The following is a 56,651-nucleotide window of genomic DNA, read 5'->3' on the forward strand; positions in this document are numbered from 1 at the left end:
GATCGTCGCGCTGATCGCGGCAGTGATCGTGACGATCGTCACGACGCTCGGCACGCAGATCAACACCGCGTTCACCAAGATGTCGAACGCCCTGCCGAAGTCCTGACCGGGACGTGACACGGGTGGGCGCCGTGAGCGCCCACCTGGTTTCAGATAACGAATAAAAGACCGGCGCTCGACCAGCCGGAAGATACAGCACCGCGCAAGGCTTCACGCGCATAGACCAGGTGCTGTGATCGGGGGCATAACAGATTGAAAAGAGCTTAAAAAATAGCTCGAACAACAAAAATCGTAACGGGGTACATCATGATCATCGCACATCTTTCGGCACAGCCGATACCGCTTGGCGTGACCTTGTCGGTCATCTTCGCGGCCAGCACGGACCTCACGGCACGGCGTGTGCCGAATCTGCTCATCGCGGCCGGCCTTGTCGCCTCGCTCGCGGCGCAGCTCTGGCTCCACGGCGCACAGGCAGGCGGCCTTCACTGGCTCGCCGGCGTGCTCACGGGTTTCGCGCTCCTTTTTCCGGTGTATCTGCTCGGCGGCATGGCGGCCGGCGACGTCAAACTGCTCATGCTCGTGGGCGGCTGGCTCGGCGCGGATGCCACGCTCGGCGTCGCGCTGTTCGCCGGGCTGATCGGCGGCGCCTGGGCGCTCGCCATCGTCATCGTCCGAGGGCGGCTGCGCACGCTGTGCACGAACGTCGTCTGGCTGTTCGGCGACATGCTGCACGGCTCACGCGGACGCGGCTCGCTCGAGCATCTGCCGGGCGGCTCGGTCGGCACGATTCCCTACGCGGGAGCGATTGCCGCCGGCACGCTCATCGTGCTCTACCAATCCATTCAGTAACCAGTCATCAGTCATCGAGTCCGGCCAGCCTGGACGGACCGTGTGCAAGCGGCGCGAGGCCCCCTGCCGGACGACGCGTTTTTGACGGAGGAAGTCATGAAAAACAGCCGTGCTCTTGCCATGCTGGCGATCGCCATGCTGGCCGGCCTCGCCGCCGTGGTGTTCGCGTCGCGCTGGCTCGTGCAGACATCGTCGGGCTCGACCGTGCCCGTCGCGGTCGCCGCCAACGACATCAATCTCGGCGAGCCCATCAACGAAGCGATGGTGCGCACCGTCAACTGGCCGCGCGACAGCGTACCGCCCGGCGCATTCACCACGCCGAAGTCGCTCGATGGCCGCGTGGTGCGCGTCGGTCTCACGCACGGCGAACCCGTGCTCGAGGCGAAGCTCGCGCCCATCGGCACCAAGGGCGGTTTGTCGGCGGTGATCGGGGCCGGTCGTCGTGCGATCACGGTGCGCGTCAACGATGTGGTCGGTGTCGCGGGCTTCGCGCTGCCGGGCAATTACGTCGATGTGATCGTGAACACGCAACAGGCCGATGGCGCCACCAAACGCGCCGACAACCAGGAAAGCATTTCGAAGATCGTGCTCGAAAAGATTCTCGTGCTGGCCGTCGCGCAGCAGGTCAATCGCGACGACACGGCGCCGAAGGTGGTCAACGCGGTGACGCTCGAAGTGACGCCCGAACAGGCTGAAAAGCTCGATCTCGCACGCAGCGTCGGCACCTTGTCGCTCGTGCTGCGCAATCAGGTGGACCGCGACAGCGGCAGCACCGGCGGCGCGACCAAGCAGACGCTGCTCGACGAAAAGGCGCCCGCGCCGGTTCAGGCACCCGCGCCCGCACCGAAGCCCGTGCACGTGAAGTACGTCGCGCGTCAGGAGGTCAAGCGCGATTGCATCGGCGTGCTCTCGGGCGTGACCGGCAGTCAGGAGTGTTTTTAAGGGGCAGCCGCTCGCATGGACGGAACGGCTTCGGCAATGGATAGCAGTAGTACTAACGATTTAAACAGGCAGTAATCGGGCAACAGACAACGCAGCGCGCCGCGACCACGGCAACGCAGCACAAGTCGCACGAGGCAGACAGACGCGAGCGCCGCAAGGCGCCCGGCGATCCACAAGATTCGATACGGGGTGTTAAGCCATGAACAAGCAAAGCAAGCGCGCCGCTTCGGCGCAAGGGCGAGACCGCCGTCCGGCGCTCGCGGCCACGGCCTTGATGGTCTGTTCGGGACTGCTCGCGAGCACGCCCGGCGTGACCCAGGAACTCGCGGAAGGCGCGGTGCTCTCGAAGGGCGCGCTCACCGCGCCCGCGCCGATGGGCAAGGGACCGATGCAGATGACCATCAGCATGGCGCCGACGCCGGCGGCCGGCGCGCCGAAGGCCGTGGCGGGACCGCTGCGCGGGCCGAGTTGCGTCGGCGCAGTCCATTCGGAGCGCAACGTCGTGGTGCCGCTCGGCAAGTCGGTGCTGGTGCCGGTCGATGAACCGGTGCGCAACCGCACGCTCGGCAACCCCGAGATCGCGCAGGCCACCATGGTCTCACCGCAGACGCTCTATCTCGTCGGCCAGTCGGTGGGCACCACCAACATGATCGTGCAGGGACGCAGCGGTGCGTGCCAGGTGATCGACGTGATCGTCAGCGCGGATGCGGGCGGCCTGCAAGCGGCGCTCGGCCAGCTGATGCCGGAGGAACGCGACATCCGCGTGTCGACGGCCGCCGACAATCTCGTGCTCGCGGGCCGGGTGTCGAGCGCGCAGGCGGCGGCGCAGGCTGTGGAGATCGCCCGCGCGTTCGGCGTGAGCAAGGAGGGCAGCAGCAACCAGAAGGCCAACGGCGGCGTGCTCAACATGCTCTCCGTCGATACGCCGCAGCAGGTGATGCTGGAAGTGAAGGTGGCCGAAGTGGACAAGACGCTGCTCGACCAGCTCGGTTCGGCCGTCAACATCCAGGGGGGCTTCGGCTCATGGCAAGGCGCGCTCGTGAGCAATCTGCTCGCGGGGGCGTCGAGCGCACTGGGCTTCTCGAAGGCGAACAATCTGCCGCTCAAGTTCGCCATCGACGCGCAAAAGACCGACCAGCTCGTCAAGATTCTCGCCGAGCCGAATCTCGTCACCATCAGCGGCCAGGAAGCCACCTTCCTCGCGGGCGGCGAAGTGTTCATCCCGGTGCCGCAAAGCTCGGGCTCGGGCGCGACGGCGATCACGCTGCAGGAGCAGGAGTTCGGCGTGGGGCTCAAGTTCACGCCCACGGTGCTGAGCAACGGCCACATCAATCTGCGCGTCGCGCCGGAAGTCTCGGAGCTTTCGCCCACGGGCGTGACGCTCACGGCGGCCAACGTGAGCGGCCAGACCATCCTGCCGCTCATCACGACGCGGCGCGCCTCGACCACGGTGCAGATGGCCGATGGCGAGTCGTTCGCGATCGGCGGCCTGATCCGCAACAACGTGACGGGCTCGCTCAAGGCGCTGCCGGGACTCGGCGAGATTCCGGTGCTCGGGGCGCTGCTGCGCAGCACATCGTTCCAGCAGGACCGCACGGAACTGGTCTTCATCATCACGCCGCATCTGGTGAAGCCCGTGAAGTCGCTCGCGCAACTGCCGATGCCGACCGACAGCTTCACGCAGCCTAACGAAGCCGACGTCTACGCCACCGGCAACATGGAAGGCCGCGCCGCGCGCAACACGGGACGCTTCGCGCCGCCGCCCGCCGCTACGCCTGCCACGCCTGCTGCACCTGGCACGGCTCCGCAGAACGACAACCAATTGCCCGCGCCGCAAACGCCCGCTCAGTTGCCTGCTCCGGTGCCCGCAGCGCCCGCCGCACCCGCGACGCCTGCCGCACCGACCGGGCCGACGGCCGCCGCGCCTGCCACGCCGCCCGCCACGCCGCCCGCCGCGACGCCCGCAGCGACGCCTGCCGCACCGCCCGCGCCCACGGCCGCCGCGCCCGACGCGGCGAACAGCGGCGAGCCAACGCGGCGACTCGCATCGGCCACCGGTGCGGGACACGACGAACCTGCCGACGCGGCGCACGCCGCCGGCGCACAGTGATCCGGGGAAAGGGGAACGCCATGAACACACTTTATGCACACATCGGCCGCCTGCTGGCGATGACGGTGGCGAGCGCCGCGCTCGGCGGCTGCATGACCAGCTCGCCGATCTGGGAAGCGCATTTCGGCGAAGCGGTCCGCACGTCCATGCACGCGCAGATCATCGACCCGGACGCGGCGCAGCACGTCGACGTGTCGCCGGGCATCGACGGCAAGGCCGCAGCGGCCTCGATCAAGCGCTACACCGAGTCGTACGAGAAGCCGCCCACTTCCGACAACGCCTTCACGATGGGCGTGACGAGCGGCACGAGTCACTGACCCAACCCGTCAGCGACTCACGAAGCGGCGAGCCGCGCGGCCTGCCAGCAGCGATCGACGCTGCGGCCGCGCGGCAAGCGCGATCAAGTGACGGGCCGCGTGAACGCGGTCTTTAGCGGAGCCACACGATCATGATCGACTTACTCATTACCTCGACGGACGAAGCGCGCCTGAGCAGCCTCGTGCGGCTGGTCGCCGAGTGCGGCGCGTACCGCACGACGCGCGCGGCGGTGCGCCCCGGCCAACTCGCGGGCCGCGCCGATACGCTCGACGCCTTCGACGTGCTGATCGTCGATGCGCCCACGCTGCACGACGCCGACCTCGCCGCCGTGGCGGATCTCACGCGCCGCCACGACCGCCTGACCTGCATCCTGCTGATTCCCGAAGCCTCGCCCGAGGCGCTGATCGCGGCGATGCGCGCGGGCTTTCGCGACGTCATCACGGGCGAGCCGGAGCGCCGCGCGATCGGCGACGCGCTGCAACGCGCGGGCGAGCAGCGCAGCGCGGCGGCCGTGCAATCGACGCGCGTGATTTCCTTCGTCTCGTGCAAGGGCGGCGTGGGCGCGAGCTTCATCGCGGCCAACGTCGCGCACATGATCGCGAGCACGCATCAGCGCCGCGCGCTGCTGATCGATCTGAACCAGCTTTACGGCGATGCCGCGTTTCTCGTGACCGGCGAAGCGCCGCCCTCGACGCTCGAACAACTGAGCGCCCAGGTCGACCGCATGGACGTGGCGTTCTTCGAAGCGAGCGTCACGCACGCGGGCCCGCACTTCGACATTCTGGCGGGTGCGGGCGATCCGGTGAAAGCGGCCGAGATCCGCGCGGAACGGCTCGAATGGATTCTCGGCGTGGCGATGCCGCGCTATGACTTCGTGATTCTCGATCTGGGGCCGAGCATCAATCCCGTGTCGATGCTCGCGCTCGACCGCAGCAGCGAGATTCATGTGGTGCTGCAGGCGAGCATGCCGCATCTGCGCGCGGGGCGGCGCCTGCTCGACATCCTGCACGCGCTCGGATACGCGCAGGACAGCCTGCACCTCGTGCTCAACCGCCTCACGCGCCACGACGACGCCGCGCGCGAGGCCGCGCCCGGCGTGCTCGGCATCAAGCCGCAACTCACGATCGCCGACGACGCCCGCGCGGTCGGCGAAGCCATCAACCACGGCGTGCCGATCGCCGAAGCCGCGCGCAGCAGCGCCGTGACGCGCAGCCTGCAAACGCTCGCCGCCGACATCGTCACGCCGCAGCGCGCCAACGGCGGCGCGCGCGTCAAGCGCGAGTCGATGCTCGCACGCTTCGTCGGACGCCAGGGCGCGCCGAAGCTCGGCACCCTTTAACGGAGACACGCCATGTCGCTACGTGACCAGATTTTTTCCCAGCGCATCGAACCGGCGCTCGCCGAATCGGCGAAAACGGGCGCGGGTGGCGCCAGTGCATCGGCCAGCTCGACGGCAGCGGCTGCCGCGGCGGCTGCGGCGGCGGCCTCGATCAAGTCGGACGCCTATCGCAAGCTCAAGTACGAGATGCATCAGGCGGTGCTCGACCGCGTCGAACTCGAACGCCTCACGCGCATGCCGCAGGACCAGATCCGCCAGGAGATCGCCACGCTGATCGCGCGCCTGCTCGAAGAACAGAAGGCGCCCGCGAGTGATCTCGAACGCCGCCAGCTCGCCATCGACGTCTACGACGAGATGTTCGGCTTCGGCCCGATCGAGGTGCTGCTGCGCGATCCGGGCGTGTCGGACATTCTCGTGAACACCGCGCATCAGACCTATGTCGAGCGCAAAGGCCGGCTCGAACTCACCGACGTCACGTTCTACGACGACGCGCATCTGATGAAGGTGATCGAGAAGATCGTCTCGCGCGTGGGCCGCCGGATCGACGAATCGAGCCCGATGGTCGACGCGCGTCTGCCCGACGGCTCGCGCGTGAACGCGATCATTCCGCCGCTCGCGGTCGACGGTCCGCTCGTCTCGATCCGCCGCTTCGCCGTGAAGCCGCTCCTGATCGAAGATCTGGTCGCGCTGCAAACGCTCACGCCGCCGATGGCCGAGGTGCTCAACGGGCTCGCGCGCGCGAAGATCAACATCCTCGTCTCGGGCGGCACGGGCAGCGGCAAGACCACGCTGCTCAATGTGCTGTCGGCCTTCATTCCCGACGACGAACGCATCGTCACGATCGAGGACGCCGCCGAACTGCAACTGCGCCAGACCCACGTGCTGCGGCTCGAAACGCGTCCGCCCAACATCGAGGGACGCGGCGAGATCACGCAACGCTCGCTCGTGCGCAACGCGCTGCGCATGCGGCCCGACCGCATCATCCTCGGCGAAGTGCGCGGCGAGGAAGCGCTCGACATGCTCAACGCGATGAACACCGGCCACGAAGGCTCGCTCGCGACGATCCACGCGAACACGCCGCGCGACGCGCTCACGCGTCTGGAAAACATGATCAGCCTCGGCGGGCTCTCGCTGCCGCCGCGCACGATGCGTCAGCAGATCGCCTCGGCGATTTCGGTGATCGTGCAGGTCGCGCGTCTGACCGATGGACGCCGCCGCATCATGAGCATTTCGGAAATCACCGGCATGGAAGGCGACGTCGTGAACATGCAGGAGATCTTCACGTTCAAGCGCTCCGGCATCGACGCGGCGGGCAATATTCGCGGCCACTTCTGCGCGAGCGGCGTGCGCCCGCACTTTGGCGACCGGCTCGCCGCGTTCGGGGTGAATCTGCCCGACACGGTGTTCGATCCGGGCCGCCGTTTTGACGTGGCGTGAGCGCGCTCAGCGTCCTCAAGGAGACGATATGAACACGACCTTCCTCACCGCCGCCGTGCTGCTGTTCGTTGCGGTGGTCATGAGCTGCCAGACCGCCTGGGTCTGGTGGAACGGCCGCCATGGCGCGGCGGCGAAACGGCTCGCGGCGCGCCTCGAATCGCTGACGGTGGGCAGCAAGTCGCGCAGCGAGGCGCTCTCGATCCTCAAGGCGCGGCGGCTCGGCGCGGCCACGCCGCTCGCGCGCGCGCTGCCCTGGCTGCATTCGCTCGACGCGTGGCTGATGCAGTCGGGCCTGCCCTGGTCGCTCGGCCGTCTGTGCGCGACCTGTTCCGGGTTCGGGCTCGCCGTGCTGGCGGGCGCGTCGCTCGCGAACCTGCCGCTGGTGGCGGCGTTGAGCGGGGCGCTGGCGGCTGCGCTGCTGCCGGTGCTCTACGTGCGCCACCACCGCTTGCGCCGGCTGCGTCATTTCGAGCGGCAATTGCCCGAGATCTGCGACATGCTCGGACGCGCGCTGCGCGCAGGCCATGCGTTTTCCAGCGCGATCGACATGGCGGGCACCGAGTTTCCCGAACCCGCGGGCGGCGAATTCCGCACCACCTTCGACGAGATCAACTACGGCATTTCGCTGAACGACGCGCTGTGCGGCCTCGCGAATCGCATGCCGGTGCGCGATCTGCGCTACCTCGTGATCGCGGTGCTGATCCAGCGCGAGACCGGCGGCAATCTCGCCGAACTGTTCGACAGCATCGCGTGGCTGGTCCGCGAGCGCTTCAAGCTGTTCGACAAGGTGCGCGTGCTGTCGGCGGAAGGGAAACTTTCGGCGTGGGTGCTCGGCATGTTGCCGATCGGCTCGGCGGCGATCATCAGCGTCGTCAACCCCGACTTTCTCGATCCGTTCTGGACCGACCCGGTCGGCATCCGGCTGCTCGACGGCATCGTGATCTCGATGATCTGCGGGGCCTTCTGGATTCGCCGGATCGTACGCATCCGCGTGTGAGCGCGGCGCGGCGGATCACGCACATCGACGGCATCGACAAGATCGGCAACATCGATAACGAATAGACGGACGGGGGAAATCATGCAGACGCTGGATCTGAAGCAGTGGGCCGTGTTGATCGGCCTGTTCGGCGGCGTGTTCGTGCTCACCTTGAGCGCGCTCTACGCCCTCATGCCGCGCACCTTGCGGCGGCGCGCGGAGCAGGCGGCCGGGGCGCGCGCGGCCGGTCAGCGAATCGAGCCTGGCGAGCTCGACGCGGGCAACGACAAGCCGGTGTGGGTCGAGCGCTTCGCGCAGATGTCCGCGCCGCTCTCGAAGCTCTCCGCACCCGGCCAGGGCGGCGACGTTTCGGCGCTGCGCGTGCGCCTCATGAACGCGGGCTGGCGCTCGCCGGGCGCGGTCGCGGTCTTTCTCGGCATGCGCACGGCTCTCGCGCTCGCGCTTCCGCTGGCGGCTTCGCTCACGCTCGTCGGCACGACGCTGCGTCCGAACACGGCGGTGCTGCCGCTCGCGCTCGTCGCCTTCGCGGGCATCGGCTATTACCTGCCGGGACTCGTGCTCAGGCAACGCGCCTCGCGCCGCCGCCGGCAGATTTTCGAGGACTTCCCCGATGCGATCGATCTGATGACCGTGTGCGTGGAAGCCGGTCTCGGGCTCGACGCGGCGATGATGAAAGTGGCCGAGGAAATCCGCCTGCGCAGCCCGGTGGTCGCCGACGAACTCGATCTGCTGCTGCTCGAATTGCGCTCGGGTTTTTCGAAGGAGCAGGCGCTGCGCAACTTCGCGATGCGCACCGGCGTGGAGGACATCGACGGCTTCGCGACCATGCTGATTCAGGCCGAGCGCTTCGGCACCAGCATCGGCACGTCCTTGCGCGTGCTGTCCGATACGCTGCGCACGCGGCGGCGCATGCGCGCCGAGGAAACAGCCGCGAAGATCGCGCTGAAGCTGCTGTTTCCGCTGATGTTCTGCATCTTTCCCACGCTGCTTGCCGTGCTGATGGGACCGGCGTTCATCCACATCTTCCGCGCGCTGTCGCCTAGCCTCGGGGGAGGCTGAGCGTAAGAGGAATGAGAGTGTGCCCTTGTGCCGGCTTTCGCGCGATCAGGACGCGCGGCGCCGGCACCTTTTTCTGTTATCAGACCCGGTGATAGGGCAGATCAGCAATACGGATTGGACAGGCCGCCACGCAGCGCTGAAGATGCGTGAGGCGGTTTGATCAGCAGTAGAGAGCAGAGACAAGCAAGAGGCAAGCAGTGATCAACGGCCCGCAATCGCGTGATGCAGGGCCGCTTGCGGCGCATCGGCGGGCGCGGGCGTCGGGCCCTGGCTGGCGCGGATATACGAATGCTCGGTGCTGCGAATATGCGTGCGCAACTCCGTGCACGCCTTCTTCACATTGCCCTCGCGCACGAGTTCCATGATGTGCGCATGGGTGTCCTGGCAGGAATCGACGGTTTCGTCGGCGACCGACAGACGCGCGCGCAGCGCGTGAATCTTGTCGGCGACGAGTTGATACGCCTGCTGCAAATACGCGTTCCCACATGCGGCGACGATCGCGCCATGAAAGGCGGCGTCGTGATCGCGCGCGCGTCCGTCGTGCGCGCCGCTTGCGTTGTTCGTGTCGTTCGTGTCGTTCGTGTTGTTCGCGGGCATGAGCGCTTGCGACAGCGCGTCGGCGAGCGCGGCGCTATCGGCCTTCATCGCCAGTTCCAGCGCCGACGACTCGACGATCTCGCGAAAGCGGCAAATCTCGCGCACCTGCTCCACGGTCGGCTGGAACACATAGGTGCCCGATTGCGGCTGCACTTCCACAAGCCCTTCGAGCTTCAGTTGCACGAGCGCCTCGCGCACGGGCGTCTTGCTCACGCCGAGCTGCCCGGCGAGCACGTTCTCGGAGAGCTGGCTGCCAAACGCCAGATGACCGTCGACGATCGCGCGACGGATGCTTTCTTTCGCAATAGACGTGAGGGACTTCGGGCGTTCCCCCAGTTTTTCGATACTCATGGTCAGCCAGTGGGCGTAAGGACCGGCGGCTGGTGCGCCGGTGCCGTGACGGGGACGTGGGCGGCGCGTTTCGCGAAATCCTGCGCGGCGCCTCAATGATCCGAAATATAGCACGCCCCCTTGTCGTATTGAGATCTGCAATCTAAGATATCAGTTGTCGGCGGTGAGATCGGGCTGGGTTCGTCTTGAGTTCAGTTCGAAACGCGCACGGCAAACGAAGAAGTCAAACGAGAAAGACAGACCGGAGGAGAGGCTTCATGCAGGAGATCGACAAGAAAGCGGCGGGGCTTTTTACAAAGCGCCGCTGGATGAGCGCGCTGCTGGCGGGCGCGGCGCTGATGACGGCCGCTGGCGTGCAGGCCGCGTCGGACGGGCAAGGTGCGCAGGGTGAACCGGCGGTGCCGAAGCTCGAAGTGGTGGCGCAATGGAACCGCTTGCCCTACGACCTCGGCGACGCGAAAGCCGAACAGGCCTACGACGCGAATCAGACCTACAAGAAGGTGCTGCTGCAAGGCGTGAAGCTCGATTCGAAGGGCAATATGTACGTGAGCACGGCGCGCTGGGGCGGCCCCGAGGTGCCGGCCACGCTCTCGAAGCTCGTGAAGAAGGACGGCCAGTGGGTCTTGCAGCCGTTTCCGAGCCTCGCGATGAACAAGGTGGGCGACCCGCAGGCGCTGCAATCGGTGCTCGGTTTCGAGATCGACCGCAACGACGTGATGTGGATTCTCGACCAGGGCCATATTGCGGGCCAGCCTTCGGCGCCGGGCGCGGAAAAGCTCGTGCTCTGGGACCTCAAGACGAATCGCGAATTGCAGAGCTACACCTTCAGCGACGCCGATTCCGATAAAAAATGCTCGTTCCTCAACGACGTGGTGGTCGATAACGACCGCGACTTCGCCTATATCACCGACTCGGGCATTTTCTGCGATCACCTGCACGGCGGCCTGATCGTCTACGACCGCAAGCACAATCGCGCGCGCCGCGTGCTCGACCAGACCGTCTTCACGACGGACGAAGCGGGCTTCCAGTTTCGTATCGACAACCAGAACGTGCTGAGCAAGACGCCGATGCGCACGGGCGCGGACGGCATCGCGCTCTCGGGCGACAAGAAAACGCTCTACTGGACCAATCTGTCCGGCCACACGCTGTATTCGCTCGATACCGCGCTGCTGCGCGATTTCAGCACCAGCGAGTCGGCGCTGCGCACCTCGGTCAAGCGCGTCGCCACGCTGCCTTCGAACACCGACGGCATGATCGCCGACCGCGCGGGCAATCTCTATATGACCGCGCTTGAGATGAACGGCATCATGTATCGCGACGAGAAGACCGGCAAGATTTCGACCTATGTGATCCATCCCGAGATGGTCTGGCCCGACACGATGAGCTGGGGCCCGGACGGCAATCTCTACGTGGTCGCGGGCCATCTGAATCTGTGGGTCGACAACGCGATGGATTTCGATCATCCCGCCGTGCCGAACTTCCGCATCTGGAAGGTGCAGGCGCACGGACGCAGTTATAGCGTGCAATGAGGCGCGCAATGAGGCGCGCAATAAAGCCATAACGCAATCGCAGTGAATGCAGTAACGCGGGCCGCGCGGCCGGAGTCACCGGTCGCGCGCGCCCAGGCAAACTCGCGCGCGTTCGGGTTGCAATCCAGCTCGATCGCGCGCAGTCGTGGAGGCAGGCAAGGGTGGAAAGCAGAAGTCTCGAAGCGGATCGCGGTGCGCCGCGCAAACGCGTGGTCGTGATCGACGATGGCTACGGTTCGTATGAAACGGAGCAGCGGATTCTGGCGGCCGTGAATGCCGATGTGGTGGTGCTGCCGTGCCACGGCGACGCCGCGCGCGTGCGCGAAGTGGCCGCCGACGCCGACGCGCTGCTGGTGCGCGAATCGCCTGTGAATGCGGCCGCGATCGCGGCGATGCAGCGTTGCCGCGCGATCGTGCGTTATGGCATCGGCGTCGATAACGTCGATCTCGATGCCGCGCGCGACAAGCGCATTTACGTGGCGAACGTGCCCGATTACGGCGTGGAAGAAGTCAGCGATCAGGCGCTCGCGCTGCTGATGGCGGTCGCGCGCTACACGGTGCGCCGTGACATCGCGGTACGCGAAGGCGCGTGGAATGTCTCGCGCGAGCAGAAGATGTACCGCATCGCCGGACGCACGCTCGGGCTCGTCGGTTATGGGCGCATCGCGCGTGCCTTCGAGCGCAAGATGCGCGGCATGGGCGTGGCGCGCGTGCTGGTCTATGACCCGTTTCTCGATCCCGCCAAAACGCCGGGCGTCGAGTGCGTGGATCTCGACACGCTCTGCGCGCAAAGCGATTACATCTCGCTGCATTCGCCGCTCACGCCGGATACGCGCAAGCTCATCAACGCCGCGCGTCTCGCGCGCATGAAGCCGACCACGATCCTCGTGAATACGGCGCGCGGCGGCCTGATCGACGAAGCGGCGCTGATCGATGCGCTGCAACGTGGCGCGATCTTCGGCGCGGGCCTCGACGTGTTCGAGAACGAGCCGCCGCGTGCCGATTATCCGCTATTCAAGTGCGAAAACGCGGTGCTCTCCGATCACACCGGCTGGTATTCGGAAGACTCGGTGGCGGAACTGCAGACGAAGGCCGCGCAGGAAGTGGCACGCGTGCTCGGCGGCGATCAGCCGAAACATTGGGTGAATCCGTGGGGCGCTGTTTAAGCGCACACGGCTGGCGCATTTGCGCATAACGAAGGCAGACGGCGGCGCACGATGTTCGGGCGTGGCTGTTGTTCGATTGATTAGTCATGCTATCGAAAGCATGGAACAAGGAGTGAAGTTTATGGAACTGCAAGCGCTCATCAGCGGATTCGAAAAAGTGGCGACGGCCTCGGTGGCCGACGCGGTGGACCTGATCGCGGGTCGCCGCGGCTTTATGGATCAGACGATCAAGCCGCGCATCAACGAACGCAAGATCGTCGGTCCGGCCGTGACGATTCTCGAAGCGCCCACGCATGAAAAAGTCCCGCCGCAACACGCGCTCGACGCCATCGACGAATCGCCGGAAGGCAGCGTAATCGTGATCGGCATCTACGGCGAGCAGAACGTGGCCGTGTGGGGCGGCCTGATGACGGCGGGCGCGGTGGCGAATCGCCACGCGGGCGCGATTCTCGACGGCGGCGTGCGCGATATCACGGAGATCCGCCGTGACTACGATTTCCCGGTCTATTCGCGCTCGGTTTCGCCGGGCACGACGGTGGGCCGATTCACGACGCTCGCCGCCAATATCGAAGTGGAATGCGGCGGCGTGAAAGTGAATCCGGGCGACATCATCGTGGCCGATATCGATGGCGTGGTGGTCGTGCCGCGCGAGCATGCCGAAGCCGTGCTCAAGATGTCCGAAGAGATCGACGCGCGCGAACTGGAGCAGGCGCGCCTGATCATCGGCGAAAAGTCGCTGCGCAAGGGACTCGCGAAATATGGCCGCATCTGACGTGAAGTCCGCCGCCGTGCCCGCTGCCGTGCCTGCGATCCTCGCGCTCGGCGAGCCGATGATCGAGTTCAACCAGTCGGCCTCCGACGACGCGCGGCAGTTCCTGCAAGGCTTCGGCGGCGACACGTCGAACTTCTGCGTGGCGGCGGCGCGGCAGGGCGCGAGCGTCGGCTACGTCACGCGCCTCGGCGACGATGCGTTCGGCAAGCTGTTCCTCGATCTGTGGCGCGAAGAAGGCGTGGACGTGCAGGGCGTCGAGCGCGATGCGCAGGCGCATACGGGCGTCTATTTCGTGACGCACGATACGAGCGGCCATGCGTTCAGCTATCTGCGCAAGGATTCGGCGGCGAGCCGCATGTCGCCGCAAACGCTGCCGCGCGAACTGCTGGCGGGCACGCGTTTTTTGCACGTCTCGGGCATCTCGCAAGCCATTAGCGCGAGCGCCTGCGACGCGGTGTTCGAAGCGATGGCGATTGCGCGGCGCGCGGGCGCGTCGATCTGCTACGACCCGAACGTGCGCCTCAAGCTCTGGCCGCTGGCGCGGGCGCGCGCGGTGATCGAAGCAACGGCGCGCGAAGTCGACTACATGCTGCCGAGCCTCGAAGACGCGCAAACGCTCACGGGTCTGAACGATCCTGAAGCGATCGTCGCGCACTATCTGGCGCTCGGCGTGCGCGTTGTCTGCCTGAAGCTGGGCGGCGACGGCGTGCTGGTGGCGCGCGGCGCACAGCGCACGCGCATCGCGGGACATGCCGTGAATGTCGTCGATGCAACGGGCGCGGGCGATTGTTTCGATGGCGCGTTCGTCGCGCGTCTCGCGGCCGGCGACACGCCCGAGGACGCGGCGCGCTACGCCAACGCGGCGGCGGCGCTGTCGACGCAAGGCTTCGGTGCCGTCGCGCCGATTCCGCGCCCGGACGCCATCGCCGCGAAGCTTGGAAGCTGATCCGATCCTGATCGGCGCATGACCGGCGCGCGCCGCGCAACGTGGCGCGCGCCATTCACGAAATCGTCAACGAATAAAGCAGCGTCACAAGCTGGACAGAGGTGAGGAGACACCCATGAACACCGATATCGCGCTCGAAAAGCGCACCATGAGCAAGGTCACGCGGCGCCTGATGCCGTTTCTGATCCTGCTGTATTTCTTCGCGTTCCTCGACCGCGTGAACGTCGGCTTCGCCGCGCTCACGATGAACCGCGATCTGGGCTTGACCGCGTCGCTGTTCGGCTGGGGCGCGGGCATTTTCTTTATCGGCTATTTTCTGTTCGAAGTGCCAAGCAATCTCGCGCTCGCGAAAACGGGCGCGCGGATCTGGCTCGCGCGCATCATGATCACGTGGGGCATCGTCTCGGCGTGCGGCGCGCTCGTCAAGGGACCGGCCAGCTTCATGACGCTGCGTTTCGTGCTGGGCGCGGCCGAAGCGGGCTTCTTTCCGGGCGTGATTCTCTATCTGACGTTCTGGTTTCCGTCGCGTTATCGTGCGCAGATCATCGGACTGTTCATGCTCGCGAATCCGGTCTCGACGGCGCTCGGCTCGATCGTTTCCGGTTTCATTCTGCGCATGGATGGCCTGCTCGGCCTCGCGGGCTGGCAATGGCTGTTCATTCTCGAAGGGCTGCCCTCGGTGGTGATGGGCATCATCACGCTGCGCTATCTCAGCGATGCGCCGTCCAAGGCGCGCTGGCTCGACGCCGACGAGCGCGACTGGCTTGATACGCAGATCCGCACCGAAGCCGCCGAACGCGCGCGCAAGCACAAGCTCTCGCTCGGCCAGACGCTCGCGAATCCGCATGTGCTGCTGCTCGGCCTGATCTACTTCCTGATCGTGACGGCCAATAACGGCCTCGTGCTCTGGCAGCCGCAGATCATGAAGTCGCTCGGCCTCGCCGAACATTGGGTCGGTCCCGTGAACGCGATTCCGTTCGTGGTGGGCGCGATCACGATGCTGGTGTGGGGACGCTTGGCCGACCGGCGCGGCAAATATCGCATCGATCTGGCCTGTGCGTGTACGGTCGCGGCGGTGGGGCTCGCGCTCGCGGCGTCGTCCAGCCAGCCGCTCGTGGTGATCGCGGGACTCGTGCTCGCGGCCGTCGGCGGCTATGGCGCGCTGCCTGCATTCTGGGCACTGCCCACGACGTTTCTTTCGGGCACGGCTGCCGCTGCGGGCATCGCGCTCGCGAATTCGATCGGCAATCTCGGCGGATTCGCCGGGCCGTATGTGATCGGCTATGTGCGCGCGACGACCTCGGGTTATGGATACGGCCTCGCCATGCTCGCCGCCGCGGCGCTGCTCGCGGGTGTTATCAGCCTGTGCGCGCGTGGTCCTTCGGGTAGCGACGAGGCGGACGCCTTCGACGGCCAACTCGATACGCACGCCCATCGCCCTTCGCGCGGTCATTGACGTTTCGGCGATAGTCGCGCCGCCGTGTTGGTGACGGCGGCGCGGCCCATTTCTTCAGCTTGATTGACCGGTATCTGAATACCGCCGGGTATGTGAATCGCGCGCGGCGTTCGCTCTAAACTTCAGCGCGCCGCAACCGGCCCGAGCCGCGCGGTAATTGTGCGGCAGGCCGCGAGCAGCGGCTCGATATAGTGGCGTTGCGCGTCGGCCTCGCGGCGGAACATCGGCATGCTGATGCTGATGCAGCCCGCCGCGCGTCCGTCCGCGCCAAGAATCGCCGCGCCGTAGCACCAGATCGACGGCTCGTTTTCCTCGCGGTCTTCGGCGTAGCCGAGTTGCGCCGTGAGCTCGATCTCGCGGCGGATCGCATCGAGATCGGTCATCGTGTGTTCGGTGAAGCGCTTGCGCGGCGCGCGTTCGAGCAGCGGCTCGCGCTCGGCGGCGCTGAGCGTCGCGAGCCAGGCCTTGCCGACCGAACTCGACGTCAGTGAGACGCGGGTGCCGATGCGCGAGGCCATGCGCACCGCGTGCGGGCTTTCGAGCTTCTCGATGTAGACCATTTCGCCGTCGCTCGGCACCGCGAGATGCACGGTTTCCGAGGTCACGTTGCGCAGTTCCATGAGCGCGTCGACGGCCGCGATGCGCAGATCGGAGCGTTCCCAGGCGCGGCTCGCGAGATTGACGAGGCGCGCACCGAGCCCGAAGGTATTGCCGCCGCCATGCGCCACGACCAGCCCCTCGGCCTGCAAGGCCGCGACGATGCGATGCACGGTCGGACGCGGATAGCCGCTCGCCGCCGCGAGCTTCGCGACGTTGGGCGGCGTGTCGGCGTCGGCGATCAGTTGCAGGACCGCGATGAACTTCGAGAACGCGGCGGCGCCCGCGACCGCCGTGGCGGACGAGGGCGATGCGGATGATGCGGGCGGGGCGGACTTATCGGCGTTCGACATCGGCAAGCGAGCGGGCAAATTGAACAGGCGGCCAGGCCGCGGGTCGCGCCATTATGCCCGCAAACCCGGCGGGCGAAAATCCGCGCCGGGCACGCGAGACGCGGCACACGACATTCAGGCGCAGAGATAGCCGCCGTCGATCGGCACGATCGCGCCCGTCATGAACGAAGCGGCCGGCGAGCACAGAAACGCCGTCACGTTCGCCACTTCCTCGGGCAGGCCCCAGCGCTTCATCGGTGTGCGTTCGAGAATGCCTTGCGAGCGGCTGCTGTCGTCCTGCAAGGCCTGCGTGAGCGGCGTCGCGATCCAGCCGGGCGCGATGGCGTTCACGCGAATCGCATCCGCGGCGTAGGCAATCGCGAGCGAGCGCGTGAGCTGCGCCACGCCGCCCTTGCTCGCGCTATAGGCAGGCACGAGTCCGCCGCCGAAAAAGCTCAGCATCGACGCCGTATTGACGATGCAGCCCGACGACACGCGCAGCAACTCGCGCGCGCTCGAACACACGCGCATCGTGCCGTTCAGATTGATATCGAGCACGCGCTCGAACACCTCGATTTCGTGTTCCTCCACGCGGCTGATCACGCCTGCGCAATTCACGACGATGTCGAGCCGGTCGCACTGGCCGATCAACGCAGCGACGTCGTCGGAGGAGCGCACATCGAGCGTCGCGCGTTGCACGGCGGCGTCGAGCGCGTCGGGCGTGCCGGCCGGCGGCGGCAGACCGGCCGCGACCGTGCGCGCGCCGAGTTGCGCGAGGCGGTTCGCGATGGCCGCGCCGATGCCGGAGAAGCCGCCCGTGACGAGCGCGACTTTGCCTTCGAGAAGATTGGCCTGGAATGTCATGATGATGTTCGCTCTGTGTTTGTCTGTTCGAGAAAAGTGCCTGAAATCAGGTGGTTTGCGCGGCGGCGGCGTGCGTCGCTTCGTCGGGTTTCACTTCCTTCACGACGAAGAGATAGACGAAGGCCGCGGCGAACGCGATCGCCGCGCTAATGAGCAGCGCGTTGACGAACGAATGCGTCTGATCGACCACGATGCCCGTGATGACCGGCGCGAACGAACCGCCGAGATAGCCGCCGAAATTCTGCATGCTGCCGAGCGACGCCACCAGATGACGCGGCGCGGCGATGCTCACGAGCGCCCATGCGCTGCCGCTGGCGAGATTGACGAAGAACATCGCGAGCGAAACGTAGGTGATGGCGAGCGCTGTGCTCGGCGTGTAGGCAGCGGGCACTGTGAACGCGGCGGCGCCGATCAGCCCGATGCACACGGGCCACTTGCGGCTGCGGATCGGCGCGACGCCGCGCTTGAGCAGGTAATCGGCGATAAAACCGCTGCCCGCCATGCCGATGGTGCCGAACACATAGGGAATCGCCACGAGCCAGCCCGTGTGCGCGATGCTCAGATGGCGCTCTTTCTCCAGGTAGCCCGGCAGCCACGTGAGGTAGAGCCAGACCATGTAGATCACGCCCATGAAGCCGAAAATCATGCCCCACGTGTTGCGCAGTTTGAGCAGCATGCCCCATTCGGCGAAGCTGATGCCCTTCGCGCGCGGCGGCTCTTTCGCGCCGTCTTCGAGCCATGCGGTTTCGTCGGCGCTCAGCGCGACCTGATCGCGGTTGCGATAGACCGCGTACCAGCCGATCGACACCAGCACGCCGAGCACGCCCATGATGACGAACATCGGACGCCAGCCGAACGAGAGCATCAGCACCGTGAGCAGCGGCGGCGCGATCATCGGCGCAATCGTCGAGGAGGAAATGAACGTGCCGGTTGGGCCGCCTCGCTCGCGCACGGCGAACCATTCATGGATCACTTTTGCGCCCGCCGGAAAGAGCGGCGCTTCGGCTACGCCGAGCACGACGCGCGCGACGAGGAAGTGATTGAGCGTCTGGATGAAACCGCCCGCGACCTGCGCGACCGACCAGACCAGCATGCCGAGCCCGAGCATCACGCGCGAGCCGAAACGGTCGAGCAGCGCGCCCACCGGCAATTGCGCGAACGCATACGCGAGCGAAAACGCCGAGAGCAGCAGCCCCATTTCCGACGCGTTCAGGTGCAACTCCTGCGTGACCGAATGATTGGCGATCGACAGCGTGCTGCGGTCGAGATAATTGACGATGCCGGCCACCGTGAGAAAAGCGACGGCGACCGTCTGAATGCGTTTGAGCCGGGGCGATTTGGTCGGCATGGCTCGTCTCCTGAAAATTGGTGTAGGTGCCGGTCGGACTGCGCGTGGCGGGTTCGAAAACTGCGTCGAACTCAGTAAGTCGCGCGTCCGCCGGATAAATCGAAGGTGGCGCCGGTGCTGAATGTGCAGGAATCCGAACAAATCCACATCACGAGATCGGCGACTTCCTGCACGGTGCCGAGGCGGCCGAGCGGGCTCTTGTCGATCATCGTCTGCACGTGCGCGGGCGACATCTGCGCGAGCAGCGGCGTGTCCACGGCGGCGGGCGCGATCGCGTTGACGAGCACGCCCGTCTGCGCGAGTTCCTTGCCGAGCGATTTGGTCAGCGCGATCACGCCGGCCTTCGCCGCGCTATAAGCCGACGCGTTCGGCGTGCCTTCCTTGCCCGCGAGCGAGGCCACGTTGACGATGCGGCCCGCGCCCGCACGGCGCATCGACGGCACGACGTGGCGGCACACGTGATAGGTGCCGAGCAGATTGACTTCGACGATGCGCTGCCATTCGTCGGGCGAATAGGCGTCGAGCGGCACGGTCGAACCGGCGAAGCCCGCGTTGTTGACCAGAAAATCGACGCGGCCGAATTCGGCGAGCGTGGCGGCCATGGCGGCTTCGACGGTCTGCGGGCGCGTGACGTCGACTGCCACATGACGCGGCGCATGCGGTGCCGACGTGTCGCCCGCCACGCGGTCCCAGTTGACCGTGCGCGCGCCGAAGCTCGCGAAGGCGTCGCAGATCGCGCGGCCGATACCGCCCGCCGCGCCCGTGACGACGGCGACACGGCCGCTGAAGTCGTAGCGGGCCGCGCTCATCGGATGAACTGGTCCACGTAGTCCTCGCCGAGCCCGACCGACGCGTAGTGCTTGCGACACATGTCGATCTTCGTGAAGACGTCCTCGTAGCCCGTGTAATTGCCGTACGGATCGCAATAGAACATCACGCCGTTCACCTGGAAGTAGGTGATCATTTCCTCGACGTCGTCGGGCACGTAGAGCGTGTGCGTCTCGCCGGGCGGCTCGTAGACGTAGCTGCCTTCGGTCGCTTCCCAGTCGTGCTCCAGATAGCGCCAGCGGCCCTTGAGCACCATGCCGTGCACGGCCTGCGGATGGCGATGACGGCTCAGCACGCCCGACTTGCGCACGCGCAGCAGGTTCATCCAGTAGCCCTGCGAGGCGTTCAGGCACAACGGGCGAAACCACACGTTCTCGGCTTGCGGCACCCAGACGCGTTCATCGGTAGGAATGGCGGCGGGCACGACGATCTCCTGCTGCGCTTCCTTCGGAAACGGCAGTTGATAGGGCGTCATCGGCGAAAAATCCTGATCTGACATGCGGGGCTCCTTGTTGTTTGTCCATAATATGGACGTTACGTCCACGATATGGTTAATTTTGAGCTAGATCAAGGATGCGGGTCAATGCCAGGGTATGCCCGTAGGGAGGGTGGAGGAGGGCGCGGTGGCAGGGGGAGCAGCGTGAGGCGATGCTGGAAAATTGATTGGCAATCCAAATCATTGATGATGTGGAGAGCCGCACGCGCAGGCCGATTGGCTCGCGCGCATGCTCACGCGCGTGAAAAGCGAAATCGACGGCGGCGGAATTAACCGCGTGAGCGGCGCGCCAGGTGAATCGAGGCGAGCTTAGGCGAGCAGCGTCGTGAGTCCGACGCACGCGGTAATGACGGGCGCGAGCGCGCGCAATTTCACGCTCAGGCGCGCCAGCCGGTTGCCCGCCCAGGCGCCGAGCCAGCCCATCAAAAGATAGAGCGCGACCAGCATCGCGCAGATCCACGGCGTGACGTCCGTGCCGCCCGGTCCGCTTCTCGCGAGCACGGCGGAGAAGATCAGCAGATTGTCGGTGCTCACGGAGAGAAACGCCGCCATCATCACGCCCATCGAGAGCGTATCGGCCACGACGGGCTGGACGGGCGCGGCATCGCGCGGCGAGCGCCGCGATTGTCGTGCGAGTTGCACGAGCCCGATGGCGAGGGGAATCGCGCCGAAGTAACGCGACGGCATCTCCACGCTGCTGGCCGCGAGGCCGATCAGCAGGCTCGCGGCCACCACGCCCGCGCCAGTCACGACGAATGCGGCGAAAAGCTTGAATGGCTTCGCGGAGGCCGAAAACCCCAGCATGAGCGCGGCGGAATCCATATTCGTCGCGGTAAAGGCCGCGAAAGTGGCCGAAAGGATGGCGAATGGCAGGGCGGTCACACGGCGGATCCTGATGAGCGAGGCGTCATTTTGGGGCTGCCGGCGCGGATCAGTCCAGTGCTGCGCAATCAATACGGCGCGTTTTTGTGATTATTTCAGTTAACTGAATTCAGCTTGCCTTTATTGATTTCAGCGATCAGTCATGTCGCATTTTCGATTCGGCGTTATGCAGGATGGGCGTTTTTCGCTCGTCTCGCGCAATTTCGAACCAGACGGTTTGATAAATTGCTATAACGCTTTACATCTGTGTAAGCATCGGTAAGCAGGCGGGGTGCAGTGGCAGGGCGTCACGAAATCCAGGCGCGCGATTAAACGCTGCCGCTTGGATCTGATGGCCAAATTCGTACGCCGCATCACTCAGACGCGTCGATGCCTTCTCTTTCGCGATCTGACTCGCGCAATTGCAAATAGTGAAACGCCGGAGCATCGAATGCGCAATCCAACCGCGCTTGCCGTGTTGCTGGCGCAGACCGTGACGATCGTCGCGTTGCTCGCGCAGCGCCGCAGCCGCCGTCGCGCGCAAGCCGAAGTCGTCGCGCGTCGAGACGAACTTGCGCGTGCGGCGCGCTTCGCCACCGTCGGCGAATTGAGCGCATCGATCGCGCATGAAGTCGGGCAGCCGCTGGGCGCGATTCTGAGCAATGCCGATGCGGCGGAATTGCTGATCAAGGCATCGAATCTCGACGCCGACGAATTGCGGGAAATCCTCTCCGACGTGAAGCGCGACGCCTTGCGCGCCAATGAAGTCGTGCAGCGCCTGCGCAGCTTGCTGCAAAAGCAGGGCGTCGCGTTCGGCCCGCTCGCGCTCGACGCCACGCTCGACGGCGCGCTGAAACTGATCGCGCCGGAAGCCAAACGGCGCGACATCAGGCTCGAAACGCAGTTCGACGCCGCCGACGCCAGCATCATGGGCGACCCCGTTCAACTTCAGCAAGTGGCGCTCAACCTCACCATCAATGCGATGGACGCCATGCAGGGTGTGGAAGCATCGAGCCGCGTGCTGACACTCGCGACACAAGCCGTCGCGCACGGCGTCGAATTCACCGTGGCCGATCGCGGCTGCGGATTCGACGCGACATCGGCGCAACGGCTGTTCGAACCGTTCTACACCACGAAGCCGCACGGCATGGGGCTCGGGCTGTCGATTGTCCGCTCGATCGTCGAAGCGCATCGCGGCCAGATCGAGGTGATCGCCCGGCAAGGCGGCGGCACGGCCTTCGCGATCTGGCTGCCGTGTGCCGATGCGATGACCGATGGCGATTTGAATCGAGACTTCAATCGCGACGTTAATCGCGGCTTTAATCGCGACGCGGCATGGGACCGAAAAACATTCGCTTGAGATTGCCGCGTCCGAATGCGCGCGAGAGTTCCGCAATCACGCAGTAATTGAAAATCAGCGTGACGAGCAGGATCTGGACCGCCAGGAAGCGCGGCCAGTTTATGTCCGTGAACAGCGCCTGATTCGCTGCAGCAAGCGTCGGCGATTCTTTCCAGATATCGTAAAGCCGCTCCAGAAAATGCACGACGAGCGCAACGAGCGCGTACATCAGTGTTTTCCAGCCGACGTTCCAGGCGAGTGGCTTGTCGGGAAAGCGGTTGATGAACGGCAGCATATCGGCGACCAGCACGGATTTACCGAGTATGAGCGATGCAATCAGGACCGATGCCGAGGTCGGAATCTCAAGGCCCGTGCCTTTGACCATCAACGATCGGATAAGCGCGACGATATGAAGGATGACGAAGAAAAACAGCGTCGGCGGCAGCGCCTTCAACGCCTCTTCCTTGATCTTCGCAAGCAGGTGACTCATGGTGTCGTCCTTGCCCGGCGGCCGATGTGATGCGCATGACAGGCGTGGATTGCGCGGATAGTGTGCTTAATGTAGTGGCGCGCTCGCGCGAAAGCAAAGCGCGTTGCATGAATTGCACAAAGGGAAATGCAGCGCGCTCGCGCGTCCACCATTCTTATTGAACAGGCCACATAATTCCGCGCCGGTTTTTCTCGCGCGCGACGGGAGCGTGCCGCGCCACCCAACACACTGAAAGCCCTTGAACCGCAAGCGCGCGCAACTATGCTTTAAGTGTCGAAGCAGGCACGCCGAACGCGCCGATAGCTCAGATGATTATGCCCGGGTGAACAGTAATCCCCGACGGCGCTTCCGGGTCATGGCGCCGGACAAAAATGGTGTGAATGATGTGTTTCGCTCGCGCGTGGTGCCTGTCGGCGCTCATAGGTATTGCACTCTGCGTGGGGTGCAAGCCTTGCTCAGCCGCTTCTCCAACCTCCCCGGCGCGACCGGCATCTGCAACGTCGGCGTCGTCGGCATCATCGGCGCAGACGGCATCCGCGCCCGTTGCCGCAAGCGCGCCGCGCGGCATCGATCTGACCAACAAGCCGTGGCGCGGCGATTTCGACGCCATGCTCGAACGCCGGGTGATACGCGTGCTGGTGCCCTTCAGCCGCACGCTGTATTTCAATGACCGAGGCCACGAGCGCGGTTTGACCGCGGACTTCGTGCGCGATTTCGATCGATACATCAACAAGACTTACGCCGATCGTCTCGGCAAGCGTCCGATCACGGTCGTGATGATTCCCACGACGCGTGACAGGCTGCTACCTGGACTCAAGGACGGTCTCGGCGATATCGCCGCCGGCAATCTGACCGTCACGGCGAGTCGGCAGAAGGAAGTGGATTTCGTCACGGCTCATGGGCTCAAACCCACGCGCGAGCTGGTGCTGACCGGGCCGAAATCGCCGGCATTATCGAAGCTCGACGACCTCAGCGGCAAGACAGTCCACGTGCGCCGTTCCAGCAGCTATTACGAGAGCCTGATGGCCCTGAACAGCCGCTTCCAGAAGGAAGGCAAGGCGCCGATGAAGATCGTGCTGCTGCCCGACGCGCTCGAAGATGAAGATGCGATGGAAATGCTCAACGTCGGTCTGCTGCAGATTATCGTGGTCGACGACTGGAAGGCGCGCATGTGGGCGCAAATGCTGCCGCAGATTCAGGTGCACGAAAACATCGCGGTGCGCGAGGGCGGAAAGATCGGCTGGGCGATTCGCAAGCAGAGCCCGCAGCTTCAGGCGGCGATCGGCACCTTCTACGACAATTTCATCACGAAGCAAAGCGTGGCGCAGGTTCGGCTGAAGCAGTATATGCAGGGTATCAAGCAGATTCACAACAATACGGAATCGGCCGAACTGGTGCGTTTCAGGGAGACGGTGGCGTTCTTCGAAAAGTATGGCCAGCAATATGATTTCGATCCGCTGATGCTGGCCGCCCAGGGCTTTCAGGAATCGCAACTCAATCAGAATGCGAAGAGTCGCGTGGGCGCGGTCGGCATCATGCAATTGATGCCGAGCACGGGCAAGGAATTGAAGGTCGGCGACATCAAGGTTGCGCAGTCGAATATCCACGCCGGCGCGAAGTATCTGGATCAATTGATGACCCGTTACTTCCAGGACGCCCATTTCTCGGAAGTGGATCGGCCGCTGTTTGCATTCGCCAGTTATAACGCCGGACCGGGAACAATTGCGAAAATGCGCAAGCTCGCCGCGGAGCGTGGCCTGAACCCCGACGTCTGGTTCAACAACGTGGAAATCGTGGTGGCCGAAAAAGTCGGCGTCGAGACGACCACGTATGTGCGCAATATCTACAAATACTATGCGTCGTATCGTCTTCTCAAGGATGCGCAGGCCAGCCGTGCGCGCGCGGTTCAGCAGTTGAAGAGTTGATTGGCGGACAGCGAAACGTTTTTAAAAAATAGCGCCGCGCGTTCAACAGCATGCAACGAGAAATCCGTGCTGCGCATCGGACGAAAGTCCGATAGCGCCAGCCATATCTCGCGGTTACGCTCATGGTTCAACCATCGTTCAGGCATTGCCATGCAAGCCGGAGGCGGCGCGCGTAAAGCCCCGCCGCGATGCAGCGCGATTCGGCGCGATCACCCGTAACGGCCGCAGGGGCGTCGTCAGCGAGAGGTGATATGAAAAAGTGTGAGAGTGTGGACAAGGGCGCCCGCCACGAAACGATCCGGCAACGGGCATTCGTATTGGCCGACAGCGGCACGCTCGACGATTGGAAAGCGGTGGGCCGCGCACTCGGTACGTGTTTCGATGTCGTGGATATCGAGCGCGTTCTCGCCAGCCGTTTCTTTCGCCTGATTCTGGATCAGCGCTGTCGTGCGCGCCGCGAAATGGGCATCGACGATCAGACAAATGCCGGTTTAACGAACCAGGAAGACGCCAGCGATCCCGCTGAATTGGCCGTGGTCGATCTCGCGCCCGCTCACTCCCGTCCGCTCGCGCGCCACGTTCAGGCAGACGAAGCGAACACCGCGATACACGGCACGGTGCAGCCGCGCCTGAGTGGCGACATCGCGGCGTTGCTGGCGGACGGGCGCGAACTGACCGCTGCGCAAGTGGCACAGCAACTCGGTGCGGCCGTGCGCGAAGTGCAGGGCGCGCTTCAGTCCATGCTGGCCTGCGACGAAGTGCACGTCGCGCGACGCACGCCGCGTGGTGCGGGCGGGCGCAGCACGCGGATCTTCGCGATGGGGGGCAATACGGTTGCCGGCGCGACATCGGACTGGCCGCGCGCCGATCCGGTCGTGCTTCGCGCCATGGATGCGCTGGTTCGTCACGGCGGACGTTGAGGTCCGGCGCGGTCGCTCAATAGTCGCTTAACAGACGGTCAATACTTGATATCGCGTGCCGTCTGGCGACCTTGCTGTTTGGTGTCCCGCTTGTCCTGGCGGCATTGCGAGTTGCTTTTCTGGTTAGCCGCGCGGCAATCCTGCTTGGTATGACGCGAACCCTGCCGCGTGTCCTGGCGGACGTCGCGTCCCGCGCGCCGCTGCTGGGCCTGCTCGGTTGCCCAGGCGGTTTGCGACGACGCCATCGCGACCAGGGAAAACAGCGCAACCACGAATTTCAGGCTTGATGATTGCATGGCGATCTCTATAGCGGGTTGAATGGTGTGTCGGGCGGTGGTTTGCTATGTCGAAGGGTGCCACGTAGGGCGTTCGAGTCAATCGGACTTAGGTCCTAGCCTCATCGCGATGAGGGGCGCGAGCGCGGCCGGTCAGTGCAGTGAGAAGGTCGGGCGGCGATGATCATGCGCTTGCCCGGACTCAGGCAAAATGAATGCGAAGTGAACGCGATATTCGCGCCCGACCGGCGGTTTCGCACCGCTTGCGCCGCGTTAGTCGGACGCGTGGAGATGCGCTATGAAAAACTTTGCGGGAAAGGGTTCGACGTTTGCGGTGCTGGCGCTTTGGCTCGCGGGATGCGCCGCGCCCGTGCAGCAAACCGGGCCGCATCTGACGCCCACGGAATGCCGCGATCTGGCCGCGTTAAGCAGCCATTCGTCGCCGACCAAATCGCAGCGCCAAAGCGAGCTTTCGGCGCTGAGGAAGGCCGGCTACGACCCGTCGCCATGGAACGACGATCCCAATTACCCGGACGATTTGCACGAGGCGCAGCGCCTCGTCGCGCATTGGCGCGAAACGGACTGCCAGAATTTGCCGCCGGAGTGATTTACCGGTAATCAGCGCCGACTGATTGCTCCCGCATCGGCTTCGATGCAATCCGCAATGGACTGTCACGCCTTCACCACTCGACCACCACCTTGCCGAAATGACCACCGCTTTCCTGAAAGCGGAACGCATCGGCGAGTTGTTCGAGGCCGAAACTGCGGTCCAGAACCGGGCGAATACCGGTCTGCTCCAATGCGGCGACAAAATCCTGCTGCTGCTTGCGGCTGCCGACAATCAGGCCTTGCAGGCGCGCCTGTTTCGCCATGAGCACGGAAGTCGGCACATCGCCTTGACGGCCCGTGAGCACGCCGATCAGCGAAATATGGCCGCCCACGCGCACCGCATCGATCGACTGCGCGAGCGTGCCCGGCCCGCCCAGCTCGACGACATGATCGACGCCACGGCCACCGGTCAATTCACGCGCGGCGTTGCCCCATGCGGGCGTCGTGCGGTAATTGATGCCGTCGTCCGCGCCCAATGCACGCGCACGCGCGAGTTTTTCATCCGACGACGATGTCACGATCACGCGCGCGCCCATCGCCTTGGCAATCTGCAACGCGATGATCGACACGCCGCCGGTGCCGAGCGTGAGCACGGTGTCGCCCGCTTTCAATTGTCCGTCGCCGACCAGCGCGCGCCATGCGGTCAGACCGGCGGTGGTGATCGTGGCAGATTCGGCATGGCGCCAGCCGCGCGGCGCGTGCGTGAATGGGCTCGCGGGGCGCACCGCGTATTCGGCGGCGAATCCGTCGATGCCGTCGCCGGGCGTGCCCTGGAAATGGCCGACGTCGGCAAACGCAGGACCGGCAGGCCATTGCGGAAAGAAACACGACACCACGTGATCGCCGGGTTTGAATTCACTGACGCCCGCGCCGACGGTTTCCACGACGCCCGCGCCGTCGGCCATCGGCACGCGTCCGTCTGCGGTGGGAATGCCGCCGTTGGCGACCAGCAGATCGTGAAAGTTCAGCGAGGTTGCGTGCAGCTTCACGCGGATTTCACCCGCTGCCGGTTGGCCCTGATCGGGCAGGTCGGTCAGTTCCAGACGGTCGAGACCGCCCGGTGCGCGAACCACGATCGCTTTCATGTCTGTTGCTCCTTGCGCACGACGGAAACGAATCCGCCGAGCCCGTCTTGATGACCGTTGATCATCGGATTGGGTTGGGTGTGATGTATTTCAGGCGTTATCGGTGAAGCCGGGCGTATCGCCTTCCGGCCAGACGATAGCATTCATTCGCATGGAATCTCGCCAGTGTGTCCGCCCTCGCGGGGCCGGACGAGAAGTGAGCGAACCCGCAACGCACCGTATGGTGACACGTTGCCGGGAAGCGGGATGCCATGATGGCCGCAGCGCTGAAATCGATTCAATATCTGAATCGAATCGCCAGGGATACCGAATCAATTCAAAGCGCCGTGAAAATAAAAAACCCGGTTGCCAGGAAGGCAACCGGGTCGTCGAATCGCGGGCGTCACATGGAATGTGGCACGCTCGACAAGCCCCTTACCGAGCGAGGTCATCGCTCGCGCAGGGCGACTCTCATGGTGCGATCGTTACCGATCAGATCGGCTCAGATCAGAAGCGGTGACGGATGCCGACCGTGCCAACGACCTGCGAGCTCGACGACGATGCCGAGAAGCCGACGATATCCGCGCCGATGCCCGAGTCGCCCGTGTTGCTCACGTGCTGGTAAGCCGCTTCCGCGTACACGTCGGTGCGCTTCGAGAGCGCGTAGTCCGACTGCAGCGTGATCTGGTGGTACTTCGGATCGACGCCCTTCAGGCTCGCGTCCGTGTACGTGTATGCGCCCGAGAACGTCAGCGCCGGCGTCAGGTTGTAACGCGCGTTGATTTCATAGTTCGTGAAGCGCGCGCTGCCGTTGAGCGCCAGGCCCTCAGACGTACCCGAGTTCCCCGAGCTGATCGCCGACGCGTCGCTCAGTTGCGTCTGCGTGAAGACGAAGCCGACGTTCGCTGCGCCGAACGCGTAGTTCACGCCCGCGCCGTAGGTGCGCTGGCGGCCTGCCGTGAAGGTGGCGTCGCTGCTGACCGCGCCGCTCGAGTTGCTCGAGCCCGAGCCGTTGACCTGCAGGTAGCCGGCGCCGAACTTCAGGCCGCCGAATGCGTACGAGCCGCCCACGCTGTAAGCGCGGTTGTCGGCGAAGCCGTCAGCTTCGTTCGAGAAGCCATAGAGGGCGCCGAACTTGAAGCCGTTGTAATCGACGCTCTGGAACTTGACCGAGTTGCTGATACGGAACGAGTTGTTCAGGTTGTCGTTGTCGTACGGATGCGAGGCGATCGTGCCGCCGTATTGCGTGCCGTTGAGTGCGAGCGGCGCGAGATAGTCGACGACGCTGTCGTACTGGCGACCGAGCGTGAGCGAGCCGTACTGGTTGCTCGACAGGCCGACGAATGCCTGGCGGCCGAACATGCGGCTGTTCTGCTTGAGTGCGCCGCTCATGACGCTGAAGCCGCTTTCAAGCGTGAAGATCGCCTTCAGGCCGCCGCCGAGGTCTTCCTGACCCTTCAGGCCGAAACGGCTGCCGTTCAGCAGGCCGCTCGCGGCTTCGAATTGGTGTGCGCCGCCCGAGTTGCTGCTATAGGCAACGCCTGCGTCGATCAAACCGTACAGCGTGACGGTGCTCTGTGCGTGGGCGACGCTGGCAAAACCGGCGACTGCGACTGCGAGAGCGGAAAGGGTAGTCTTTTTCATCGTTACTCCATGGAATTGTTATTCGCTCGATGAGAGCGAGCGCGGAGCATAACGCGATATACAAAATTGTTTTTTACGCTTGTGGCCTGTGCGCCACGATTGATATCACCGATTGTTCGTTCTTATTCCCATTTATTACGTGATTGCGCTTTTCGATAGAAATACGCCGTAAACAAAGGGAGTTTTCTGCGTAGGTGGATAGACGAAAGCATCGTCGATGCGTGAATTTCACGTGCTTTTACCCGAAATATTCGTTAATCGAGATTACGAATTATTGCGAAAAACGAATAAGGACAGGAAATGCTCGCTATTCGAAATGAACCAATCGGCCGCGCGATTTCGACGGCGCTTTTCAATCAAATTTCAGGGAGCCGGGAGAGCGATACAAGAGGGCTGCAAGAGGGTGGCAAGAGCGCGAATGCGCGTCGCGCTTGCGGGATGCAGCGGCCGCTGTGACTGTGGCGCAACAGGTGACGGCATCTCGTATCGTCGTGAATTTTTACGCGCGTTTACGTGCTGATCGAGACGCTGATTCGCGCAGACGCTTGTCCCACAAGGCCCACCGGCTGGTCCCGTGCGCGCGCGGCGAATCGTAGCGCATTGAATTCTTACTGCGAGTTACGGCTTCCTCCGAATCTAACAAACCGCAAGGAGAATCATTCTCATTTGCAGTTATCATCGCGGCCTTTGATGCACATTGGGTCAATCGACCCGCCACCACGCTGCGGATAACCAACAATGAACCGAACCAACTCCTCACCCGCGCAGGCGTTTCGCCTGGCGCCGCTCGCCGCCGCGGCCATCGCCTTCGCGAGCCTGTCCGTGCAGGCCTATGCCGCCGACGCCACGACGAGCGACACCAGCAGCACGGACAACGCCCAGTCGTCGTCGGTGCTGCCCGCCGTGAGTGTGAAGGCGGATCGCGTCGCGTTGCCCAGCGACCTCGCGCCGGCGTATGCGGGCGGGCAGGTGGCGAGCGGCGCGTCGATTGGCGTGCTCGGCAAGCAGAAAATGCTCGACGTGCCGTTCTCGGTCACGAGCTACACGTCGAAGCTGATTCAGGACCAGCAGGCGCAGACGGTCGCCGATGTCGTCGCGAACGACCCGGCCGTGCGCACCGCGCTCGGCTACGGCAACTTCTCCGAGACGTACATCATCCGCGGCTTCCAGGTCTATTCCGATGACGTGGGCCTCGACGGCTTCTACGGCCTCACGCCGCGCCAGATGGTCGACACGGGCGCGATCGAGCGCGTCGATGTCTTCAAGGGTGCGAGCGCGTTCGTGAACGGCGCGGCGCCTGGCGGCTCGGGCGTGGGCGGCACGATCAACGTGCAGACCAAGGTCGCCGACGACAAACCCATCACGCGCGTGACCGTGGAAGGCAGCGCGTCGGGCGAACTCGGCACGCACGTGGACGTGGGCCGCCGCTTCGGCGACAACGACCAGTTCGGCATTCGCGTGAACCAGACCATCGTGGGCGGCAGCACGGCCGTGCAGAATCAGGACAGCCACTCGCAGCAGACCGCGATCGCGCTCGATTATCGCGGCGACAAGTTCCGCCTGAACGCCGACTTCCTCTATCAGAAGAACAACATCACGGGCGGCCGTCCGGGCGTGTTCGTCACGGGCGACGAGATGCCGTCCACGCCTTCGGCCAGCTACAACTACGGGCAACCGTGGTCCTACTCGAAGCAGGAAGACACGGTCGGCATGCTGCGCGGCGAATACGACATCGCGCCGAACTGGACCGTTTACGCGGGCGTCGGCGCGCGTCATACGACCGAACTCGGGCAGTACGAGACGCCCACCTACGATGCGGGCTCGACGACGGCGTATCGGATGAACACGCTGTTCAAGGAAAACGCGATCTCGGCGCAGACGGGCGTGCGCGGCAAGTTCAATCTCGGCCCGGTTTCGAACCAGGTGAATGCGGGCTGGCAGATCGAACGCATCGCGGAATACGGCGCTTATAACTGGAGCTACGGCCTGCCGTGGTCGACGAGCCTCTACAACACGGCGACGGTTGCGATCCCGGGCACCACGTATGGCGCGGGCGACTTCTCCGATCCGGGCCTGACGAGCACGACGCTGATGCGCAGCTTCGTGGTCTCGGACACGCTCGGCTTCTTCCATGACCGCCTGCTGTTCACGGTCGGCGCGCGTCGTCAGAACATCGTCGAAAACGGCTACGGATACGGCACGGAAACGCAGGACTCGGCCTATAACGAATCGGCGACCACGCCGATTCTCGGTCTCGTCTACAAGCTCCAGCCGAATCTGTCGATCTACGCGAACCGCGCGGAAAGCCTCGTCGAAGGCGGCACCGCGCCGAGCACGGCGGCCAACGTCGGCCAGGTGCTCGCCCCGTATCGCGCGAAACAGTACGAAGCGGGCATCAAGTACGACGCGAATCATTTCGGCACGGCGTTCGCGATCTATCAGATCAAGCAGCAGGTCGCGTACACGAACAGCGTGACCAACATTTACGCGGCGGACGGCATTCAGCGCCATCGCGGCGCGGAGTTCTCGATGTACGGCGAGCCGCTCAAGGGCCTGCGCGTGATCGGCGGCGTGTCGTATATCGACGCCAAGCTGATCGACACCGGCGACGCCTCGGAAGAGGGCAATCGTCCGATCGGCGTGCCGGCGTGGACCTTCAACGCGAACCTCGAATACGACGTGCCGCAGGTGCAGGGTCTCACGCTGATGGGCCGCGCGATCTGGACCAGCTCGCAGTATCTCGACACGGCGAATACGCAGAAAATCTCGTCGTGGACGCGTTTCGACGTGGGCGCGCGCTACAAGACGCAGATCCTCAAGCACGACACGAGCTTCAACGTGATGGTGACGAATCTCGCGAATCGCTCGTACTGGTCGTCGGCGCTCGGTGGTTATCTGACGCAGGCCGAGCCGCGCACGGCCTGGTTCTCGGTGACGACGGACTTCTAAGCGGAGCCATCGCGCATGCCGCGCATAGCTGCTATGCGGCATGCGCGCGCCCAGCGTTCTGTGCGGTGCGGATAATTTCAGGCAATTCGAAGCGCGTGCGGCCCAGCGGCTGAGCTCGCGCGACACCTTGAACAGGGAGCCTGAACTCATGTCTGAAACCGCCCAGCCGCGCAACGGCGGCCGCATCCTCGTGGACGCGCTCGTGCGCAATGGCGTCGATACCGTCTACTGCGTGCCCGGCGAAAGCTATCTGCCGGTGCTCGACGCCTTGCACGACGCGCATGGCGTGCGCACCATCACCACGCGCCACGAAGGCGCGGCCTCGAACATGGCCGATGCCTACGGAAAGCTGACGGGCCGCCCCGGCATCTGCTTCGTGACGCGCGGCCCCGGCGCCACGCACGCGAGCAACGGCGTGCATACGGCGAGCGAGGATTCCACGCCGATGATCCTGTTCATCGGCCAGGTCGAGCAGGACTTCATCGGGCGCGGCGCGTTCCAGGAAGTCGATTACCGCCAGATGTTCGGCGGCATCGCCAAGTGGGTCACGCAGATCGAAAGCGTGGAGCGCATTCCCGAGATCCTTGCGAAGGCGTTCAGCGTGGCGCTGTCGGGCCGTCCGGGTCCGGTCGTGATCGCGTTGCCCGAAGACGTGCTGTTCGGCTCGGCCGCCGTGGCCGACGCGCCCGCCGTGCGCATCGCGCATGCCGCGCCCGAACCGCAATCGCTCGACACGCTGCGCGAGTTGCTTGACGCCGCCGCGCGTCCGCTGCTGGTCGTCGGCGGCACGGGCTGGGACGGCGAGTCCACGGCCGCGCTCAAGCGCTTCGTGCACGCCAACAATCTGCCGGTCGCGGCGTCGTTCCGCCGCCAGGATCTGTTCGACAATCGCGATCCGCATTACGTGGGCCAGTTGGGCCTCGGTGTGTCGCCGAAACTTTCCGAGCGCGCGAAAGACGCCGATCTGGTGATCGTCGTCGGCTCGCGTCTCGCGGAAACGACGTCGTCGGGCTACACGGTGTTCGAAAGCCCGACGCCGAAGCAGACGATGGTGCACGTCCATCCCGACGCCGAAGAACTCGGCCGCGTGTTCCAGTCGCGTCTGCCGATTCACGCTTCGCTGCGCGCGTTCGCGCTGGCGCTCGACGGCGTCGCGCCGGTCGCGGCGGCCACGCAGCAGCGCTGGCAGGCATGGACCGAGTCGGCGCGTGCGGATTACGTCGCGCATTCGACGCCGCCCGCATCGAGCGGCGAGATTCAGGGCGTCGACCTCGCGCAGGTCGTCGCGCATCTGAACGACGTGCTGCCCGACGACGCCGTGATTTCGAACGGCGCGGGCAACTACACGGTCTGGGTGCATCGCTTCTATCGCTATCGCAGTCCGGCCACGGAACTCGCGCCGACCAACGGTGCGATGGGCTACGGCTTCCCGGCGGCAATTGCGGCAAAGATCAGGAATCCGGAACGTTCGGTCGTGTGCTTCGCCGGTGACGGCTGCTTCATGATGTATCCGCAGGAACTCGCCACGGCGGTGCAGTTCGGCGCGCCGCTGATCGTCATCGTCGTGAACAACAATATGCTCGGCACGATCCGCATGCATCAGGAGCGCGAATATCCGGGCCGCGTTTCGGCCACGCAATTCGTGAATCCCGATTTCGTGGCGATGGCGCAGGCCTTCGGCGCGCATGCGGAACGCGTCGAGCGCACCGAAGACTTCGCGGCCGCGTTCGAGCGCGCGCAGCGTGCGGGCGTGGCGGCGCTCATCGAGCTTCGCACCGATCCGCTGCAGATCACTCCCGCTAACCGTTTGAGCGCATGAGCATGACAATCGACATTCAAGGCATGATGGTCATCGGCGGCACGCCGGTGAAGGGCGCCGATGGCGTGACCTACGCGCACGCAGCGCTGACCGGCGAGGCGCTTGCGCCCGCATTCGGCTGCGCGACGGCCGACGACGTCGAGCGCGCCTGCACGCTGGCGGGCGAGGCATTCGACGCTTACCGCGCCTTGCCCGACGAGCGGCGTGCTGCGTTTCTCGAAGCGATCGCGCAGGCGCTCGTCGATCTCGGCCCGACGCTGACCGAACGCGCACACCTCGAAACCGCGCTGCCGATGGCGCGTCTCGAAGGCGAGCGCATGCGCACGGTGAATCAGTTGAAGCTGTTCGCGTCGGTCGTGCGCGATGGCCGCTGGCACGGCGCGATCATCGATCCCGCTCAGCCGCAGCGCGCGCCGCTGCCGCGTCCCGATCTGCGTCTGCGCCGCATCGGCCTCGGGCCGGTCGCCGTGTTCGGCGCGAGCAATTTCCCGCTCGCGTTTTCGGTGGCGGGCGGCGATACGGCTTCGGCGCTGGCCGCTGGTTGTCCGGTGGTCGCCAAGGCGCACCCGGCGCACCTCGGCACCTCGGAACTCGTGGGGCAGGCGATTGCCCGCGCCGCGCGCGAAACCGGCATGCCCGAGGGCGTGTTCTCGCTGCTGATCGGCGAAGGTACGGCGGTGGGCGAAGCGCTCGTGCGTCATCCCGAGATTCAGGCCGTGGGCTTCACGGGCTCGCGTCAGGGCGGGCTCGCGCTGCAGCGCATCGCGCAGGCGCGCGCCGAACCGATTCCCGTCTATGCGGAAATGAGCAGCATCAATCCGGTCGTGCTGTTGCCCGCGGCGCTCGACGCGCGCGGCGCACAGATCGCCAGCGAGTACGCCGATTCGATCGTGCTCGGCACGGGACAGTTCTGCACGAATCCGGGCATCGTGCTCGCGCTCGAAGGCGCGGCGCTCGACGCGTTCTGCGCGACGGCGGCCGAGGCCATCAGCGCGAAGGCTGCGACGACGATGCTCACGCCGAACATCCACGCCGCGTATTGCCGGGGCGTCGATCGTTTGAGCGCACTGGCGGAGGTAAAGATGCTCGCGAACGGCCGCGAAGCGGCGGGCGCGTTCGACGCGGTGCCCGCGCTGCTGCGCACCGATGCGCGCGCGTTCCTCGCGGAAACGGAGATGCAGGAAGAAATCTTCGGGCCGAGTTCGCTGATCGTGGCGTGCCGCGATCTCGACGAACTGCGCACCGTGCTGCGCCGCATGAGCGGCCAGTTGACGGCCACCGTGCATCTCGACGAAGCCGATCACGCGCACGCGAGCGCGCTGTTGCCGACGCTCGAACGCAAGGCGGGCCGCGTGCTGTTCAACGCGTTCCCGACCGGCGTCGAAGTCAGTCACGCGATGGTCCACGGCGGCCCGTTCCCGGCTACGTCGGACACGCGCACGACCTCGGTGGGCGCAACGGCTATCGACCGCTTTCTGCGTCCGGTCTGCTATCAGTCGGTGCCGGATACGCTGCTGCCGGAAGCGCTCAAGCAGGCGAATCCGCTCGACATCTGGCGTCTTTATGATGGCGATCTGACGCGCGATTAAGGTGCGACTGAAGCACGACTAACGCCACATTGATACGCCTGGATTCAGGCGTAAAAAGCAACGCCCGCGATGGCATCTCACGATGCGCTCGCGGGCGTTTTTCATTTTGACAGCGTGTTTTTAGCGCTGAATCGCGTCAGTCTTCCATAGGCGGCAGTTCTTCAGGCGCGCCCGGCGTCAACGTGGTGCCGGGCCAGTCGCCGGTCGTCACGAGATCCGCGGCCACGTCGCGAATCATCTGCGCCACGCTCCAGACGCCATCGGGCATCGTGCGGTTCTGCGGCCAGGCAATCGCCACGTCGCGCATGACGACGGGATTATCGAGCGGCACGCATTGCAATCGGCCATCGGCGACTTCCTCGATCACGGAGGCGGCGGGCAGCACCGTGCAGCCGCATTGCGCGATCACGAGGCGTTTCGTGAGCGAGATCGAGCCGTCGCATTCGAGCACGATGCGCGGCGTGAAGCCGTGGCGCGCCGCGAGCGATTCGACCAGCACGCGCAAGCCGTGATGCGTGCTCGGCAAAATGAGCGGCACCTGGCCGAGCATGCTCACGTCGATCGGACCTTCGGGCAGCGCGTAATTCGCGGGCGCGACGAGACAGATCTGTTCCGCGAGCAGCGTATCGAACTGCATCGCGCCGCGATGCTCGGGCACGTACATGACGGCCAGATCGATTTCGCCGTCGCTCAGGCGGCCGAGAATCTGGCTCGCGAGACCTTCGATAAAACGCACACGCGTGTTCGGATAACGCGCGCGCAGCCGATGGCCGAGGCTCGCGAACATGATGCGGGCGATGGTGGGTTGAGCCGCGATGACGAGACGCGTGGGGCCGCTTTCGACGCCGCTGCGCATCGCGCCGCGCGCTTCGTCGAGCGTGCGTTCGAGCGCTTGGGCATAACCGAGCAGTTGTGCGCCGCGCTCGGTGAGCCCGACGCCACGGCCGCTGCGGCGAAACAGGCGCACGCCCAGTTCGGCTTCGAGCACGGCGATGCGGCGGCTGACGGTGGACTGGTTCGCGCCCAGTTCCATCGCGGTGCGCGAAATGCTGCCGGTCTTCGCGACGTGGGCGAAGACGGCGAGGTCGTCTGAGTTCATGGGCGATTCACGAGCGGGTATCGGCGGTGCCGCGCGCCAGGGCGGGCGCGGCCGATACGGATTACGCAAGTGCTCGTTATATCACGCGCGAACCGGAAGCTGACGTTTTCCTTGATGCGCAAAGGGACGCGGCGCGTGGCCGGGAATCGTTCGGAGACCCAGGCACGCGCCGCTTTCAGGCGAGGCTAAGCAGCAGGACAATCAGGCTTGCCCTTCGAGTTGCTTGTTACGCGTTTCCGGCAGGAAGACGGCGACGATGAACACCACCACATACGAAGCCGCCGCCCACACGCCAATCGACTTCGCCAGCCCGACCGAGGCGCTCGTGATGCCGACCGCGGCGGGCACCAGCGAGCCGATGCCGCGGCCGAAGTTATACGAGAAGCCGCCCGCCGAGGCGCGGATCTGCACCGGGAACAGTTCGGTGAAGCAGGCGCCCATGCCGGAGACGATGCCCGACTGGAACAGACCGAGCGGGAAGCCGAGCACCAGCAGCGCGGACAGCGGCAGATGCAGCTGCGTGTAAGCCAGCACCGTGAGCGTCGCGCCCGCTGCCGACAGCGAGAAGGTCCAGCGGCGGCCGATCGCATCGCTCAGATAGGCCATGCCCACGTAGCCGCAGAACGAGCCGAAGATATTGACCGCGAGGTACATCGTCGTGAGGTTGACGGTCAGGCTCTGCGTTTCGCGCAGGTAGGTCACGAGCCACGTGAGGATCGTGTAGTTGCCGCCGAGCGCGCCCGCTGCCATCGCAGAGGCCAGCAGGGTGCGCGGCAACACGCTGGGCGCGAAGATACGGCCGAAGGTGTCGAACAGACCGCTTTGCGCGCGGAATTCCGCTGCCGATTCGAAGGCCGCCGATTCGTCCACATTGCGGCGCATCCACAGCACGAGCAGGCCCGGCAGAATGCCCAGCAGGAACAGCAGGCGCCACGCATATTGCTCGGGCAGCGCGCTGAACAACACCCAGTAGAGCAGCGCGGCGAGCGCATAGCCCACGGGCCAGCCGCTTTGCACGCAGCCCACGGCGCGTCCGCGAATGCGCTTGTCGACGACTTCGCCGATCAGGATCGCGCCCGCCGCCCATTCGCCGCCGAAGCCGAGGCCCTGAAGGCTGCGCGTGAACAGCAGTTGATGGAAGCTGTTCGTGAAGGCCGAGAGGCCGGTGAACAGCGAGAACCACAGAATCGCGAGCTTGAGCACACGCACGCGGCCGATACGGTCGGCGAGCACGCCCGCAATCACGCCGCCCACGGCCGAGGCAACCAGCGCCGAGGTGCCGATCACGCCGGCCTGTGCCTTGGTCATGTGCCAGGCGGTGAGCAAAGTGGGAATGACGAACGCGAAGAACTGCACGTCCATGGCGTCCAGGACCCAGCCGAGAAAACAGGCCCAGAAGGTGCGCCGCTGGGAGGAATTCATGGTGCTGTACCACGTCTGCATGAGGCTGATCTCCAGCGCAGGCTGCTGCCCGCTTTGTTCTATATCGAAGGTTGGGCCAAGGATGCCCGAACCGTGAAATAACTTGTGATGGTGATTATGCGGTCATGCCCGATTGCCGCCCTTGCGTATGACGCATAGCAGATATGCGAAAAAAGATAGAGTGCGCAACGATCGCTGTGGAATGCTCAAGTTTCAATCGATGCTGCCGTAGACGGAGGCAACGGCACGAATTTGAATTCCTCTGTTCTTTCAGCGATTTCACTTTGCGATATGTTTAAAAAAATTACAATCCGCGCGCGCCTGGCTCTCGCGATGGGGTTTCTCGGCTGCCTACTGGTCATTGGCGGCTCAATGGGAATTGCAGGCGTGAGTTATAGCAATCACGATCTGCAAACGCTTTATTCGAATCAGCTCGGTTCGGCGGTGGCGCTGAGCGAAACGAGCGTGGCGCTGGCGCGCAGCCGGCTCTGGCTGTTTCGCATCGGCCTGACGCCCGACGCGCCGGACATTCCGCGTTCCGAGAAGAATTCGCGCGATCAGCTCGAACATGCGCAGCACTCGTGGGACAACTATCGCAAGCTGCCGAGTTATAACGACGAGGAAGCGCGCAAGGCCGACGAGATCGACGCCAAGCTGAAGCTGCTTTTGCAGGACGGCTATGAACCCGTTTATCGCGCGATCGAAACGAAGGATAGCAATCAGATTCGCTCGGCAGTCCAGAATACTTCGTCGGCGGTCTATGGCGATGTCACGAGCAGTATCGACGCCTTGCAGAAAATGCAGGCCGGTTTTGCGGTCGCTACTTACGAGCGCGCGCAGCAGCGCTTTCACTTGTTCGTGACGGTGGCCGTCGTGGGCGTGCTGTTCGCGCTGTGCGCGGCCGGGTTCGCGTGGCTTGCCTTGCAGCGCGCGATTGGCGGTCCGCTTGCGCAGGCGCTCGCGCATTTCAAGGCCATCGCGAATGGCGATCTCACCGCGCGTATCGAAGTCAAATCGCTCGACGAAATGGGGCAATTGCTCGAAGGCGTCAAGGCGATGCAGACGAATCTCGTCGATATGATCGGCCGCGTGCGTGACGGCGCGAGCGCGATCAATACCGCCGCGCGCGAAATCGCCAGCGGCAATTCGGATCTGTCGCAACGCACGGAAGCGCAGGCCGCGTCGCTCGAAGAAACGGCGTCGAGCATGGAAGAATTGACCGCGACGGTGCGCCAGAACGCCGAGAACGCGCGCCAGGCCACCTCGCTCGCGGGCGCGGCGTCGGACACGGCGCAGCGCGGCGGCGTGGTGGTGGGCGAAGTCGTCGAGACGATGCAGGGTATCGCGGACAGCTCGCGGCGCATGAACGAGATCATCAGCGCGATCGAGAGCATTGCGTTCCAGACCAATATTCTCGCGCTCAATGCGGCGGTCGAAGCCGCGCGCGCGGGCGATCAGGGGCGCGGCTTCGCGGTCGTGGCGTCGGAAGTGCGCACGCTCGCGCAACGCGTGGCCACGGCGGCGGGCGAGATTCGCGGGCTGATCGGTCAGGCCACGTCGCGCGTCGATGCCGGTTCGAAGCTCGTCGAGGAAGCGGGCAGCACGATCGCCGACATCATTCGCGACGTCTCGCGCGTGAACGAGATTCTGAGCGAGATCGCTTCGGCGTCCGAGGAGCAGAGCACGGGCATCGGGCAGGTGAACGTGGCGGTGTCGCAGATGGATCACGTGACCCAGCAGAACGCCGCGCTGGTCGAGCAGGCATCGGCGGCGGCGCAGGCGATGGCGCAGCAGGCGAGCGGGCTCGATGAAGTGGTCGGCGTGTTCAAGGTGCGAGGTTAAGCGCCGCTTCGTCGCTTCGTCGCGCGGGTTGCGGGTTGAATCGCTCGCACCTTGCCGGGCGGTGGCTCGCGCGACGCGCTGATGCCGGAAGGGATTTACGCCGTCACGGTTTCGATAGCGTCGACGGCTCCGTGGGCTTGCCCCGCACGATCGATTCCGGGTGACGCTGAAGGTAATCAGCCAGCGCGTTCACGCTCGCGAGCGTCCGGCGCAATTGCGCCGTGGCCTCGCGCACATCGGATTGCAAAGGCGAATCCGTTTCGAGCGTGGCGCGAGCAGCGGCAAAAGACGTCTGCGCAAAAGCCAGCGTGGACTGCGTTTGTGGAACGGTTTCATCGTTCAGTGTCTTGAGTAACGCATTCGCGCCCTGAAGCGACGCATCGACGTTCCGGCCGATTTCGGCGTACGGCACGCGATCGAGTTTCGTGACGATATCGGCGAGCGTGTCCTGAAGTTCCTCGATGGTGTTGGGCACCGTGGGGAGTTCGACCGAGGCGCTGGCCGCGTCGAAATGCACCGGCGGCGCCTTCGGAAAGAAGTCGAGCGCGATGTAACGCTGGCCGGTCAGCACGCTGCCCATGCGTACCTGGCCGCGCATGCCTTGAGCGATCAGATCGCGCAACAACGTGCGGCCGCCCGGACCTTCGCCGTCGCCGAGCGCCGCGCGATAGCGCCGTCCGAGCCGGAACGGGTAGAGATTCAGGCTGACGATCATGTCGAAGCCGCCGTGAGCCGCCTCGCTGTCGACATCGATGTGCGTGACGTTGCCGATCTCGACGCCATGAAAATCGACCGGCGCGCCCACGGCGAGACCGCGCAAGGATTCGCGAAATCGCATCTGTACGGGCGCGCTGAGACCGCTGGTGCTGCGCAGCGCGTCGGCCTCGTTGTCGGCGAGCGTGAAGGCGGTGTTCTTGCGCACGGTTTGCGGCGGCGCGGCCGTGGGCGTGTCGAACTGCACGCCGCCGCGCAGCATCGCTTCGAGCGGTTGCAGATCGAGCTGGAAGCCGCGCGAATCGAGTTGCACGTCGATGCCGCTCGCGTGCCACCAGCGCGTCGACGCCGTGACATAGCGGTCGAACGGCGCGTTCACGAACACCTCGACATCGACGGCCTGACCGTCTTTCGGCAGCGTGTAGCCGAGAATCTGCCCCACGGCGATCCGATGAAAATAGACCGGCGAGCCCGCCTGCAGCGAACCGAGCGACGCGCCGCGCAAGGTGAAGCGGCTGCCGCGCTGATCGGCGCTCACGACGGGCGGCGTTTCGAGGCCGATGAATTGACGGCACCGTGCGGGCGCGGGGCCGGTGGTGTCCACGTCCACGTCGATATAGGGCGCGCTTCGCAAGGTTTCGATGCCCGAGATCGCGCTGCCGTCGAAGCGCGGGCGCGCCACCCAGAAGCGCGTCCCGCAGGCGGCGAGGCGGGCGGCGTTCGACATCAGTTGCACCACGGCGGTGACGTGCGAGCGGTCGCGCGACAGATGCAGCGCTTCGAGTTCGCCGACCTCCACGCTACGGTAGCGCACGCGCGTCTTGCCCGCCTGCAAGCCTTCTCCGCTGGCGAAGTCGATCGTCAGTTGCGTCCCGTGATCGAACAGCGCATGAGCGAGCAGCAGGCAAACGGCCAGCACCGCGATGACGGGCGCGATGCCGATCAGGAGGCTCATCGGCAGCGATGTCGAGCGGAGCATTTAAAGCTTCCCCGCAATGACATCGCCGAACGCGCGGCAAAAGCGGCGCAAGCGGCACAGGCAGCGCGCGCACAGTCCGCGCGCGCGCTGGCATCGATCGGCGGCGCTCATGAGCGGAACCCCAGTATCAGTGTCAGATAAGCGAGCGCCGCGAAGACGCCCGCCATCGTCCCGTAGTAATCGCGCGCGCCGGGGCCGAGCAGGCAATGCGCGGGAATGCCGACCGCACAATACGCAGCCGCGAAGACGAGCGTGATAGCCAAAGTGGGATGGCCCGCCGACCACGCGAATTCCGCCAGACGATTCATCATCAGGCATCCTTATTACTTACGGTACGGTGAGGTATGCAAAATCGCGTGGCCGTGCAGGTACGTCAGTGCATCTGTGCGATGAGCGCTTGCGCACCTTTATCGAGGCCGGTTTTCGCGGCGCTCAGCGAGCCGAACGCAGCGGGCAGATTCATCGCGTTCGGATACTGCTTGGTGACATAGGCTTTCAGCAGGCGGCCATCTTTGCTGTCGTACACCTCGACGGCATAGGACACCGATCCGCTGAACGCGCCCTGACCGCCGCGCACGGCCTGCACGCCGTTGTAGAGATTGCCCGCGATATCGAAATGCATCGCCTGGCCCACGAGCAGCGTGGTGCTTTCCGCGCCGGTGAGCGTCACTTTCACGCGCAGCACGCCGGGGCCGGTCTGGTTCGTCATCTGGAAGCGTTTGCCGAGGTTTTCCGTGAACGCCTGTTGCGCGTAGCGGGCGAGCGCGGTTTTGTCGTCGTCCTTCATGTCGCCGAATTGCGCGTCGGCGCCGTGGTAGACGGTGACGGGATCGAGCACGACCTGGGTATAGCGCGCCCAGGACACGGGAATGCCGTAGGCGAGCGGCACCTTGTTGCGGTCGTCGCCGTGATTGGGCTGAAGCTGGTGCGTGGCGTCGATGCCGGAATAGGCGACCGGTTGAACGCCGGCGCAGGCGGCCAGCAGGAGGGACAGCGTGCCCGTGACGAGGGGGAGTGCGAGGCGTTGGACGGACATCGGAAGATTCCTTGGATAAATGAAGCAGGCGCTGAAAGGAGATGGGAGACGCGGCGAGAACCGTGTTTCACCGCGAACGCAGCGTAACGGCAATCGCGAGAAATGTAAACCGTCTACCCGGTTTGTTTATGAGGCGAGCCGAAATTGGTTACAATCACGTCCGCACCCGACCGACCGTTCGAAAGGCGCGGCCTTTCACGCCGGACAGCCGCGCCCGTTCCCCCGCCGACGCAGTCAGCCCTCGACCCGACATGGATAACCCGACCCGCTCCGAACTATCCCGCAAGAAAGCCATCGCCGCCGCGCTGGCGATTCTGACGAGGGAGGGCGCGGGCGCGTTGACGTTCGACGCGCTGTCGCGCGAAAGCGGCATCAGCAAGGGCGGGCTGCTCCATCAGTTCCGCACCAAGAACGGCGTGCTGGAGGCGCTGCTGGAGCATCAGCTCAGCGAGTTTCATCGGATTGCCGCCGATTATCTGAGCAAGGAAGGCGCGAAAAAGGCCGAGCCCACGCTCAACGCGCAGATCGAGATTTTTCGCGAGGCGGTGAATCAGCCGAATTCAGTCGCGCGCGCGATGCTGGCGGTGATGGTGGAGTCGCCCGATATGCTCGGGCGCGTGCGTAGCAGCGACGACCGCGTCACGAAGATCATCGAGGACGAGGCGCGCGACGAAGAACTCGCGCTGCTGCGTTATTTCGCGGCGAGCGGCATGGCGTTCCATACGCTCATCGGGCTGACCGAACTGGACGGCGCGCGGCGCAATCGTCTGTTCGACCGTTTGCAGGATGAGGCAAGCTGGACGCCGTTCGAAAAGAAGGGCAAGGCGGGTAAGTAAGCTGCGTAAGCGGCGCGGTGTTCAGGCCCGCGCGCCTCACTCGCCTTTTGCGCGTGACGTGGCTTCGCGGCCGATCTTCGCCTGCCGGCGCGCGCGTTCGTTGATGATCTGATGCCGCCGATGGTCGGTCATCTTTTTCCAGCCGCGCGCTTCCTCGCGCGTGCGGTAACAGCCCGTGCACAAACCGGTTTTGCCATCGAACGCACAGAGTTCGATGCACGGCGACTTAACGGCCATCGCTTACTTGAAATAGCTGTGGACGACTTCGATCAGCTGCTCGGTGCCGCTGCCGTGTTCGTCGTCGGGTTCGGCATCGACGAGATGCGTGCGGATGTGATCTTCGAGCACCACGGCGAGCAGCCCGTTCATCGCGCCACGGCTGCTGGTGATCAGTTGCAGCACGTCCATGCAGCCGCGCTCCTCTTCGAGCGCGCGCTCGATGGCTTCGACTTGCCCCTTGATGCGGCGCACGCGGTTGAGCAGCTTCTGTTTTTCGCGAATCGTGTGACTCATGTCTGACCTCGACGGATGGGGTGCCCGAGTATACCGCTGCGTATAGCGAGGGGGACTATCCTAAGCTCCGCGCCGCTCAGGCCGCGAGCGCGCTCAGCCCCTGATAGCCGACGATCAAACCGACAAGCAGGATCAGCGCGCCGGAAAAATACGGCGCCTTGCGGGCGAAATCGCCGAAACCGCTCCATTTCTTCGACACGTGCTTGACGCTCAGCGCGGCCAGCGTGCCCGAGACGACCATCGTCAGCGCGAGTCCGATGCTGAAGCAGAGCACGAGCGACGCGCCCAGCGCGAAGCGCTTCAGTTGCAGACACAGCAGCAGCACGGTGATGGACGCGGGGCACGGCACGAGTCCGCCGGTCAGGCCGAACATGACGATCTGGCCGGTGGTGACGTCGCGATTCGCGAAACGGCGGCGGATGTCGTTCGCGTGGGCGCGTTCGTGGGCGTCCTGATACTCGGACGACGCGGCGTCGAGCAGGGCGTGGTCGTCGCCGTGATCGTGGTCGTGGTCATGCGCGTGATCGTGCCCGTGATGGTCGTGATCGTGATCGTGGTGATGATGATGGTGGTGGCCGTGCGCGTGCCCATGTTCGTGCGCATGCGCGAGCCGTTGCTCGCGCCAGGTGCGCCAGATCATCCACGCCGCGACGCCGACGATCAGCACCGCCGACGCCACCTGAAACCACGGCTCGCTGCTCGCGGCGTTCCAGTTGCGGCCGAAGTACATCCCGGCGAGGGCGATCGCCCACACCACGGCGGTATGCGAGAGCGTCGCCGACAAGCCCAGCAGCACCGCCTGCCCGACCGTGCCGCGGATCGCAACGATGAACGCGGCCATCATCGTTTTCGAGTGGCCCGGCTCCAGGCCGTGCAGCGCGCCCAGCAGGATCGCGCTGGGAATGAACAGCCACGCGCTGGATGCGCCCTGCGAAAGAAGATGCGAGAAGTCCATCATTGCTGCGTTTTCCTTGCGTGAAACTGGGAAGGACGGCGCGCGTCCGCCTTCCGTCTCATCGAGACGAGGTTCAAATACGGTAGGGGGGTATATTACTCGATATAGGGTGAGGGGGTATACTACCGATCGTGTGGATGTTCGTGCCCGCGTTCCTGCCCGTCTCGTTGCAGGCCATTTCTCGATGCGCTTATAATCCGGGCTCTTTTCGGGGAGTCGCCGCGTCTCGCGCGCACCCGCCGTCCCCGCAATCCCAACTCCGAGCGCGCGCCGCGCCATGACGCGAGGCCATCGGCGCCAGCGGCGCGCGTCGCATCGATGTGAATTCCATGAAGAAAAAACGCTGGATCGCGCTGCTGTGCCTGATTCTTTCGGCGGCAGCGGTGGCGCACTTCCTGCGCCCGCGCTACACGCCCGCCGAGCGCGACTACTACACCGTGCTGTTCTGCCATGTGATGAGCACCGGCAGCCACGATCCGCGCAAGGACATGCGCGATGTGGTCGAGAACGGCAATGCGGATTACGCGCTGCACAAGCTCGAATACAACGCGGCGGCAGCCAACGACACGCTGGCGCGCTTCGACAAGCTCAGCGGAGAGGAGCAGCGTTTGGCGGCCCAGAGCCGCCCGGAGTGCCAGCGTCTGCTCGGTTTGAGCGCGCAGCACTAAGCGGGCGCAAGAAGAAAAGAGAAGGGAGAAGGCGCCCGCGCGATGCGGGCGCCCGTCGGCCAGATCGCCGCGATTTATCCCTGTGCCGTGGAGAGCGGCACCGACTGCGGCACCGACTGCGGCTTCGCCGCCTCGCCGAACTGAAGCGCGGCCAGTTGCGCATACAGCGGCGAACTTTCGAGCAGATCCGCGTGACGTCCTTGCGCGACGATGCGGCCATGCTCGAGCACCACGATACGATCGGCCTGCTGCACGGTCGCCAGCCGATGCGCGATCACCAGCGTCGTGCGGTTCTGCGCGGCATTGTCGAGCGCCGTTTGCACGAGCCGTTCGCTGGCCGCGTCGAGCGCGCTGGTGGCTTCATCGAGCAACAGAATGGGCGGGTCCTTGAGAATCGCGCGCGCAATCGCGATGCGCTGACGCTGTCCGCCCGACAGCCGCACGCCGCGCTCGCCGAGAAACGTGTCATAGCCTTCCGGCAATTGCTCGATGAACCCGGCGGCCGCCGCCATGTCGGCGGCGCGGCGCACCTGTTCGAGCGTGGCGTCGGGCATGCCGTAGCGGATGTTGTCGAGCACGGTCCCCGAAAAAATCACCGATTCCTGCAACACCACGCCGATCGCCTGGCGCAACGCGTCGAGCGAGACGTCGCGCGTCGACACGCCGTTGATCAGGATGCGGCCCGACTGCGGATCGTAAAAACGCAGCAGCAACTGGAACAGCGTGGTCTTGCCCGCGCCCGATGGCCCGACCAGCGCGATGTGCTCGCCCGGACGCACATCGAGCGAAAAGCCCGCGAGCGCCGCGATGCCCGGACGCGACGGATACGAAAAGCCCACGTTCTCGAAGCGGATGCCGTTACCTTGCGCACCTTGAGCGGGCAGCGGCACGGGCGTTTCGGCTTCTTCCACGGGCGAGCGCGCCGCGAGCAATTGCAACAGCCGCTCGGTCGCGCCCGCCGCGCGTTGCAGATCGCCCCAGACTTCGGCCACCGCGCCCACGGCGCCCGCCGTGAACACCGCGTAGAGAATGAACTGCGAGAGCTGGCCGCCCGTCATGCTGCCGGCCAGCACGGCTTTCGCGCCCAGCCAGAGCACGAACACGATGGCCGCGAACACGAACACGATCACCACGGCCGTGAGGCTCGCGCGCGCCCGGATGCGTGTGAGCGCGGTGTCGAACGCGGCTTCCACCGCGCCGCCGAAACGCTTCGTCTCGTAGCCTTCCTGCGTGTACGACTGCACGGTCGGCATGGCGTTGAGCACTTCGCCCGCCAGCGCGCTCGCGTTCGCGACCTTGTCCTGACTCGCGCGCGAGAGCTTGCGCACGCGCCGCCCGAACAGGACGATCGGCAGCACCACCACGATCAGCGTCGCGATGATGTAGCCCGACAGAACCGGGCTCGTCGCGACCAGCATCGTCACGCCGCCCACGGTCAGCAGCGCGTTGCGCAAGCCGAGCGACAGGCTGGTGCCGACCACGGCCTGGATCAGCGTGGTGTCGGTGGTGAGGCGCGAGAGCACTTCGCCGGTCTGCGTGGTCTCGAAGAATTGCGGGCTCATGCGCATGACGTGCGTGTAGACCGCGCGGCGCAGATCGGCCGTCACGCGCTCGCCGAGCCACGAGACCCAGTAGAAGCGCAGCGCGGTCGCGGCGGCGAGGATCAGCGAGACGACGAACAAGGCGATGAAGTAGCGATCGATATGCGCGCGGTTGCCGCTGGCGAAACCACGGTCGATCAGGTACTTGAACGCGACGGGCAGCGCCAGCGTCGCGCCCGCCGAGGTCAGCAGCGCGAGAAAGGCGAGCGCCCAGCGTCCGGCATACGGACGCAAAAACGGCAGCAGGGCGAACAGCGGAGCGACGCGCGACGAGCGGACGGCGGCTTCTGGCATAAAAAGTCTCGGGGTCGAGCGAAAAAGTGAAGAAAGCGTGACGATACACGGCGCGGCGCCACGGACGGTGTCAGTCCGGCTGCGGCCCGTTGCGCAGTTGCTCGCGTTCTTGCGGCGTCATGCTTTGCCACTGCTTCCACTGGCGCCATTTACCGCGCTCGCGGCAGCCGCCGTGGCCGCGGAATCCGCCGAACAGAATCCGGCACAGCACGAGCAGGCCGATGGCGCGCGGATAGTCGATGGCATGTGCATCGACGACGAGCGTCGGCACGATCCAGTTCCACAGGCTCATGACGATCCAGCCCAGCAGCGCGACGATGGCCGCGACCACGACCAGTTTCGCAAGTATTTTGCGGCGAAATTGCATTCCCTTCTCCTTCGGTTCAGATGTCATTGCCATCCCACGACGCGCGCAGGCGCTCGCGCAGATGCAGCACCGCGTAACGCTTGCGCGCCAGCAGCGTGTTCACGCCGACGCCGGTCGCGGCGGCCAGTTCCTTGAAGCTGCGCCCGTCCAGTTCGTGCGCGATGAAGACGTCGCGCTGGCTGGCGGGCAGTTCGTCGAGCGCATCGCGCAGCGTGTCGAGCAGCGCCGCGCGCGCATACGCGGCCTCCGGCCCGGCGTCGGCCGAGGGCAGCGCGAGGTCGAGGCGGTAATCGCTGGGATCATCGCCTGGCTCGCCGTCGCGCGCGTCGCCGCCGCCGAGATCGGCGAGCGGCACTTCCTTGCGCTTTCGAAAGCGGTCGACGATGCGGTTGCGCGCCACGCGAAACAGCCACGCGCCGACCTGTTCGATCGGCTCGGGCAGCCGCCAGGCTTCGACCAGTTCCTCGAAAACGTCCTGAAGAATGTCCTCGGCTTCGTCCTGGTCGATCACGCGGCGACGGATGAAACTGCGCAGCCTCGGACGCTCGCGGGCGACGGTGTCGGCGATGTCGCGGTCAGGATGGGGCAGCGGGTTCGGGGTGAGCGGCGGTTCCATACCCGTGATGACGATTCGGGAAGGGAAATATTGTGACATCAGCCGAAGATTGCGGCGGACCGTGGGGTTGGCGCTGCTTGGCCCAACCCCGCGCGGCATGAGAGATTACGCGGGGATTACGCCGCCGCGAAGGTTGCGGGCGTCGCGGGCGCAAGCTGCGCCGCGCTGACGAGCTTGCGCGTATAGGCGTGCGCGGGCGCGTCGAGCACCGCGAGCGTCTCGCCCGCCTCGACAATCCTGCCGCCGTGCATCACCACGAGCCGGTGCGAAACGGCGCGCAGCACGTCGATATCGTGGCTGATGAACACGTAGCTCAGCCCGTGGCGGCGTTGCAGCGCCGTCAGCAGCGCGAGAATCTGCTGCTGGATCGAGACGTCGAGCGCGCTTGTCGGTTCGTCGAGCACGACGATGCGCGGATCGACAGCGAGCGCGCGCGCAATCGCGATGCGCTGGCGCTGGCCGCCCGAAAACGCGGCGGCCAGGCGCGAGGCGGCGTCGGCGGGCAGGCCGGTTTCGGCGAGCAGCGCCGACACGCGCGCGCGCCGCGCGTCGGCGGACAGGTTCGGATGATGGAGCGCGAGCCCTTCCTCGACGATCTCGCCCACGGTCAGGCGCGGCGCGAGCGAGCCGAACGGGTCCTGAAACACCATCTGCACGTGCGCGGCGAGCGCGCGGCGTGAGGGCGCACGGGGCGTGCCGTTGCGCCTGTCAAGCCCATCGACATCATCGACACCATCGAGCCCATCGAAGCGGATCGCGCCCGCCACCGGCTGCACGAGGCCGACGATGGACGCCGCCAGCGTCGACTTTCCGCAGCCCGATTCGCCGAGCACGCCGAGCGTTTCGCCCGCGCGCAGCGTCAGGTCGATGCCGTCGAGCACGGTGCTCGTACCCGCGCGCAGCACGCCGCGCCAGCCCGGCGCGCGTGCGCGATAGCCCGCGCGCAGGCCGTCGACGGCGAGCACGCGCGGCGCGTCGTCGGCCACTGGCGCGAGCGCGCGGCGCGGCGCGCTGTCGAACAGCTTGCGCGTGTAAGGATGATGCTGCGCCGCGAACAGCGCCTCGGTCGCGCCTTGTTCGACGATTGCGCCATGCTGCATCACGGCCACGCGATGCGCGAAGCGCCGCACCAGATGCAGATCGTGCGTGATGAGCAGCACGGCGAGGCCGCGTCCGTCGGCGTCGGCTTCCTGAAGCTCGATCAGCAGATCGACGATCTGGCGGCGCACGGTCACGTCGAGCGCGGTGGTCGGTTCGTCGGCGATCAGCAGGCGCGGGTTGCAGGCGAGCGCCATGGCGATCATCGCGCGTTGACGTTGTCCGCCCGATAGCTGATGCGGATAGCAGTCGACCTTGCGCTCGGGCTCGGCGATGCCGGTGCGCCGCAGCAGCGCAATGGCGCGTTCGCGCGCGGCCGCGCCGCGCAGATTCGCGTGCAGGCGCAGGCTTTCGCCAATCTGGCGGCCGATGCTCCAGAGCGGATTGAGCGCCGTCATCGGCTCCTGAAACACCATGGCGATGTCGCGGCCACGCACGGCGCGCCATTGCGCCTCGCGCTTGCCGAGCAATTCCTCGCCCGCGAGGCGCACGCTGCCGCTCACCTGGGCGGCATCCGCGAGACCGAGCAGCGCGAGCGCCGTGAGACTCTTGCCCGAGCCCGATTCGCCGACCAGCGCCACGCGTTCGCCGCGTGCGATGGTCAGTTGGAGATCGCGCACGATGCTTCGTGAGCCGATTCGAATGCCGAGTCCGTCGACTTCGAGTACCGCTTGCGTCATGAACGCTCCTGAGTGTGGTCGTGCGCGCGATGGCGATCCGGTGAGAGCGCTTCGCGCAGCGCGTCGCCGATAAACGTCAACAGCAGCAGCGTGACGACCAGCGCGGCAATCGCCGTCGCCGAAATCCACCATGCGTTGAGATGGTCCTTGCCTTCGGCGAGCAACTCGCCGAGGCTGGGCGCGGGCGGCGGCACGCCGAGCCCCAGAAAATCGAGGCTCGCGAGCGAGAGGATCGCGGCGCTCATGCGAAACGGCAGCCATGTGATGACCGGCGTGAGGCTGTTCGGCAGAATGTGCCGCCACATGATCTGCCAGTCGGAGAGGCCGAGCGTGCGCGCGGCGCGCACATAGTCGAGCGCGCGCTTTTGCAGGAACTCGCTGCGCACGTAATCGGAGAGCGTGATCCAGCCGAACGCGGCGAGCAGCACGAACAGCAGCGCGAGGCTCGGTTCGAAGATCGACGAGAGAATGATCAGCAGATACAGATCGGGCAGCGCGTTCCAGATTTCGATCAGGCGCTGGCCGAGCAGATCGACGCGGCCCGCGTGATAGCCCTGCAACGCACCCGCGAGCACGCCGATCAGCGCGCCGCTGAGCGTGAGCGCGAACGCGAACAGCACGGAGCTGCGCAGGCCGTAGAGCGCGCGCGCGAACACGTCGCGTCCATAGGCGTCGGTGCCGAGCCAGTTTTGCGCCGAGGGCGGCGCGGGAAACGGACGCGCGTCGTGATAGTTCACGGTGTCGTAGCGGAACGGGCACGGCGCGTAGAGCGCGACATTGCCGTCGCGCGAAAACTGGTCGCGAATGAACGGATCGAGATAATCGGCCTCGGTGGGCAGCGCGCCGCCGAAGTCGCGATCGGCGTAGACGTGCAGCGCCGGAAACAGCCAGTGGCCGTGATAGCGCGCGACGAGCGGCCGGTCGTTGGCGATCGCGCCCGCGAAGAGGCTGGCGGCGAACAGCACGGCGAACACGATCAGGCTCGCCCAGCCGAGGCGCTGGCGGCGCAGACGCTGCCAGAAACCCGGTGCGATGGGCTGGGCGGGCGCGTGATCCGGCGCGGCGGGCTTGTCAGCGTCGTGCGCGTGCTGCGCCTCGTCGCGCAATGGTGTGATGGCTTCCATGCAGAACCCCGAAGTCAGCGGCCGTTGCCGCCGAAGTGAATGCGCGGATCGATCAGCGCGTAGGCGAGATCGCCCGCGAGCCGCGCGACGAGACTCACCACCGTGAACACGAACAGCGAGCCGAGCACGACCGGATAGTCGCGGCCCACGATGGCGTCGTACGAGAGGCGGCCCACGCCGTCGAGCGAGAACAGCGTTTCGATCAGCAGACTGCCGCTCACATAAGCGGCGATGAACGCGGCGGGCAAGCCGGTGGCGAGCGGCAGCAGCGCATTGCGCAGCACGTGACGCCAGACCACGGCGCTGCGCGCGGCGCCTTTCGCGCGCGCGGTCAGCACGTACTGGCGCGAGAGTTCGTCGAGAAACGCGTTGCGCGTGAGCAGCGAGACCACAGCGAGACTGCCCGTGACCGAAGCCGTCACCGGCAGCACCAGATGCCAGAGCCGGTCGAGCACGCGCTGCGCGAACGGCAGCGCGTCGTGGCCTTCCGAGCCGAAGCCGCCGAGCGGAAACACGTGCAGGAACAGATCGCCGCCGAACAGCATCATCAGCAGCACGCCGAGCACGAAACCGGGAATCGCATAGGCGGCCAACAGCGCGGCGCTGGTGGCGAAGTCGAACGCGCTGCCGCGATGCAGCGCCTTCGCAATGCCGAGCGGCACCGAAATCAGGTAGGTGAGCACGAGCGTGAAGCTGCCGAGCGTGACCGTCACGGGCAGCTTGCTGTGTATCAGTTCCCACACGGATCGATGCTGGAAGAACGACTGGCCCAGGTCGAAGCGCGCGTAACGCGCGAGCATGCGCACGTAGCGCGTGAGCGGCGGCTGGTCGAAGCCGAACTCGTGGCGGATCGCCGCGATCTGCGCGGGATCGACGCCCTCGTTGCCGTGATAGCCGCCGTTGCCGCCGCCGCCCTCGCCATGCATCGACGTGCCTTGCAGGCGCGCCATCACCTGCTCGACGGGGCCGCCGGGCACGAACTGCATGATGATGAAAGTGACCGTGAGCACGCCGAGCAGCGTGGGGATCATCAGCGCGAGGCGCCGGCCGATATAGGCAATCATGATGCGCTTACTCCTGTGTCTGCGCGAAAGCGGGCGCTGTCTTTGCGGTCGGCGCGCTTTGCGGCGCGGCGTGCCACCAGCCGATCACCCAGTCCATCCACGGATATTGCTTCGGCACCTGTGCGGGCGGCGCGATGCGCCGGTTCCACGCAACGCGCGCGTGCGTGATGTGCCACTCGGGCACCATGATGCGTTCGCCGCGCAGCACGCGATCGAGCGCGCGCGCCGCTGCAATCAAAGCGTGCTCGCTCTGCGCGTGCTGCACGTCGGCGATCAGCGCATCGACGGCGGGCGAACTCACGCCCGCGTAGTTTTCCGAACCGGGCGTGCGCGCGGCCTCGCTGCCGAAGCGCCGCGCGAGTTCGCCGCCGGGCACGCTCGCGGCGCGATAGCCGAGCGTCGTCATGTCGAAGTCGAAATGCTTGAGCCGCTCGTTGATGACAGTCTGGTCCATGATGCGCAGGCGCGCGTCGATGCCGAGCATGCGCAGATTGCGCACGATGACCATCAGAATGCGCTGCATGCCGGTGCCGTCGTCGAGCAGTTCGATCGTGAACGGCGTGCCCGATGCATCGCGCAGCGCGCCGTCGCGGTAATGCCAGCCCGCGCTTTCGAGCAGCGCCTCGGCGCGCGCGAGATTGTTGCGCAGGCCGTCCTTGCCCGTGGTTTGCGGCTGCGCCGGCACGTCGCCGAACACCTCGGGCGGCAGGCTCGCGCGCAGCGGTTCGAGCAGCGCGAGTTCGTCCGCGCCGGGCGTGCCGCGCGCGGCGAACTCGCTATCGTCGAAAAAGCCCTGGCTGCGCTCGTACTGGCCGAAAAACATGTTGCGGTTGATCCACTCGTAATCGAGCGCGAGCCCCACGGCTTCGCGCACGCGCGGGTCCTGGAATTTTTTGCGGCGCAGGTTGAAGAACAGGCCTTGCGCGTCGCTGATGCCTTGCTCGGCGAATTCCTGTTTGTGCAGCGTGCCCGCCGCGAAGCCGGGGCCGCTGTAATTGCGCGTCCATTGTTCGGCGCTGCCTTCGAACATCGCGTCGATGTCGCCGGCACGGAATGCCTGGAGCGGCGCGGAGTCGTCGCTATAGAGGCGAAAGCTGATGGTGTCGAAGTTGAACATGCCGCGCCGCACGGGCAGGTCCGCGCCCCAGTAATGCGGATCGCGCCGGTAGACGATCTCGCGGTTGCTCGCGCGCGAGTCGATCCGGTACGGGCCGCTCGCGATGGGCGGCACGGTCGCGAGTTGGTCGAAACTGCGTGTGCCGCCTGCGGGCGCGCGCGCCCAGTCGCGCGAGAACACGTAGAGGTCGCCTGCGTCGAGCACGGCGCGGCGCTGCGCCGAACGGAAGTCGAAGCGCACGGTCTGCGCGTCGAGCGCGCGCGCCGCGCGGATCAGCGCATAGCGGCCGCTGTAGAACGGCGACGTGGGCGCCTGGCTGAGGCAGTCGAACGACCAGACCACGTCGTCGGCGCTCACGGGCTTGCCGTTCGAAAAGCGCGCGGCGGGATTCAGATGGAACGTCGCGGAGAGACCGTCCGGCGCGATGGCGACGCGGTCGGCGAGCAGCGGATATTGCGTGCTCACGTCGTCGAGGCTGCGCTGCATCAGCGTCTCGAACAGCAGGGTCGGCGCGGCCGGCGCGGCGTTGCCGCGCAGCAGGAACGGATTGAGCGAGTCGTACGAGGTGACGACCGGCGTGGCGTCGATGTAGTTCGCGAGCCGCAGCGTGCCGCCGCGCGGCGGCGTGTCGTCGGCGTAAGGCAGGCGCGCGGGCACGCTGGCGGGGCGCGCGTCGTCGAACAGCGCGAGCGTGGTTTGCCAGTGCGGGGCGTCGGGCGCGCCGCGAGTTGTCGGGCTCGTCGGGCTCGCCGTGAGCGTCGCCGCGTGCGCGGACGCCGCGGCTTGCGCCAGCGCGATCGCGCACACGCCCGCCCACCGCCGCGCGCGCCGTTTTCCCGCATGTGCGAGCGCGATCATGACTGCGCCCGCTTCATGAGCGACGGCGTCGCGCGGCCCGCGTGCGCAATCGAGCGATTCGACACGGCCGCGCTCACAGGTCGAAGCGCGCGTTGAGCGCGACCGTGCGCGGGGCGCCGACGAACATATAGTCGCTCTGGAGGAAGCCCCAGTAATGGCGGTCGAAAATGTTGTCGACTTCGGCGCGCAGCGTCACGCCATGACCGGCCACCGTCGTGCGATAGCTGAGCCCGGCGTTGAAGAGGGTGAAGCTGGGCAGCACGTAGTTGTTGTTCGCGTCGGCCATCATGCTGCCGTAGTAGTGCGCTTCGGCGTTCGCGGTGAGGCCCGTCACGCCCGGAATGCGGTCGCTGAGTTGCAGCGTGGCCTGCCAGCGCGGAATGCCCTCGATGCGCTTGCCGATCAGATCGGCCTCGGTCTCGCTATACGTGCCCGCTTCCCATGCGGTGCTGGCGGCCACGCGGAAACCCGCGGGCAGATCGACGTGACCGTCGAGTTCGAGACCGTTGATGCGCTCCTTGCCGTTCGAGACGTAGACGTTCTGCGCGTTGCCGTACTCCGCGCCGCGCTCGATGCGGAACAGCGCCGCCGACGCGCCCACATGGCGGCCGTCGTACTTCACGCCCACTTCATATTGCTTGCTCTTGATCGGATCGAGCACCTGGTTCGCGTTCGCGTAGCCTTCGGCTGCCGTGCCGCCATCTTCGAGTGCTTCCACGTAGCTCGCGTAGAACAGCAGGTCGCTGCGCGGACGGAACATCAGCGCGAGCGTCGGCGTGACCGGATTCTGCGTGTAGCTGACCGGCGACGCGGACGGCGACGTCCACGACGTCTGGTGATAACTCGTGTAGCGAATGCCCGCGAGAATCGACCAGTATTTCAGGAAGCTCAGCGTATCGCTCGCGAAAATCGACTTCTGCTGCGAGTTGAAATTGTTGTACTGCTGGCTGTAATCGTAGGTGCCGTCCCACGTGTGCTGCGTGATCGTGTCGTAGAGATTGTTCGAGCCGATATCCGTATAGAGGTAGCTGGGCACGGTCTTTTTCGTGAGCCATTGCTGGGACACGCCCAGTACGACCTGATGATCGACCGGGCCGGTCGAGAACTTGCCTTCGAGCGTGGCCTGCACGACGTCGTAAATCGACGATCCGCGCGAACGGTTCAGATACGTGTTGAAGTCGCCTTGCTCGTTGAGCAGGTCGAGCCATTGGCCGGAGTAACTGCGCTCGTCCTTGCTATGGCTATAGTCGATGCTCGCCTTCCAGACCGGATCGATCTGCCAGTGCAGGCCGCTGCTCACGAAGTACACGTTCGAATTGAAGAAGGTGTCGCCGTATGCGGAGAGATTCGTGCGGCCGCTCGGCGCGCGCGGCAGGCTCGTGCCCGTGTAGTCGCTGAGCATGACGTCCTGAATGCCGCCGTCGACCTTGCGCGACTGATAGAGGCCGTCGAAAGTCCACGTGAGCGAGCGCGTGAGGCGCGCGTCGAGCGAAAGCGACTCCGAATTGCGCAGCACGTGCGAATCGTTATACGTTTCACCCTGTTCGTGCGTGATGTTGAAGCGATAGCCGAACATGCTGTCCGGCCCGAAGCGCCCGCCGGTGTCGATGTGCTGGCTGAATACCGAGTCGGAGCTATAGCCCACGTCTGCGCTGAACGTGAAGGTGTCGGTCGGCTTCTTCGTCACGAAATTGATGATGCCGCCTGGCGCGCCGAAGCCGTACATGAAGCCCGATGCGCCCTTGAGCAACTGGATCGACTCGAACGATTCGACCGGCAATTCGACGGTCGTCATATAGAAAGGCAGGCCGTTGATCTTGTAGCCGTTGTAGTCGTCGAGCGGAATGCCGCGCACGTTGATCGAATAGGCGTTGAACGAATAGGTGTCGCCGAGCGACATCACCGCCGCGTCTTCCGCGAACACCTTGCCGAGCGATTTCACCTGGCGGTC

50 protein-coding genes (1 of these 50 only partly in view) are annotated in these 56,651 nt (G+C 65.3%); 23 read left to right on the top strand and 27 right to left on the bottom strand.

The window, feature by feature from the left end; all coding sequences use genetic code 11:
- Positions 1-306 precede the first annotated feature (306 nt).
- The 8 genes from LDO54_RS15380 (at position 307) to LDO54_RS15415 (ending at position 9,051) form a co-directional block, all read left to right on the top strand.
- Entirely contained in the window at positions 307-849 is a 543-nt protein-coding gene (locus tag LDO54_RS15380; RefSeq protein WP_224011551.1) for an A24 family peptidase, read from the top strand.
- A 96-nt stretch (positions 850-945) separates the two neighbouring features.
- Positions 946-1,791 carry a Flp pilus assembly protein CpaB gene (gene cpaB / locus LDO54_RS15385; protein WP_224011552.1) on the top strand — a complete coding sequence of 282 codons (846 nt, stop codon included), beginning with the start codon at positions 946-948 and terminating at the stop codon, positions 1,789-1,791.
- A 199-nt stretch (positions 1,792-1,990) separates the two neighbouring features.
- Positions 1,991-3,901, top strand: coding sequence for a type II and III secretion system protein family protein (locus LDO54_RS15390; protein ID WP_436975596.1), 1,911 nt, complete (start codon positions 1,991-1,993; stop codon positions 3,899-3,901).
- Positions 3,902-3,921: 20 nt separating this feature from the next.
- Complete coding sequence (locus tag LDO54_RS15395) at positions 3,922-4,218, top strand: hypothetical protein (protein WP_224011553.1); 297 nt, start codon at positions 3,922-3,924, stop codon at positions 4,216-4,218.
- Positions 4,219-4,349: 131 nt separating this feature from the next.
- A complete protein-coding gene (locus LDO54_RS15400; RefSeq protein WP_224011554.1) occupies positions 4,350-5,558 on the top strand; it encodes an AAA family ATPase in 1,209 nt (402 codons plus the stop codon).
- Between the two features lie 12 nt (positions 5,559-5,570).
- Complete coding sequence (locus LDO54_RS15405) at positions 5,571-6,995, top strand: CpaF family protein (protein WP_224011555.1); 1,425 nt, start codon at positions 5,571-5,573, stop codon at positions 6,993-6,995.
- A 28-nt stretch (positions 6,996-7,023) separates the two neighbouring features.
- Positions 7,024-7,992 carry a type II secretion system F family protein gene (locus LDO54_RS15410; protein ID WP_224011556.1) on the top strand — a complete coding sequence of 323 codons (969 nt, stop codon included), beginning with the start codon at positions 7,024-7,026 and terminating at the stop codon, positions 7,990-7,992.
- A gap of 81 nt (positions 7,993-8,073) precedes the next feature.
- The gene (locus tag LDO54_RS15415) at positions 8,074-9,051 is read left to right on the top strand and encodes a type II secretion system F family protein (RefSeq protein WP_224011557.1); all 978 of its coding nucleotides are present in this window, start codon (positions 8,074-8,076) and stop codon (positions 9,049-9,051) included.
- 201 nt (positions 9,052-9,252) lie between these two features.
- Here the strand turns inward: LDO54_RS15415 and LDO54_RS15420 are convergent, their stop codons facing one another.
- On the bottom strand, positions 9,253-9,999 hold the full coding sequence (locus tag LDO54_RS15420; RefSeq protein ID WP_224011558.1) for a GntR family transcriptional regulator: 747 nt from the start codon (positions 9,997-9,999) through the stop codon (positions 9,253-9,255).
- A 257-nt stretch (positions 10,000-10,256) separates the two neighbouring features.
- Between LDO54_RS15420 and LDO54_RS15425 the strand changes: the two genes are divergently transcribed.
- From LDO54_RS15425 to LDO54_RS15445, 5 genes are all read left to right on the top strand, one after another.
- Positions 10,257-11,528 carry a major royal jelly family protein gene (locus LDO54_RS15425; RefSeq protein ID WP_224011559.1) on the top strand — a complete coding sequence of 424 codons (1,272 nt, stop codon included), beginning with the start codon at positions 10,257-10,259 and terminating at the stop codon, positions 11,526-11,528.
- A 161-nt stretch (positions 11,529-11,689) separates the two neighbouring features.
- Entirely contained in the window at positions 11,690-12,694 is a 1,005-nt protein-coding gene (locus LDO54_RS15430; RefSeq protein ID WP_224011560.1) for a C-terminal binding protein, read from the top strand.
- 121 nt (positions 12,695-12,815) lie between these two features.
- A complete protein-coding gene (locus LDO54_RS15435; RefSeq protein ID WP_224011561.1) occupies positions 12,816-13,466 on the top strand; it encodes an RraA family protein in 651 nt (216 codons plus the stop codon).
- Between the two features lie 16 nt (positions 13,467-13,482).
- A complete protein-coding gene (locus LDO54_RS15440; protein ID WP_224011603.1) occupies positions 13,483-14,412 on the top strand; it encodes a sugar kinase in 930 nt (309 codons plus the stop codon).
- Between the two features lie 115 nt (positions 14,413-14,527).
- Positions 14,528-15,868 (top strand): MFS transporter, encoded by a 1,341-nt coding sequence (locus tag LDO54_RS15445; RefSeq protein WP_224011562.1) that lies wholly within the window; start codon positions 14,528-14,530, stop codon positions 15,866-15,868.
- 122 nt (positions 15,869-15,990) lie between these two features.
- On the opposite strand, the gene LDO54_RS15450 is transcribed toward LDO54_RS15445, so the two are convergent.
- From LDO54_RS15450 to LDO54_RS15475, 6 genes are all read right to left on the bottom strand, one after another.
- Positions 15,991-16,818 (bottom strand): IclR family transcriptional regulator, encoded by an 828-nt coding sequence (locus LDO54_RS15450; protein ID WP_224011563.1) that lies wholly within the window; start codon positions 16,816-16,818, stop codon positions 15,991-15,993.
- A 114-nt stretch (positions 16,819-16,932) separates the two neighbouring features.
- Positions 16,933-17,661 (bottom strand): SDR family NAD(P)-dependent oxidoreductase, encoded by a 729-nt coding sequence (locus LDO54_RS15455; protein ID WP_224011564.1) that lies wholly within the window; start codon positions 17,659-17,661, stop codon positions 16,933-16,935.
- A 46-nt stretch (positions 17,662-17,707) separates the two neighbouring features.
- Positions 17,708-19,009: an MFS transporter gene (locus tag LDO54_RS15460; protein ID WP_224011565.1), complete on the bottom strand. Its 1,302-nt coding sequence runs from the start codon at positions 19,007-19,009 to the stop codon at positions 17,708-17,710.
- Positions 19,010-19,080: 71 nt separating this feature from the next.
- Positions 19,081-19,818: an SDR family NAD(P)-dependent oxidoreductase gene (locus LDO54_RS15465; RefSeq protein WP_224011566.1), complete on the bottom strand. Its 738-nt coding sequence runs from the start codon at positions 19,816-19,818 to the stop codon at positions 19,081-19,083.
- Positions 19,815-20,336: a 2,4'-dihydroxyacetophenone dioxygenase family protein gene (locus LDO54_RS15470; protein ID WP_224011567.1), complete on the bottom strand. Its 522-nt coding sequence runs from the start codon at positions 20,334-20,336 to the stop codon at positions 19,815-19,817. Before LDO54_RS15470 ends, LDO54_RS15465 begins: the two co-directional genes overlap by 4 nt.
- Before the next feature lie 306 nt (positions 20,337-20,642).
- Positions 20,643-21,215: a hypothetical protein gene (locus LDO54_RS15475; RefSeq protein ID WP_224011568.1), complete on the bottom strand. Its 573-nt coding sequence runs from the start codon at positions 21,213-21,215 to the stop codon at positions 20,643-20,645.
- Positions 21,216-21,645: 430 nt separating this feature from the next.
- Here LDO54_RS15475 and LDO54_RS15480 point away from each other — a divergent pair, with 430 nt between their 5' ends.
- The gene (locus tag LDO54_RS15480) at positions 21,646-22,554 is read left to right on the top strand and encodes a sensor histidine kinase (protein WP_224011569.1); all 909 of its coding nucleotides are present in this window, start codon (positions 21,646-21,648) and stop codon (positions 22,552-22,554) included.
- Here LDO54_RS15480 and LDO54_RS15485 read toward each other — a convergent pair.
- The gene (locus tag LDO54_RS15485; RefSeq protein ID WP_224011570.1) at positions 22,514-23,023 is read right to left on the bottom strand and encodes a hypothetical protein; all 510 of its coding nucleotides are present in this window, start codon (positions 23,021-23,023) and stop codon (positions 22,514-22,516) included. The genes LDO54_RS15480 and LDO54_RS15485 overlap by 41 nt on opposite strands.
- Positions 23,024-23,403: 380 nt before the next feature.
- On the opposite strand from LDO54_RS15485, the gene LDO54_RS15490 reads away from it, so the two are divergent.
- Positions 23,404-24,948, top strand: coding sequence for a transglycosylase SLT domain-containing protein (locus LDO54_RS15490; RefSeq protein WP_224011571.1), 1,545 nt, complete (start codon positions 23,404-23,406; stop codon positions 24,946-24,948).
- 188 nt (positions 24,949-25,136) lie between these two features.
- The gene (locus LDO54_RS15495) at positions 25,137-25,868 is read left to right on the top strand and encodes a hypothetical protein (protein WP_224011572.1); all 732 of its coding nucleotides are present in this window, start codon (positions 25,137-25,139) and stop codon (positions 25,866-25,868) included.
- 38 nt (positions 25,869-25,906) lie between these two features.
- Here the strand turns inward: LDO54_RS15495 and LDO54_RS15500 are convergent, their stop codons facing one another.
- Entirely contained in the window at positions 25,907-26,113 is a 207-nt protein-coding gene (locus LDO54_RS15500) for a hypothetical protein (protein ID WP_224011604.1), read from the bottom strand.
- 328 nt (positions 26,114-26,441) lie between these two features.
- Between LDO54_RS15500 and LDO54_RS15505 the strand changes: the two genes are divergently transcribed.
- Positions 26,442-26,750, top strand: a complete 309-nt coding sequence (locus tag LDO54_RS15505; protein WP_224011573.1) for a DUF4148 domain-containing protein — start codon at positions 26,442-26,444, stop codon at positions 26,748-26,750.
- 73 nt (positions 26,751-26,823) lie between these two features.
- Here LDO54_RS15505 and LDO54_RS15510 read toward each other — a convergent pair whose 3' ends face one another.
- Together LDO54_RS15510 and LDO54_RS15515 are read right to left on the bottom strand one after the other, a co-directional pair.
- Complete coding sequence (locus tag LDO54_RS15510) at positions 26,824-27,837, bottom strand: zinc-dependent alcohol dehydrogenase family protein (RefSeq protein ID WP_224011574.1); 1,014 nt, start codon at positions 27,835-27,837, stop codon at positions 26,824-26,826.
- A gap of 486 nt (positions 27,838-28,323) precedes the next feature.
- Positions 28,324-29,460, bottom strand: coding sequence for a porin (locus tag LDO54_RS15515; RefSeq protein ID WP_224011575.1), 1,137 nt, complete (start codon positions 29,458-29,460; stop codon positions 28,324-28,326).
- A gap of 738 nt (positions 29,461-30,198) precedes the next feature.
- Here LDO54_RS15515 and LDO54_RS15520 point away from each other — a divergent pair.
- The 3 genes from LDO54_RS15520 (at position 30,199) to LDO54_RS15530 (ending at position 35,817) form a co-directional block, all read left to right on the top strand.
- On the top strand, positions 30,199-32,409 hold the full coding sequence (locus LDO54_RS15520; protein WP_224011576.1) for a TonB-dependent receptor: 2,211 nt from the start codon (positions 30,199-30,201) through the stop codon (positions 32,407-32,409).
- Between the two features lie 148 nt (positions 32,410-32,557).
- Positions 32,558-34,228, top strand: a complete 1,671-nt coding sequence (locus LDO54_RS15525) for a thiamine pyrophosphate-binding protein (protein ID WP_224011577.1) — start codon at positions 32,558-32,560, stop codon at positions 34,226-34,228.
- Positions 34,229-34,230: 2 nt separating this feature from the next.
- The gene (locus LDO54_RS15530; RefSeq protein ID WP_436975598.1) at positions 34,231-35,817 is read left to right on the top strand and encodes an aldehyde dehydrogenase (NADP(+)); all 1,587 of its coding nucleotides are present in this window, start codon (positions 34,231-34,233) and stop codon (positions 35,815-35,817) included.
- 136 nt (positions 35,818-35,953) lie between these two features.
- Here LDO54_RS15530 and LDO54_RS15535 read toward each other — a convergent pair whose 3' ends face one another.
- Positions 35,954-36,916, bottom strand: coding sequence for a LysR family transcriptional regulator (locus tag LDO54_RS15535; RefSeq protein ID WP_224011578.1), 963 nt, complete (start codon positions 36,914-36,916; stop codon positions 35,954-35,956).
- Between the two features lie 201 nt (positions 36,917-37,117).
- Entirely contained in the window at positions 37,118-38,359 is a 1,242-nt protein-coding gene (locus LDO54_RS15540; RefSeq protein WP_224011579.1) for an MFS transporter, read from the bottom strand.
- Positions 38,360-38,629: 270 nt separating this feature from the next.
- On the opposite strand from LDO54_RS15540, the gene LDO54_RS38910 reads away from it, so the two are divergent.
- On the top strand, positions 38,630-40,180 hold the full coding sequence (locus LDO54_RS38910; protein WP_290371089.1) for a methyl-accepting chemotaxis protein: 1,551 nt from the start codon (positions 38,630-38,632) through the stop codon (positions 40,178-40,180).
- Positions 40,181-40,283: 103 nt separating this feature from the next.
- On the opposite strand, the gene LDO54_RS15555 is transcribed toward LDO54_RS38910, so the two are convergent.
- The 3 genes from LDO54_RS15555 to LDO54_RS15565 form a co-directional block, all read right to left on the bottom strand.
- Complete coding sequence (locus LDO54_RS15555; protein WP_224011580.1) at positions 40,284-41,873, bottom strand: intermembrane transport protein PqiB; 1,590 nt, start codon at positions 41,871-41,873, stop codon at positions 40,284-40,286.
- Positions 41,874-41,980: 107 nt separating this feature from the next.
- Entirely contained in the window at positions 41,981-42,184 is a 204-nt protein-coding gene (locus LDO54_RS15560) for a hypothetical protein (RefSeq protein WP_224011581.1), read from the bottom strand.
- Positions 42,185-42,246: 62 nt separating this feature from the next.
- On the bottom strand, positions 42,247-42,909 hold the full coding sequence (locus LDO54_RS15565) for a DUF3313 domain-containing protein (RefSeq protein WP_224011582.1): 663 nt from the start codon (positions 42,907-42,909) through the stop codon (positions 42,247-42,249).
- A 41-nt stretch (positions 42,910-42,950) separates the two neighbouring features.
- On the opposite strand from LDO54_RS15565, the gene LDO54_RS15570 reads away from it, so the two are divergent.
- Positions 42,951-43,745: a TetR/AcrR family transcriptional regulator gene (locus tag LDO54_RS15570; protein ID WP_356790101.1), complete on the top strand. Its 795-nt coding sequence runs from the start codon at positions 42,951-42,953 to the stop codon at positions 43,743-43,745.
- A gap of 36 nt (positions 43,746-43,781) precedes the next feature.
- Here LDO54_RS15570 and LDO54_RS15575 read toward each other — a convergent pair whose 3' ends face one another.
- The 3 genes from LDO54_RS15575 to LDO54_RS15585 form a co-directional block, all read right to left on the bottom strand.
- The gene (locus tag LDO54_RS15575; protein ID WP_224011583.1) at positions 43,782-43,982 is read right to left on the bottom strand and encodes a DUF1289 domain-containing protein; all 201 of its coding nucleotides are present in this window, start codon (positions 43,980-43,982) and stop codon (positions 43,782-43,784) included.
- Positions 43,983-43,985: 3 nt separating this feature from the next.
- Positions 43,986-44,258, bottom strand: a complete 273-nt coding sequence (locus LDO54_RS15580; protein ID WP_028206235.1) for a metal/formaldehyde-sensitive transcriptional repressor — start codon at positions 44,256-44,258, stop codon at positions 43,986-43,988.
- Between the two features lie 76 nt (positions 44,259-44,334).
- Positions 44,335-45,216: a nickel/cobalt efflux transporter gene (locus LDO54_RS15585; RefSeq protein ID WP_224011584.1), complete on the bottom strand. Its 882-nt coding sequence runs from the start codon at positions 45,214-45,216 to the stop codon at positions 44,335-44,337.
- 326 nt (positions 45,217-45,542) lie between these two features.
- Between LDO54_RS15585 and LDO54_RS15590 the strand changes: the two genes are divergently transcribed.
- On the top strand, positions 45,543-45,881 hold the full coding sequence (locus tag LDO54_RS15590) for a hypothetical protein (RefSeq protein ID WP_224011585.1): 339 nt from the start codon (positions 45,543-45,545) through the stop codon (positions 45,879-45,881).
- A gap of 74 nt (positions 45,882-45,955) precedes the next feature.
- Here LDO54_RS15590 and LDO54_RS15595 read toward each other — a convergent pair whose 3' ends face one another.
- From LDO54_RS15595 to LDO54_RS15630, 8 genes are all read right to left on the bottom strand, one after another.
- Positions 45,956-47,776, bottom strand: coding sequence for an ABC transporter transmembrane domain-containing protein (locus tag LDO54_RS15595; protein WP_224011586.1), 1,821 nt, complete (start codon positions 47,774-47,776; stop codon positions 45,956-45,958).
- 70 nt (positions 47,777-47,846) lie between these two features.
- On the bottom strand, positions 47,847-48,143 hold the full coding sequence (locus LDO54_RS15600; protein WP_224011587.1) for a hypothetical protein: 297 nt from the start codon (positions 48,141-48,143) through the stop codon (positions 47,847-47,849).
- Positions 48,144-48,159: 16 nt separating this feature from the next.
- Positions 48,160-48,759: an RNA polymerase sigma factor gene (locus LDO54_RS15605; protein WP_224011588.1), complete on the bottom strand. Its 600-nt coding sequence runs from the start codon at positions 48,757-48,759 to the stop codon at positions 48,160-48,162.
- A 116-nt stretch (positions 48,760-48,875) separates the two neighbouring features.
- A complete protein-coding gene (locus LDO54_RS15610) occupies positions 48,876-50,537 on the bottom strand; it encodes an ABC transporter ATP-binding protein (RefSeq protein WP_224011589.1) in 1,662 nt (553 codons plus the stop codon).
- Complete coding sequence (locus LDO54_RS15615) at positions 50,534-51,661, bottom strand: ABC transporter permease (protein ID WP_224011590.1); 1,128 nt, start codon at positions 51,659-51,661, stop codon at positions 50,534-50,536. Before LDO54_RS15615 ends, LDO54_RS15610 begins: the two co-directional genes overlap by 4 nt.
- 14 nt (positions 51,662-51,675) lie before the next feature.
- Complete coding sequence (locus tag LDO54_RS15620; protein ID WP_224011591.1) at positions 51,676-52,725, bottom strand: ABC transporter permease subunit; 1,050 nt, start codon at positions 52,723-52,725, stop codon at positions 51,676-51,678.
- A gap of 7 nt (positions 52,726-52,732) precedes the next feature.
- Positions 52,733-54,700, bottom strand: coding sequence for an extracellular solute-binding protein (locus LDO54_RS15625; RefSeq protein ID WP_224011592.1), 1,968 nt, complete (start codon positions 54,698-54,700; stop codon positions 52,733-52,735).
- A gap of 73 nt (positions 54,701-54,773) precedes the next feature.
- On the bottom strand, positions 54,774-56,651 hold the 3' portion of the coding sequence (locus tag LDO54_RS15630; RefSeq protein ID WP_224011593.1) for a TonB-dependent siderophore receptor. 306 nt of this gene lie beyond the right edge of the window; 1,878 of the gene's 2,184 nt are visible here — the last part of the coding sequence; its start codon lies beyond the right edge, outside the window — the gene reads right to left on this strand; it ends in the stop codon at positions 54,774-54,776.

It is taken from the genome of Paraburkholderia tropica, from assembly GCF_914484835.1.
In the GTDB taxonomy this organism is placed as follows: domain Bacteria; phylum Pseudomonadota; class Gammaproteobacteria; order Burkholderiales; family Burkholderiaceae; genus Paraburkholderia; species Paraburkholderia tropica_A.

Excerpts from the sequence above, each read along its gene's own strand:
- LDO54_RS15570 (WP_356790101.1), top strand. The coding sequence starts at position 42,951 with ATGGGAGACGCGGCGAGAACCGTGTTTCACCGCGAACGCAGCGTAACG.
- LDO54_RS15490 (WP_224011571.1), top strand. The coding sequence starts at position 23,404 with ATGATGTGTTTCGCTCGCGCGTGGTGCCTGTCGGCGCTCATAGGTATT.
- LDO54_RS15540 (WP_224011579.1), bottom strand. The coding sequence starts at position 38,359 with ATGCAGACGTGGTACAGCACCATGAATTCCTCCCAGCGGCGCACCTTC.
- LDO54_RS15420 (WP_224011558.1), bottom strand. The coding sequence starts at position 9,999 with ATGAGTATCGAAAAACTGGGGGAACGCCCGAAGTCCCTCACGTCTATT.
- LDO54_RS15555 (WP_224011580.1), bottom strand. The coding sequence starts at position 41,873 with ATGCTCCGCTCGACATCGCTGCCGATGAGCCTCCTGATCGGCATCGCG.
- LDO54_RS15620 (WP_224011591.1), bottom strand. The coding sequence starts at position 52,725 with ATGATTGCCTATATCGGCCGGCGCCTCGCGCTGATGATCCCCACGCTG.
- LDO54_RS15580 (WP_028206235.1), bottom strand. The coding sequence starts at position 44,258 with ATGAGTCACACGATTCGCGAAAAACAGAAGCTGCTCAACCGCGTGCGC.
- LDO54_RS15480 (WP_224011569.1), top strand. The coding sequence starts at position 21,646 with ATGCGCAATCCAACCGCGCTTGCCGTGTTGCTGGCGCAGACCGTGACG.
- LDO54_RS15380 (WP_224011551.1), top strand. The coding sequence starts at position 307 with ATGATCATCGCACATCTTTCGGCACAGCCGATACCGCTTGGCGTGACC.
- LDO54_RS15615 (WP_224011590.1), bottom strand. The coding sequence starts at position 51,661 with ATGGAAGCCATCACACCATTGCGCGACGAGGCGCAGCACGCGCACGAC.
- LDO54_RS15405 (WP_224011555.1), top strand. The coding sequence starts at position 5,571 with ATGTCGCTACGTGACCAGATTTTTTCCCAGCGCATCGAACCGGCGCTC.
- LDO54_RS15410 (WP_224011556.1), top strand. The coding sequence starts at position 7,024 with ATGAACACGACCTTCCTCACCGCCGCCGTGCTGCTGTTCGTTGCGGTG.
- LDO54_RS15520 (WP_224011576.1), top strand. The coding sequence starts at position 30,199 with ATGAACCGAACCAACTCCTCACCCGCGCAGGCGTTTCGCCTGGCGCCG.
- LDO54_RS15460 (WP_224011565.1), bottom strand. The coding sequence starts at position 19,009 with ATGCCGACCAAATCGCCCCGGCTCAAACGCATTCAGACGGTCGCCGTC.
- LDO54_RS15530 (WP_436975598.1), top strand. The coding sequence starts at position 34,231 with ATGACAATCGACATTCAAGGCATGATGGTCATCGGCGGCACGCCGGTG.
- LDO54_RS15510 (WP_224011574.1), bottom strand. The coding sequence starts at position 27,837 with ATGAAAGCGATCGTGGTTCGCGCACCGGGCGGTCTCGACCGTCTGGAA.
- LDO54_RS15565 (WP_224011582.1), bottom strand. The coding sequence starts at position 42,909 with ATGTCCGTCCAACGCCTCGCACTCCCCCTCGTCACGGGCACGCTGTCC.
- LDO54_RS15575 (WP_224011583.1), bottom strand. The coding sequence starts at position 43,982 with ATGGCCGTTAAGTCGCCGTGCATCGAACTCTGTGCGTTCGATGGCAAA.
- LDO54_RS15435 (WP_224011561.1), top strand. The coding sequence starts at position 12,816 with ATGGAACTGCAAGCGCTCATCAGCGGATTCGAAAAAGTGGCGACGGCC.
- LDO54_RS15495 (WP_224011572.1), top strand. The coding sequence starts at position 25,137 with ATGCAGCGCGATTCGGCGCGATCACCCGTAACGGCCGCAGGGGCGTCG.
- LDO54_RS15465 (WP_224011566.1), bottom strand. The coding sequence starts at position 19,818 with ATGAGCGCGGCCCGCTACGACTTCAGCGGCCGTGTCGCCGTCGTCACG.
- LDO54_RS15605 (WP_224011588.1), bottom strand. The coding sequence starts at position 48,759 with ATGGAACCGCCGCTCACCCCGAACCCGCTGCCCCATCCTGACCGCGAC.
- LDO54_RS15415 (WP_224011557.1), top strand. The coding sequence starts at position 8,074 with ATGCAGACGCTGGATCTGAAGCAGTGGGCCGTGTTGATCGGCCTGTTC.
- LDO54_RS15595 (WP_224011586.1), bottom strand. The coding sequence starts at position 47,776 with ATGCCAGAAGCCGCCGTCCGCTCGTCGCGCGTCGCTCCGCTGTTCGCC.
- LDO54_RS15500 (WP_224011604.1), bottom strand. The coding sequence starts at position 26,113 with ATGGCGTCGTCGCAAACCGCCTGGGCAACCGAGCAGGCCCAGCAGCGG.
- LDO54_RS15515 (WP_224011575.1), bottom strand. The coding sequence starts at position 29,460 with ATGAAAAAGACTACCCTTTCCGCTCTCGCAGTCGCAGTCGCCGGTTTT.
- LDO54_RS15425 (WP_224011559.1), top strand. The coding sequence starts at position 10,257 with ATGCAGGAGATCGACAAGAAAGCGGCGGGGCTTTTTACAAAGCGCCGC.
- LDO54_RS15585 (WP_224011584.1), bottom strand. The coding sequence starts at position 45,216 with ATGATGGACTTCTCGCATCTTCTTTCGCAGGGCGCATCCAGCGCGTGG.
- LDO54_RS38910 (WP_290371089.1), top strand. The coding sequence starts at position 38,630 with ATGTTTAAAAAAATTACAATCCGCGCGCGCCTGGCTCTCGCGATGGGG.
- LDO54_RS15590 (WP_224011585.1), top strand. The coding sequence starts at position 45,543 with ATGAAGAAAAAACGCTGGATCGCGCTGCTGTGCCTGATTCTTTCGGCG.
- LDO54_RS15470 (WP_224011567.1), bottom strand. The coding sequence starts at position 20,336 with ATGTCAGATCAGGATTTTTCGCCGATGACGCCCTATCAACTGCCGTTT.
- cpaB (WP_224011552.1), top strand. The coding sequence starts at position 946 with ATGAAAAACAGCCGTGCTCTTGCCATGCTGGCGATCGCCATGCTGGCC.
- LDO54_RS15560 (WP_224011581.1), bottom strand. The coding sequence starts at position 42,184 with ATGATGAATCGTCTGGCGGAATTCGCGTGGTCGGCGGGCCATCCCACT.
- LDO54_RS15450 (WP_224011563.1), bottom strand. The coding sequence starts at position 16,818 with ATGTCGAACGCCGATAAGTCCGCCCCGCCCGCATCATCCGCATCGCCC.
- LDO54_RS15455 (WP_224011564.1), bottom strand. The coding sequence starts at position 17,661 with ATGACATTCCAGGCCAATCTTCTCGAAGGCAAAGTCGCGCTCGTCACG.
- LDO54_RS15625 (WP_224011592.1), bottom strand. The coding sequence starts at position 54,700 with ATGATCGCGCTCGCACATGCGGGAAAACGGCGCGCGCGGCGGTGGGCG.
- LDO54_RS15400 (WP_224011554.1), top strand. The coding sequence starts at position 4,350 with ATGATCGACTTACTCATTACCTCGACGGACGAAGCGCGCCTGAGCAGC.
- LDO54_RS15395 (WP_224011553.1), top strand. The coding sequence starts at position 3,922 with ATGAACACACTTTATGCACACATCGGCCGCCTGCTGGCGATGACGGTG.
- LDO54_RS15445 (WP_224011562.1), top strand. The coding sequence starts at position 14,528 with ATGAACACCGATATCGCGCTCGAAAAGCGCACCATGAGCAAGGTCACG.
- LDO54_RS15525 (WP_224011577.1), top strand. The coding sequence starts at position 32,558 with ATGTCTGAAACCGCCCAGCCGCGCAACGGCGGCCGCATCCTCGTGGAC.
- LDO54_RS15390 (WP_436975596.1), top strand. The coding sequence starts at position 1,991 with ATGAACAAGCAAAGCAAGCGCGCCGCTTCGGCGCAAGGGCGAGACCGC.
- LDO54_RS15535 (WP_224011578.1), bottom strand. The coding sequence starts at position 36,916 with ATGAACTCAGACGACCTCGCCGTCTTCGCCCACGTCGCGAAGACCGGC.
- LDO54_RS15610 (WP_224011589.1), bottom strand. The coding sequence starts at position 50,537 with ATGACGCAAGCGGTACTCGAAGTCGACGGACTCGGCATTCGAATCGGC.
- LDO54_RS15600 (WP_224011587.1), bottom strand. The coding sequence starts at position 48,143 with ATGCAATTTCGCCGCAAAATACTTGCGAAACTGGTCGTGGTCGCGGCC.
- LDO54_RS15505 (WP_224011573.1), top strand. The coding sequence starts at position 26,442 with ATGAAAAACTTTGCGGGAAAGGGTTCGACGTTTGCGGTGCTGGCGCTT.
- LDO54_RS15485 (WP_224011570.1), bottom strand. The coding sequence starts at position 23,023 with ATGAGTCACCTGCTTGCGAAGATCAAGGAAGAGGCGTTGAAGGCGCTG.